Annotated in this window: 46 protein-coding genes and 1 pseudogene (1 of these 47 running past the window's edge); 20 read left to right on the plus strand and 27 right to left on the minus strand. The window is 70.7% G+C overall.

Annotated elements, in window-relative coordinates:
* The first annotated feature begins 65 nt into the window (after positions 1–65).
* The 3 genes from VFA06_RS26010 to VFA06_RS02315 all read left to right on the plus strand — a co-directional run bounded on the left by VFA06_RS26010 (position 66) and on the right by VFA06_RS02315 (position 2,045).
* The gene (locus VFA06_RS26010) at positions 66–149 is read left to right on the plus strand and encodes a hypothetical protein (protein ID WP_414639806.1); all 84 of its coding nucleotides are present in this window, start codon (positions 66–68) and stop codon (positions 147–149) included.
* Positions 150–261: 112 nt separating this feature from the next.
* Complete coding sequence (locus VFA06_RS02310) at positions 262–675, plus strand: hypothetical protein (protein WP_324838670.1); 414 nt, start codon at positions 262–264, stop codon at positions 673–675.
* Between the two features lie 122 nt (positions 676–797).
* Entirely contained in the window at positions 798–2,045 is a 1,248-nt protein-coding gene (locus tag VFA06_RS02315) for a mannosyltransferase family protein (RefSeq protein WP_324838671.1), read from the plus strand.
* Here VFA06_RS02315 and VFA06_RS02320 read toward each other — a convergent pair.
* Genes VFA06_RS02320 through VFA06_RS02360 form a run of 9 tightly spaced genes read right to left on the minus strand, consistent with a single transcriptional unit; the run spans position 2,042 to position 11,517 of the window.
* The gene (locus VFA06_RS02320; protein WP_324838673.1) at positions 2,042–3,340 is read right to left on the minus strand and encodes a nucleotide sugar dehydrogenase; all 1,299 of its coding nucleotides are present in this window, start codon (positions 3,338–3,340) and stop codon (positions 2,042–2,044) included. The genes VFA06_RS02315 and VFA06_RS02320 overlap by 4 nt on opposite strands.
* Positions 3,341–3,387: 47 nt before the next feature.
* Positions 3,388–4,392: a Gfo/Idh/MocA family oxidoreductase gene (locus tag VFA06_RS02325; protein WP_324838674.1), complete on the minus strand. Its 1,005-nt coding sequence runs from the start codon at positions 4,390–4,392 to the stop codon at positions 3,388–3,390.
* Positions 4,389–5,534 (minus strand): DegT/DnrJ/EryC1/StrS family aminotransferase, encoded by a 1,146-nt coding sequence (locus VFA06_RS02330; RefSeq protein WP_324838675.1) that lies wholly within the window; start codon positions 5,532–5,534, stop codon positions 4,389–4,391. The genes VFA06_RS02325 and VFA06_RS02330 overlap by 4 nt, the downstream gene beginning before the upstream one ends.
* The gene (locus VFA06_RS02335; protein WP_324838676.1) at positions 5,531–6,685 is read right to left on the minus strand and encodes a glycosyltransferase; all 1,155 of its coding nucleotides are present in this window, start codon (positions 6,683–6,685) and stop codon (positions 5,531–5,533) included. The genes VFA06_RS02330 and VFA06_RS02335 overlap by 4 nt, the downstream gene beginning before the upstream one ends.
* A gap of 1 nt (position 6,686) precedes the next feature.
* Entirely contained in the window at positions 6,687–7,577 is an 891-nt protein-coding gene (locus VFA06_RS02340) for an ABC transporter ATP-binding protein (RefSeq protein WP_324838677.1), read from the minus strand.
* Complete coding sequence (locus VFA06_RS02345) at positions 7,555–8,436, minus strand: ABC transporter permease (RefSeq protein ID WP_324838678.1); 882 nt, start codon at positions 8,434–8,436, stop codon at positions 7,555–7,557. Before VFA06_RS02345 ends, VFA06_RS02340 begins: the two co-directional genes overlap by 23 nt.
* Positions 8,436–8,939 (minus strand): hypothetical protein, encoded by a 504-nt coding sequence (locus tag VFA06_RS02350; protein WP_324838679.1) that lies wholly within the window; start codon positions 8,937–8,939, stop codon positions 8,436–8,438. The genes VFA06_RS02345 and VFA06_RS02350 overlap by 1 nt, the downstream gene beginning before the upstream one ends.
* Positions 8,936–10,192: a glycosyltransferase gene (locus VFA06_RS02355; RefSeq protein WP_324838680.1), complete on the minus strand. Its 1,257-nt coding sequence runs from the start codon at positions 10,190–10,192 to the stop codon at positions 8,936–8,938. Before VFA06_RS02355 ends, VFA06_RS02350 begins: the two co-directional genes overlap by 4 nt.
* A 2-nt stretch (positions 10,193–10,194) precedes the next feature.
* Positions 10,195–11,517, minus strand: coding sequence for a glycosyltransferase (locus VFA06_RS02360; RefSeq protein ID WP_324838681.1), 1,323 nt, complete (start codon positions 11,515–11,517; stop codon positions 10,195–10,197).
* Positions 11,518–11,756: 239 nt separating this feature from the next.
* On the opposite strand from VFA06_RS02360, the gene wecB reads away from it, so the two are divergent.
* Positions 11,757–12,830, plus strand: coding sequence for a non-hydrolyzing UDP-N-acetylglucosamine 2-epimerase (gene wecB, locus VFA06_RS02365; protein ID WP_324838682.1), 1,074 nt, complete (start codon positions 11,757–11,759; stop codon positions 12,828–12,830).
* On the opposite strand, the gene VFA06_RS02370 is transcribed toward wecB, so the two are convergent.
* The 3 genes from VFA06_RS02370 to VFA06_RS02380 are packed head-to-tail and all read right to left on the minus strand — an operon-like array spanning position 12,802 to position 16,863.
* Positions 12,802–14,358, minus strand: coding sequence for a glycosyltransferase (locus VFA06_RS02370; protein WP_324838683.1), 1,557 nt, complete (start codon positions 14,356–14,358; stop codon positions 12,802–12,804). The two genes, wecB and VFA06_RS02370, sit on opposite strands and share 29 nt — an antisense overlap.
* Positions 14,355–15,539 carry a glycosyltransferase gene (locus tag VFA06_RS02375; protein ID WP_324838685.1) on the minus strand — a complete coding sequence of 395 codons (1,185 nt, stop codon included), beginning with the start codon at positions 15,537–15,539 and terminating at the stop codon, positions 14,355–14,357. Before VFA06_RS02375 ends, VFA06_RS02370 begins: the two co-directional genes overlap by 4 nt.
* Positions 15,540–15,555: 16 nt before the next feature.
* On the minus strand, positions 15,556–16,863 hold the full coding sequence (locus VFA06_RS02380) for a hypothetical protein (protein ID WP_324838686.1): 1,308 nt from the start codon (positions 16,861–16,863) through the stop codon (positions 15,556–15,558).
* Between the two features lie 107 nt (positions 16,864–16,970).
* On the opposite strand from VFA06_RS02380, the gene VFA06_RS02385 reads away from it, so the two are divergent.
* Both VFA06_RS02385 and VFA06_RS02390 read left to right on the plus strand, forming a co-directional pair.
* Positions 16,971–17,687, plus strand: a complete 717-nt coding sequence (locus tag VFA06_RS02385) for a hypothetical protein (protein WP_324838687.1) — start codon at positions 16,971–16,973, stop codon at positions 17,685–17,687.
* A 318-nt stretch (positions 17,688–18,005) separates the two neighbouring features.
* Positions 18,006–19,187, plus strand: a complete 1,182-nt coding sequence (locus tag VFA06_RS02390) for an HNH endonuclease signature motif containing protein (RefSeq protein ID WP_324838688.1) — start codon at positions 18,006–18,008, stop codon at positions 19,185–19,187.
* 260 nt (positions 19,188–19,447) lie between these two features.
* Here the strand turns inward: VFA06_RS02390 and VFA06_RS02395 are convergent, their stop codons facing one another.
* Positions 19,448–21,022 carry a N,N-dimethylformamidase beta subunit family domain-containing protein gene (locus VFA06_RS02395; protein WP_324838689.1) on the minus strand — a complete coding sequence of 525 codons (1,575 nt, stop codon included), beginning with the start codon at positions 21,020–21,022 and terminating at the stop codon, positions 19,448–19,450.
* Between the two features lie 115 nt (positions 21,023–21,137).
* On the minus strand, positions 21,138–21,854 hold the full coding sequence (locus tag VFA06_RS02400) for a hypothetical protein (RefSeq protein WP_324838690.1): 717 nt from the start codon (positions 21,852–21,854) through the stop codon (positions 21,138–21,140).
* A gap of 188 nt (positions 21,855–22,042) precedes the next feature.
* On the opposite strand from VFA06_RS02400, the gene VFA06_RS02405 reads away from it, so the two are divergent.
* From VFA06_RS02405 to VFA06_RS02420, 4 genes and pseudogenes are all read left to right on the plus strand, one after another.
* Positions 22,043–25,069: a S53 family peptidase gene (locus VFA06_RS02405; RefSeq protein ID WP_324838691.1), complete on the plus strand. Its 3,027-nt coding sequence runs from the start codon at positions 22,043–22,045 to the stop codon at positions 25,067–25,069.
* Between the two features lie 104 nt (positions 25,070–25,173).
* On the plus strand, positions 25,174–25,389 hold the full coding sequence (locus VFA06_RS02410) for a hypothetical protein (RefSeq protein WP_324838692.1): 216 nt from the start codon (positions 25,174–25,176) through the stop codon (positions 25,387–25,389).
* Between the two features lie 40 nt (positions 25,390–25,429).
* Positions 25,430–26,362 (plus strand): alpha/beta hydrolase, encoded by a 933-nt coding sequence (locus VFA06_RS02415; RefSeq protein ID WP_324838693.1) that lies wholly within the window; start codon positions 25,430–25,432, stop codon positions 26,360–26,362.
* A 25-nt stretch (positions 26,363–26,387) separates the two neighbouring features.
* Positions 26,388–26,735, plus strand: a pseudogene (locus VFA06_RS02420) (FAD-dependent monooxygenase); the annotation flags it as partial.
* Positions 26,736–26,764: 29 nt separating this feature from the next.
* Here the strand turns inward: VFA06_RS02420 and VFA06_RS02425 are convergent.
* The 3 genes from VFA06_RS02425 to VFA06_RS02435 all read right to left on the minus strand — a co-directional run bounded on the left by VFA06_RS02425 (position 26,765) and on the right by VFA06_RS02435 (position 30,218).
* Complete coding sequence (locus VFA06_RS02425; protein WP_414639807.1) at positions 26,765–27,544, minus strand: ABC transporter permease; 780 nt, start codon at positions 27,542–27,544, stop codon at positions 26,765–26,767.
* Between the two features lie 104 nt (positions 27,545–27,648).
* Positions 27,649–29,271 carry an ABC transporter permease subunit gene (locus VFA06_RS02430; protein WP_324838695.1) on the minus strand — a complete coding sequence of 541 codons (1,623 nt, stop codon included), beginning with the start codon at positions 29,269–29,271 and terminating at the stop codon, positions 27,649–27,651.
* Positions 29,268–30,218 carry an ABC transporter ATP-binding protein gene (locus VFA06_RS02435; RefSeq protein ID WP_324838696.1) on the minus strand — a complete coding sequence of 317 codons (951 nt, stop codon included), beginning with the start codon at positions 30,216–30,218 and terminating at the stop codon, positions 29,268–29,270. The genes VFA06_RS02430 and VFA06_RS02435 overlap by 4 nt, the downstream gene beginning before the upstream one ends.
* 222 nt (positions 30,219–30,440) lie before the next feature.
* Here VFA06_RS02435 and VFA06_RS02440 point away from each other — a divergent pair, with 222 nt between their 5' ends.
* Positions 30,441–31,745 (plus strand): sensor histidine kinase, encoded by a 1,305-nt coding sequence (locus tag VFA06_RS02440; protein ID WP_324838697.1) that lies wholly within the window; start codon positions 30,441–30,443, stop codon positions 31,743–31,745.
* Positions 31,742–32,452, plus strand: a complete 711-nt coding sequence (locus VFA06_RS02445) for a response regulator transcription factor (RefSeq protein ID WP_324838698.1) — start codon at positions 31,742–31,744, stop codon at positions 32,450–32,452. The genes VFA06_RS02440 and VFA06_RS02445 overlap by 4 nt, the downstream gene beginning before the upstream one ends.
* A 28-nt stretch (positions 32,453–32,480) precedes the next feature.
* Here VFA06_RS02445 and VFA06_RS02450 read toward each other — a convergent pair whose 3' ends face one another.
* A complete protein-coding gene (locus VFA06_RS02450; protein ID WP_324838699.1) occupies positions 32,481–33,218 on the minus strand; it encodes a helix-turn-helix transcriptional regulator in 738 nt (245 codons plus the stop codon).
* A gap of 126 nt (positions 33,219–33,344) precedes the next feature.
* On the opposite strand from VFA06_RS02450, the gene VFA06_RS02455 reads away from it, so the two are divergent.
* Positions 33,345–33,896, plus strand: a complete 552-nt coding sequence (locus VFA06_RS02455) for a DUF2231 domain-containing protein (RefSeq protein WP_324838700.1) — start codon at positions 33,345–33,347, stop codon at positions 33,894–33,896.
* A gap of 53 nt (positions 33,897–33,949) precedes the next feature.
* A complete protein-coding gene (locus VFA06_RS02460; RefSeq protein WP_324838701.1) occupies positions 33,950–34,387 on the plus strand; it encodes a hypothetical protein in 438 nt (145 codons plus the stop codon).
* 13 nt (positions 34,388–34,400) lie between these two features.
* Here the strand turns inward: VFA06_RS02460 and VFA06_RS02465 are convergent, their stop codons facing one another.
* Together VFA06_RS02465 and VFA06_RS02470 are read right to left on the minus strand one after the other, a co-directional pair.
* Positions 34,401–35,489, minus strand: a complete 1,089-nt coding sequence (locus VFA06_RS02465; protein ID WP_324838702.1) for a cation diffusion facilitator family transporter — start codon at positions 35,487–35,489, stop codon at positions 34,401–34,403.
* Positions 35,490–35,551: 62 nt separating this feature from the next.
* The gene (locus VFA06_RS02470) at positions 35,552–36,043 is read right to left on the minus strand and encodes a MarR family winged helix-turn-helix transcriptional regulator (RefSeq protein WP_324838703.1); all 492 of its coding nucleotides are present in this window, start codon (positions 36,041–36,043) and stop codon (positions 35,552–35,554) included.
* Between the two features lie 92 nt (positions 36,044–36,135).
* Here VFA06_RS02470 and VFA06_RS02475 point away from each other — a divergent pair, with 92 nt between their 5' ends.
* Together VFA06_RS02475 and VFA06_RS02480 are read left to right on the plus strand one after the other, a co-directional pair.
* A complete protein-coding gene (locus tag VFA06_RS02475) occupies positions 36,136–37,659 on the plus strand; it encodes an alpha/beta fold hydrolase (protein WP_324838704.1) in 1,524 nt (507 codons plus the stop codon).
* Between the two features lie 111 nt (positions 37,660–37,770).
* Entirely contained in the window at positions 37,771–38,202 is a 432-nt protein-coding gene (locus VFA06_RS02480) for a hypothetical protein (protein ID WP_324838705.1), read from the plus strand.
* Here VFA06_RS02480 and VFA06_RS02485 read toward each other — a convergent pair.
* Entirely contained in the window at positions 38,165–39,313 is a 1,149-nt protein-coding gene (locus VFA06_RS02485) for a hypothetical protein (RefSeq protein ID WP_324838706.1), read from the minus strand. The genes VFA06_RS02480 and VFA06_RS02485 overlap by 38 nt on opposite strands.
* A 216-nt stretch (positions 39,314–39,529) precedes the next feature.
* Here VFA06_RS02485 and VFA06_RS02490 point away from each other — a divergent pair, with 216 nt between their 5' ends.
* Entirely contained in the window at positions 39,530–43,699 is a 4,170-nt protein-coding gene (locus VFA06_RS02490; RefSeq protein WP_324838707.1) for a beta-galactosidase, read from the plus strand.
* Between the two features lie 68 nt (positions 43,700–43,767).
* Here the strand turns inward: VFA06_RS02490 and VFA06_RS02495 are convergent, their stop codons facing one another.
* Positions 43,768–44,685, minus strand: a complete 918-nt coding sequence (locus tag VFA06_RS02495) for a DUF4436 family protein (RefSeq protein ID WP_324838708.1) — start codon at positions 44,683–44,685, stop codon at positions 43,768–43,770.
* Positions 44,686–44,766: 81 nt separating this feature from the next.
* Positions 44,767–47,232: a glycoside hydrolase family 3 N-terminal domain-containing protein gene (locus VFA06_RS02500; protein WP_324838709.1), complete on the minus strand. Its 2,466-nt coding sequence runs from the start codon at positions 47,230–47,232 to the stop codon at positions 44,767–44,769.
* 263 nt (positions 47,233–47,495) lie between these two features.
* Between VFA06_RS02500 and VFA06_RS02505 the strand changes: the two genes are divergently transcribed.
* Both VFA06_RS02505 and VFA06_RS02510 read left to right on the plus strand, forming a co-directional pair.
* Positions 47,496–48,317: an SAM-dependent methyltransferase gene (locus VFA06_RS02505; RefSeq protein ID WP_324838710.1), complete on the plus strand. Its 822-nt coding sequence runs from the start codon at positions 47,496–47,498 to the stop codon at positions 48,315–48,317.
* Positions 48,314–50,548: a bifunctional diguanylate cyclase/phosphodiesterase gene (locus tag VFA06_RS02510; protein ID WP_324838711.1), complete on the plus strand. Its 2,235-nt coding sequence runs from the start codon at positions 48,314–48,316 to the stop codon at positions 50,546–50,548. The genes VFA06_RS02505 and VFA06_RS02510 overlap by 4 nt, the downstream gene beginning before the upstream one ends.
* A gap of 39 nt (positions 50,549–50,587) precedes the next feature.
* Here VFA06_RS02510 and VFA06_RS02515 read toward each other — a convergent pair whose 3' ends face one another.
* Positions 50,588–52,564 (minus strand): glycosyl hydrolase family 28 protein, encoded by a 1,977-nt coding sequence (locus VFA06_RS02515; protein WP_324838712.1) that lies wholly within the window; start codon positions 52,562–52,564, stop codon positions 50,588–50,590.
* Between the two features lie 152 nt (positions 52,565–52,716).
* Positions 52,717–53,502, minus strand: a complete 786-nt coding sequence (locus VFA06_RS02520) for a hypothetical protein (RefSeq protein WP_324838713.1) — start codon at positions 53,500–53,502, stop codon at positions 52,717–52,719.
* Between the two features lie 199 nt (positions 53,503–53,701).
* Here VFA06_RS02520 and VFA06_RS02525 point away from each other — a divergent pair, with 199 nt between their 5' ends.
* On the plus strand, positions 53,702–55,228 hold the full coding sequence (locus VFA06_RS02525; protein WP_324838714.1) for a glycosyl hydrolase family 79 C-terminal domain-containing protein: 1,527 nt from the start codon (positions 53,702–53,704) through the stop codon (positions 55,226–55,228).
* A 102-nt stretch (positions 55,229–55,330) separates the two neighbouring features.
* On the opposite strand, the gene VFA06_RS02530 is transcribed toward VFA06_RS02525, so the two are convergent.
* A complete protein-coding gene (locus VFA06_RS02530) occupies positions 55,331–56,674 on the minus strand; it encodes a ricin-type beta-trefoil lectin domain protein (RefSeq protein ID WP_324838715.1) in 1,344 nt (447 codons plus the stop codon).
* Positions 56,675–56,891: 217 nt separating this feature from the next.
* Positions 56,892–57,671: the end of a glycosyl hydrolase family 95 catalytic domain-containing protein gene (locus tag VFA06_RS02535; protein ID WP_324838716.1), read on the minus strand. The gene runs 1,659 nt beyond the window's last position; only the last 780 of its 2,439 coding nucleotides appear in the window; the start codon falls outside the window, past its right edge; the stop codon is at positions 56,892–56,894.

Here is a 57,671-nt window from a genome sequence, read left to right on the forward strand (position 1 = left end):
CGATCCTGCGAGGCGCTTACCTCCAGGCCGAGGATGCGAGCGTCGTCGAGGACGGGCTCGCGAGGCTGTACCAGGACCCTGCGGTAGCGGCAGTGCACCTGCGCGCGGTCGAGTTCGGCTGCTTCCTGATGGAAACGCGCCGCCGCTAGCGGGCCGCGGTCCGGCTTTCACCCGGTTTGGTGCCGATCGGAACGGACATCCGCTCTTGGTCACCGGTGCGAACGGCCGGTGCAACTGCGGGAGTCTGTGAGGTGTTGCGATATGGCTAAGCGACATGGGGATCCGGTGCTGGAGCGTCTGGTGCACGCGGTGGAGCAGTCGCCGGGGGCGGCGGTGCCGGTCGCGGTCAGCGTGCGGGGCACGCGGCTGCGCGGCGAGCTGATATCTCAAGACGCCTATTTCGCCGAGCTGGCTTCGGGCGGTGCGCTGCTCGGCGCCCTGGGCGCGGAGGCGGTGGGCGGCTCCGACAAGGACTTCGACAAGAAGTCCTCCGACGGATTCGTGCACCTGCGCGGGGGCGCGGCGGCCGAAAGCGCGCCCGGTGCGGTGTGGCGGATCGCCGTGGGCGCGGTGGACGCCTGGAGCTTGCTGGCCGGGCGTGAAGAGCTGGAGCGCGAGCACGAGGACAAGGGCGGCGGAATCGGATCCATCTTCGGACGCGACCCGGAGCGCTGATCGGCCCCGCATGACCGTGGGACCACCCGCGCCGTAGGTCGCTGCAGCCGTCTAGATCGAAGGCAACCGCCCGTCACGCGCATTTCGGGTGCAGTACACCCGCACCGCATAGCTTCGCGGCCGTGGATTCCGACGTGCGTGTTCTCGGGCTCGAAGCAGGACCGGCGGAAGCGTCAGCCGTCCCCCGCCGACGGCTGACGCGGTCGCCGTGGTGGACGCTCGATCCGCTGCGGACCCGGTTCGGCCTCGGCGCGATGGAGGCCGACGCGCTGCGGGTCTGGCTGATCTCGCGTATCGGGATGGTGCTGATCACCTGGGCCGTCATCTGGACCGGCTGGGGTGCGACGACCAAGCAGCCGCGCGGCTGGGCCTCGATGTGGCAGCGCTGGGACTGGCTGCGCTTCTACGACATCGCAGCGCACGGATATTCGCTGCGCGCCCGGCACGGCGCCTCGATCGCCTTCTTCCCCGGCTATCCGGGACTGCTCTACGCGGTGCACCTGGTCTTCCGCTCCTGGGTGTATTCGGGCCTGCTCATCTCGCTGGTCGCGGGCGCGATCGCGGCGATCGCCCTGGCCCGGATCATCGCGCTGGAAGCGGCGCACCTCGGCGAGCCGGAAGCCCGCAGCGCCGTGCGCGACGGCGTGACTTTGTTCGTCTGGGCTCCCGCGGCGGTCTTCCTCGCGGCCGGCTACAGCGAAGCGCCGTTCCTCGCGTTCACGCTCTGGGCCTGGCTCGCGGCGCGCCGCGAACGGTGGATGGCGGCAGGGCTGCTGCTGGCCGGCGCGGCGACGATCCGCGTCAACGGGCTGTTCGTGCTCGCGGCAGTCGGCGTGCTGTTCCTGCAAAGCCGGCCACGCACCCCGCGCGCCTGGCTGCGCGGCGGATGGCTGCTCGTGCCCCTGCTGCCGGTCGCCGGGTACATGGCGTACCTGCACTCGCTGACAGGCAACTGGAACGCCTGGGAGCGCGCTGAGCGGCTCGGCTGGAACCGGCACCTGTCCTACCCCTGGCACACCTTCGCGAACACTTGGCACTACGCGTTCGGGCGTTACCTGACCGCCCACGAGTCCTGGGAATACCAGCTCGAAATAGCGGTAACGCTGCTCGGCATCGGCCTGGTGGTGTGGCTGGGGATCAAGCGCCGCTGGGCCGAGTTCGTCTATGCCCTGCTGTCCGTGGGCACCCTGGCCACCTCGCACGTCTACCTGTCCGTGCCGCGCGAAATGCTGACCTGGTGGCCGTTGTGGGCCGCGCTGGCGGTGTGGTGCGTGCGGCGCCCGTGGGTCAGGACGGTCTATCTGACCGTCTCGGCGCCGGTCATGTTCACGGTCGCGTACCTGTTCCTGACCGGTCGCTGGGCCGGCTAGCCCGCCTGGCCGGCACCGATCAGCCGCCGCCGCACCGAGGTCCACAGCGCCGGGTCGGTGATGCCCCGGCCATCCAGCAGGGTTTTGATACCGGGCAGATCCTGCGGAGCCAGCTTGCGGTACTCGCGGTGGTCCGTTTGCACGATCGCGGCGTCCACGGACGCGCCGGGGGAGTAGGGCTCGAAACCGAGGGCGCGGATCTCGTCGTCGTCGTACATCGGGTCGGCGACGGCCACCAGGGCGCCGCGCGCCGCCAGAGCCTCCACCGTGGGGAAGACGCCCGAGAACGCCGTCTCCTTCACCCCGCCTCGGTAAGCGATCCCCAGGACGACGACACGAGCGCCGTCCAACTCGCCGTGCTGCTCAGCCAGCAACGACACGGCGTACTCGGGCATCGACGTGTTCACCGCGCGCGCGGAGCGCACGACCTCGGCGTCAGGGTCGTTCCACAGGTACATGCGCGGATAGACCGGGATGCAGTGGCCGCCGACCGCGATGCCGGGCTGGTGGATGTGGCTGAACGGCTGGCTGTTGCAGGCCTCGATGACCGCCGCGACGTCCACGCCGATCCGGTCCGCGTACCGCGCGAACGTGTTGGCCAGGCCGATGTTCACGTCGCGGTAGGTGGTCTCGGCCAGTTTGGCCAGTTCCGCCGCCTCCGCGGCGCCTAGGTTCCAGACCCCGTTCGGCCGGGCCAGGTCGCGGCGATGGTCGAATTCGAGCACCTGCTCGTAGAACTCGACGCCGCGCTGTGCGGACGCCGCGTCGATGCCGCCGACCAGCTTGGGGTAGCGGCGCAGGTCGTCGAAGATCCGCCCGGAGGAGACCCGCTCGGGACTGAAGACCAGCGCGAAGTCCGCTCCCGCGACCAGTGCGGAGCCGGCCTCCAGCATCGGCGCGAACCGCTCGCGGGTGGTGCCGACCGGCAGCGTGGTCTCGTAGCTCACCAGCGTCCCGCGGCGCAGCCCGGCCGCGATCGCGCTGGTCGCCGCGTCGAGCGGGCGGAAGTCCGGCGTGCCGTCCCGGTCCACCACCAGCGGCACGACCACCACCACGGCGTCCGCTTCGGCGACCGCCGCGGTGCTGTCCGTGGTCGCGGTCAGCAGGCCGTCCGCGACCACCTGCTTGAGCGCCTCGTCCAGCCCGGCCTCGCCGGGGAAGGGAGCGGCGCCCGCGTTGACCAGGTCGACGACGCGCTCGGCGATGTCGACTCCGACGACCTGGTGCCCGCGGCCGGCGTACTGCACGGCGAGCGGGAGGCCGATCTTACCGAGGGCGAAGACGCAGATCCGCACGGGGAAATCCGATCAGGGGTCGAGTGGTTGGAGGAAAGGGACCGAGGTCAGGCGCAGCCCGTCGGCACGGTGGCGCCGGTGCGCGCGGACTCGAGCACGGCTTCGGCGACCATCACCGCGCGCAGTCCCTGGCGCAGCGTGACGATCCCCGCGTCGCGCTTGCCGTCGACCGCGTCGCGGAAGGTCTCGTGCTCGACGGTCAGCGGCTCGCGCTTCGGGATCGCGTACCGGGTCATGTCGCCCTCGGATACGCCGCGGAAGACCGAGACGGCGTCCCACTCGGTGACCGTGGAGCCGTTGGCGAAGAATGTCAGGTCGGCGGTGAGCGTGTCCGCGACGAAGCAGCCGCGCTCCCCGGTCACGATGGACACTCGCTCTTTGAGCGGCGAGAGCCAGTTGACCAGGTGGTTGGCGATCACGCCGGAGTCCAGGTCACCGAGCACGGTCACCAGGTCCTCGTGCGGGCGGCCGCTGCGATGCGCAGTCTTGGCCGCGACGCTGCGATACGTCGCTCCCGTGACCCAGCCGGTGAGGTCCAGGTCGTGCGTCGCCAGGTCCTTGACCACGCCGACGTCCGCGATCCGGTTGGGGAAAGGGCCCTGACGCCGGGTGGCGACCTGGAACACCTCTCCGAGTTCGCCGGTCTCCAGCCGTGCGCGCATGCTGCGCAGCGCCGGGTTGTAGCGCTCGATGTGGCCGACCGCGGCCAGCAGGCCCCGGCTTTCGAAGGCCTCGACGACGCGCAGCGCGGCCGGCACGTCGTGCGCCAGCGGCTTCTCGATCAGCGCGGGCACGCCGGCCGCGGCCAGCATCAGCCCGACCCGCTCGTGCTCGGCGGTGGGGCAGGCGACCACGACGTAGTCAGGCCGCAGCGCGAGCAGCCGCTCCACGTCGGGGACCAGCGGCGCGCCGCCGAGCGCGCCGTGCGCGTCGCCGATCGGGTCGGCGCCGCCGACCAGCTCGACCCCGTCCAGTGCCCGCAGCACCCGCGCGTGGTGCCGGCCCATGGCCCCGAGGCCGACGAGCCCGGCGCGCAACAGCCGCTTGGTCATGACAGATCCCTCATGGTGGTGGCTCCGGGGAACGAGCGGACGGCGGCGGTGATCCGGTCGACGTCCGCGTCGGACAGGGAAGGGTGGACGGGCAGCGAGAGGACCTCGGCCGCGGCCGTCTGCGTCCGTGACAGCTCGGGAGCCGCGATGCTCTCGGCGTCCGCGGCGAAGGGCGGCAGGCGGTGGACCGGCGTCGGGTAGTACACGGCGCTGCCGATGCCGTGTCGGCTCAAGTGCTCCTGCAGGGCGTCTCGCTGGCCGCCGTAAACGCGGACCGTGTACTGGTGGTAGACGTGCGTCACGCCGTCCGCGACGGCCGGCGTGCTGACTGTGTCGGCCCCGACCAGCCCGGCATCAAGCTTCGCGGCGTTCGCCCGCCGCCGCTCGTTCCAGCCCGGCAGCTTGCGCAGCTGCTCGCGGCCGATCGCGGCGGCCACGTCGGTCAGCCGCAGGTTGTAGCCCACCAGCTCGTTGGCGTAGCGCCGCTCCATGCCCTGGTTGCGCAGCAGCCTGATGGTGCGCGCGAGGCCGGCGTCCGGCGTCACCACCATGCCGCCCTCTAGGGCGTGCATGTTCTTGGTCGGATAGAAGCTGAAGCAGGCCGCCTCGCCGAACGCGCCAACCGGCGTGCCATCCAGCGTCGCGCCGTGCGCCTGGGCCGCGTCTTCGACGATGGACAGACCGTGCCGCTCGGCCAGCCAGCCGAGCGCGCGCATCGGAGCGGGGTGGCCGTAGAGGTGCACCGGCATGATCGCCGCGGTGCGCGGGCCGATCAGGGCCGCGACCGAGGCCGGGTCGAGGCAGAAGGTCTCCGGGTCGATGTCCGCGAAGACCGGCCTCGCCCCGGTCAGCCGCACCGCGTTCGCGGTCGCCGCGAAGGTGAAGGAGGGCACGATCACCTCGTCGCCCGCGCCGATCCCGAGGCCCGCCAAGGCCAGCAGCAGCGCGGAGGTCCCGGAGTTGACGGCCACGCAGTGCCGCCCGCCGACCAGCGCGCCGAACTCCTCCTCGAACGCGGCGACCTCAGGGCCTTGCACCACGTTGCCGCTGCGCAGCACGCGCACCGCGGCTTCGATCTCCTCCTCGCCGATGACCGGCTTCGCGGCGGGGATCACGGGCAACTCAGGGGTTTGCGTGTTCATGGCGTCCTCGCTGCGATGGCGACCCGCGCGCGGTTGCGGCGGGTCTGCGCGACCAGCTCCGCGATCGCCGCGGCGAGCAGGTCGTGGGGGTTGTCCGCGGCCAGGTCCCGCTCGGCCCACTCCAGCGCCGCCTGGCGCATGGACAGGAACTCGTCGGCGGCCGGTCCCGACCAGCCGCGCAGGGCCGCCGCGGCCTCTTCGGCGTCGGCGACGACCACGCCCGCCCCGGCCTGCTCCACAAGTTGCGCGGCGCGCCGGATCGGGCTGCTGAGCACCGGCAGCCCGCAGGCGAGGTACTCGTAGATCTTCGAGGGCACGGCGCTTTCGAACGCCGGCGTGCTGTGCAGCAGCGACATGCCCGCCCACGCGCCGCGCGCCAGCTGCCAGGCCGCGGCCGGGGGCATCCGGCCGTGCAACCGCACCCGCGCCGCGGCCGGGGACTCGGCGCGCCACGCGTCCAGCCGGGCCCGGTCCCGCGCGGCGACCGGCCCGACCACGTCAAGCTCCCAGTCCGGCGCCAGCTCGATCGCCCGCAGCATGGTGAACAGGCCGCGGCTTTCACGCACGTCGCCGACATAGAGCGCGCGCGGCCGCTCGTCCGGCTGGCCGCGCTCCGGCAGCAGCGAGAGGTCCGGCAGGTTGCGCACGACCAGCCGCCGTGCCGCCTCGCCCGGCGGGACGTGCTGGTCCGCGACCACGGTCAGGTCCGCGCGGCGGCTGAGCGAGACCGCGGTGCGCGCCCAGGTCTTGGCGATCGCGCCGCGGGCGCCGCGGGCCCAGGCCCGGTCGCCCAGCAGCGCCACGTAGTCCTCGTGCAGGTCCACCGCGAGGCGGCGGCCGTGCGTGAGCGCGCGGTGCAGCCGGGCCGCCGGGATGAGATCCGGATCGAGCGTGACCACCACGCGGCCGCGCGCCTTCGCCGGCAGCAGCAGCGCCTGCATCCCGCGGCCGGTCATGCCGCGCGTCCTGGTCGGCCGGAACTCGGCGCCGGCCGGGGCGTCGTCGGGGCGGCCCTTCGCGATCACCTCGACCCGCAGCCCGGCCCGGTGGAACGCGGCGCAGTGCCGGTGCAGCCGGGCGTCGGCCACGTCGTGGCCGCTGCTGAGGATCGTGACGTCGGGCAGGGAGGCGGCCGTTTCGGTACGGAGCATCTCAGACGTCCTCCATCACCATGGCGTCGTCGAGGCCGCCCAGGTCGTCCGCGGTCTCGTCGGAGCCCTTGGCGGGCTCGGGGGGAACCCCTTGGAACTCGAGGTATTCGGCGCTGACCGTATCCGGGTCGCCGCGCCGCACGATCTGGCCCTTGTGCAGCCAGATGCAGTCGTCGCACATCTCGCGGATCGCGCCGATCCCGTGGCTGACGATGACGATCGTGCGCGCCTGGGCGACGAGCTCCTGCATCTTGTCGTAGGACTTGCGCCGGAAATGCGCGTCTCCGGTGGACAGCGCCTCGTCGATGAGCAGCACGTCCGGCTCCAGGTGGGTGGAGACGGCGAAGGCGAGCCGGCCGTACATGCCGGAGGAGTAGGACTTCATCGGCATGTCGATGAAGTCCTCCAGCTCGGCCCACGCGGTGATCTGCTCGAAGCGCTCGTTGACCTGCCGGCGGCTCAGGCCGGCAGCCAGCCCGCCGAGCACCACGTTGTCCCGGCCGGAGAGCTGTCCGTTGAACCCGACGCCGAGCGCGAGCAGGGTGCTGATGCGGCCGTTGACCACGATCTCGCCGCTGCTCGGCGGCAGGATCCCGGCGATCGCGCGCATGATGGTCGACTTGCCGGCCCCGTTCGCGCCGATGATGCCGAGCACCGAGCCGTGTTCGACGTCGAAGGACACGCCGCGCACCGCGTGGATCATCCGCACGGCGCGCCCGCCGCCGCCGCGCCGGCCCAGCCGGGTGGCCGCGTGCCGCAGCGTGTTGGCGCGCGGGTCGACGATCGTGCGGTAGTCCACGTGCACGTCCTTGACCCGGATGGCCAGGCGCTGGTCGGCGTCCCGCTCGTCCGCCACGGACTCAGGGTTCTTAGAGGCGGACAGAGAACTCACGTTCCCTCCTGACGAAGACGAGGCAGCCGCAGACGAAGGCGAGCACGGCCCAGCCGGCGCCCTCGGCCAGCCAGGTGAGCGGCGGCGCGGTGTTGTAGACCAGGGCGTCGCCCCAGGCCCCGATCATGGGCGAGAGCGGGTTGAGGGCGATGACGTGCGACTTCAGGTCGTGCTTGGCCAGCTGCACCTGCAACTCCCAGAGCACCGGGGACAGGAACAGCCAGATCCGGGTGACGTACGGCAGGAAGTTGGAGAAGTCGCGGAAGTAGACCTGCAGCGTGGCGCAGATGAAGCCGAGCCCGGCCCCGAACAGCGTCACCTCGAGGAAGGCCGGCAGCGCGTAGAACGCGTCCAGGCCCCAGGGCAGCCGCTGGATGGTGTGTACCGCGAGGAACACGATCATGCAGGGCAGGAAGCGCATAAACGCGATGACGATCTGCGTGATCGGCAGCACCAGGCGCGGCAGCCTGCTGTTGAGGATCAGCCTGCTGCTGCCGATGATCGAGCCCGCGGACTGGCTCAGGATGCCGGAGAAGAAGTTGTACAGGAACAGCCCGGCCAGCAGCACCGAGAAGAAGTTGTGGGCGTGCTTGCCGTTGCTGAGGATGTCGACGAGGACGTAGTAGACGCAGCCGAGCAGCAGCGGATTGAGGATCAGCCACAGCTGCCCGAAGGCGTTGAGGTAGTTCTGCGCCCGCAGCGTGCAGCGGGCGAGTTCGTAGACGAATTCGCGCCGCGCCCACAGCTCGGGCAGGTAGGCGCGCAGGCGCGGCACCCCGGAGCGGCGGGAGCGGAACACGTGGAGTTCACGCGACACGTCCGCGACGACGCTGCGCTGCGGGGATTGGGTATCTAGCATCAGTCGTTTCCGGAAGGGGCCGAGGGGACGGGCTGGCGGCCGGGTTGCGGGGCCTGAAGGCCCAGATACGCGGTGCGGTCGAGTTCGAAGCCGACGGTCAGGCGCGGATGTCGCTTGGCCAGATGCCAGCCGATCGGTATCGCGTGCGAGTCGCAGACGACGACCTGCCGTATCGCCGCCCAGTCCAGTTCGCGCCCCACCCCGGCGCGGGTCGCCCGCCACAGCACGTACGGCCGCAGCAGCCGGTAGATCTTGAGGTAGCCCTTGGTGTAGGCGGCGGGGGAGAGGCGGCGCACGGCGCTGCCGAGGCGGGCGAGCGGATGCCGCTGCTCCGCCGCCTGGAGCGGATGGATCCGCACTCGCGGATCCATGCCCTCGCGCTGCCACGCCTCGGCGTCGACCGTTATCAGAGCGACGTCCTCGCCGTGCTCCAGCAGGAAATCGGCGGCGGTGCGGACCGCGGTCGCGCGCGTCGTGCTCATCGCCAAAAGCAGGACACTCATACGCGCTCCTCCGCCTGAACCGGTTGCTCGACGCCGTACACCGCGGCCAGGCGCGCCGCGACCGCGCGCGTGCCGTAACGCTCGATCAGCGCAGCCCTGCCGCGCGCCGCGTCGAGCCGCGTCATCTGCCGCGTGAGCCGCCGATAGCCCTCGACAATCACCTCGGGGTCGTCGCTCACGTCGATGAGCAGGCCCGCGACGCCGTCGAGGCCGGCCAGCGTCTCCTGCGGACCGCCGCATCTGGTCACCAGCACCGGCATCCCGGAGCCGACCGCCTCGACCACGGTCATGCCAAAGGTCTCCGACTTGCTCGGATGCACCAGCAAGTCGTGCGCGTGCAAGAACTCGAACACCCTCTGCGGGGGCACCGCTCCCGGAAAAGCGATCCGGTCGGCGAGGCCGAGCTGCGCGGCGCGCTCGCGCAAAGGTTCCACTAGCGGGCCGGAGCCCAGGATGGTGAGGCGCAGCGCGGGCTCGTCCTTCGCGGCGATCCCGAAGGCTTCGACCAGCTCTGGCACGCCCTTGGCCGCTGCCACCTTCCCGACGTAGATCCACCGGTTCAGCCCGGCGACCGGCGCCGGACGCTGCGGCACCTGCTCGATCGCCACCGCGTTCGGCACGACCTGGATCTTCGCGCCGTGCCGCGGGAACGCGTCGACCAGCTGACCGCGCAGCTTCTCGCTGACGCACACCAAGACGTCGGCGCGGTCCACCACCTCGGCGTAGAGCGCGCGAGACCGCGGTTGCCCGAGGATCCGGCCGAGGAAGGAGGCGTGCTCGGTGACCACGATGCGCGCGCCCGGTCGCGCGAAGCGGAGCGCGAGCCAGCCTCCGTAGATGCCGACATGGCCGTGTACGACGTCTGCGTCGAAGCGGCCGCTCGGCAGCGCCTGCCGCAGCGCGGATTCGTGGCTGCGAGCCCAGGCCGCGTAATCACGCTTCGGCGTGACGGGCGTCGCGATATCGGTGACCCAATACCCGTCGCCGGTCCAGCGAGGCGTGAAACCGATGCGCGGGTTCGGTCCTGAGGTCAGCGCACGATAGGCGCGGTCGACCAAACGAGCCTGAACGGGATCGGTCGGACCCGGCCAATCCTCGGTGTGGTACAGGCGCACACTGTCGAAGAACCCTGCGACAGCGGCCGTGGTCGCCTGCACGAACGATCCCGCGAACGGCCGTTGCGCGGTCGGATGCCAGGGCGTCGTGACGGCGAGGCGCCGGCCAAGGCTCGCGCGCTCCATCGATCCGGCCACGTTCACCGCCCCGCCAATGCGCGCAGCCGCGCCTCGAACGGCGCGAGCGTGTTCGCGCGGGTGTAGCGCTCGGCATGCGTAAGCGCGGCGGCAAAATCCGACTCGGTCAAATCCCGGGCCGCCTTCCCGGCCGCCACGAACGCGTTCTCGACCGCCACCGCGTCGAGTCGGTCGATGCCGAACCAGAGCGGATGCCCGTTCAGCACGTCCTCGGCGGCGATGCCGGGGGAGTGCACGGACACGATCGGCTTGCCCGTCGCCATGTACTCGAAGACTTTTCCGGAGGTCACGTACCGCGCCCCGGGCACGCAGAAGACCAGAGCGTCAAGGTTCTGGTACGCCGTCGCGACTTCGGTCTTGCCGAGCGGGCCGTGGTAGCTCACGCCGATGCCCTCGGCGGTCGGGATGCGGTCGAGCAGCGCGTCAGCGGACTGCTTGAAAAAGCCGAGGTGGCCGTACAGGTCCAACGTCGCGTCGGCGAGTTCCGGATGCTCGCGGGCGCGCCGCCAGCCCTCGAAGAGCACGGACAGCGGCATCGGCTCGGTGATTGTGCCGACGTAGCCGAACCGCAGCGGCCGGCCCGTCGCGGTCCCCGGATACGCCGCGCGGCCGAGCAGTTCCGGCTCCCACCCGTTGGACACCACCGTCATCTTGTCCGCAGCAGCGGGATAGCGATCGGCGTGCCAGGCGCGCAAACCCTCATTTACGAACGCGGTGAGCGCGGCCCCCTCCACCGTCCGCCGCTCCCAGGCCCAGGCCGGGTGGCCGTCAGGGTACTTGTGCTCCTCGGTGAACTGGTTGAACGTCCAGGCGTCCCGGTAGTCCAGCGCGTATGGAAGCCCCGTCAGCCTGCGCAGCCACCAGGCCGCCGCGAAGGAGGCGAACGGATTGCCGGTGGCCAGCACCAGATCGAAGCGCCGGCGCGCGTGATCCCGCAACGCCTGCGCCACCACGCGCGGAATCCACGAGGCGTAGTGCTCGGGGAAGAAACGGCGCTGCATCCAGTTGTAGCTCGCATTCGCCAGCACCGGCATATTCGCGCGCAGCCGACCGTAGCGGCGGATATCGCGCTCCCAGCGGAAATAGCCCATGCCGGGGCGCCGCACCGTTATCCGTTCATCGAGCCCTGCTTCAAGGGTCGGGTCCACGGTGCCGATGTAGCGGGTGAAGAATTCGCGCGGAGCGGTGTACACGGTCACGTCCCAGCCGGCCTCGGCCAGGTGCGCGGCGGTCGCACGCGCTCGGTACACCCCGCTGGACCTACTCGGCGGGAAGAAGAACGCCAGGTAGAGGATCCGGGGGCGTGGGCTCGGGCGCGGGCTCATCTCGCTGCGTTTCGTGGTCGCGGTGCGGTGTGTGAAGTGCTCGGTGCGGGGGCGGTAAGTGACCGGTGCAACTAGACAAGCGCCGTGTTAACGCGAGGTGCACGCAAATGAATTCGCGTCTGTCGTCTGTCCGACGAATAGTCACCGCGATCTGCGTGTTCGTGAATTGGATATGAATACTCGCCGGATTGCCGGTGCCGCCGGAGTCGAGCCGAGTGATCCAAATCTATGATCGCCGGGTGAGGATATTGAGCGTCGTCGGCGCGCGCCCCCAGTTCGTCAAGCTCGCCCCGGTGGCCGCGGCGCTGGCCGAGGCGGGGCACGAGCACGTGATCGTGCACACCGGGCAGCACTACGATCCGGAACTGTCCGAGGTCTTCTTCACCGGCCTCGGTATCGCGCCGCCGGATGAGCGTCTCGCGGCCGGTTCCGGCGGCCACGGCGCACAGACCGGGGCGATGCTCACCGCGCTGGATCCGGTGCTCTCCCGGCACGCGCCCGACTGGGTGCTGGTCTACGGCGACACCAACTCGACCATCGCCGGAGCGCTCAGCGCGGTGAAGCTGCACCTGCCGCTCGCCCATCTGGAGGCCGGGCTGCGCTCAGGCAACCGCCGGATGCCGGAAGAGCACAACAGGGTGCTGACGGACCACGCCGCGGACCTGCTGCTCGCGCCGACCCCGCAAGCAGTGCTGAACCTCGAACGCGAAGGTCTTGCCGACCGCACTGTGCTCGTCGGCGACGTCATGGTGGACGCCTGCCTGCACGCGCGCGAACAGGCCCTCGCCCGCACCGAACCCGAGCCGCCCGCGCCGGGCATCGACCCGTCGCAGCCCTATCTGCTCGCGACGATCCATCGTGCCGAGAACACCGACGATCCCGAGCGACTTGGCGAGATCTTGACCGTGCTCGCGGCCCTTCCGGTCCCCGTGGCCCTCCTCGCGCACCCGCGCCTGCGTGCCCGCGCCGCCGAATACGGGCTCGAACTCGCCCAGGGCGCCATCCGCCCCGGTGCGCCTCAGCCGTACGCGCAACTGATTGCCGCGGTGACCGGATCAGCCGGCGTGGTCACGGATTCCGGCGGACTACAGAAGGAGGCGTACCTCCTCGGCCGGCCCTGCACTACGGTCCGCTCCGAAACCGAGTGGCCCGAAACGCTCACCGGCGGCTGGAACACGCTGATCCAAGCCGGCGACCCGCGCTTCGCTGAAACCGTGCTGCGGCCGCAGCCCGTCACCGCGCGCGGCGAGCCGTTCGGCGACGGGCACGCGGCGGCGCGCGTGGTCAAGGAACTCGAGCGAGCGGCTCGCTGATCGCCGCCTCGGCGGCCGGGGTCAGACGCAAGCCGCCGGCCGCCCGCGGCGGGCCCGGCTGCGTGCCGAGGATCCGGCGGTACAGCGCATCGAGCCGCGCCGCTTGTCCCGCCCACGTCGTCTCCGCACGCGGATCATCGGGGCCCTGATAAACGGCGCGATAGCGCTCCGGGTCGGCGAGCACCTGCCGCACGGCTTCGGCGAGCGAGGCGGCGTCGCCCGCGCGGAACACCTCGCCCACCGCGAGAAGCCGGGTCTGCCGCGCCATTTCGCGCACATCGCTGGTCACGATCGGCAGTGCGGCGTGCAGGTACTCGAAGTACTTCGTGATCAGCGAGAGCTCGTGATTGGGCAGGTGCAGGATCGGAACCAGGCCGATCGTCGCGGTGCTGATGTACGAGACGACCTGATCGACTGGCACGTAAGGGACCACGTGCAGCCGGTCCGCGACGCCACGGTCCGCCGCCCGAAGCAACAGCTCCGGCAGGTCGGGGTCTCCATCGCGCGAGATCAGGGCCAGGTGCACGCCGGGCAGCTGCGACAACGCGTCGATCGCCGTCGCGACGCCCCGGCGCGGCGACATGCCACCGCTGTACAGCAGCAGCGGCGTCTCCTCGCTCACGCCGCAGTCCTCGCGCAAATCGCGCGCCGCGGACCGCGTGTTCTCGGCCGTGATCACCGGCGCGTTGAGGATCACCGCCGGCCTGGTAGCCAAATGATGGTCCGCGGACAGGCGGTCCGCGATCCCGTCGGACACGGTCACGACCGCATCCGCGCGACGGATGTACTCGCGTTCGACCCCGACGAGCATGCGCCTGCGCATGCGAGCTCGTATATCAGTCGGCGATAACACCTCGATGCCGCGCAGATACTCGTGAGCGTCGTAGACCCATCGCACGTGACGCTGCGGCGTGCTCAGCGTCGCGGCGAGCCGCGCCCCGATCCCGACCATGTGGAAGTCGTGCGCGTGGATCAAATCCGGCTCCAGGTCGCGCACCACGGGCGCGAGCGCGAGCTCCAAGTCGGCGAACCACGGGTTGAACCAGCGCCAGCCACCGTAGCGACTCGCGACACCGGCCGTCGTCGCGACCGTCCGCCGCGCCGCCCATCCCAGCGGACCCCGACCGCATCGCGCCACGAACCTGTCCACGCCCGGATGCGCTGCGAGCCAGCGGCGCAGCGCCGCCGTCAGCGCGGCGCTCGCGTGACCTCCGGCCGCGGCGTCCCGCGCGGCGAGTTGCGCGCGAGCCTGGCGGTACGCGGACCGAAGCCGCACGGCCTTGCGCCCTCCGCGCAGCCGCGCACGTTCGTAGCCTGACACAGACCTCGGCACCGGAACCAGCGTCACGTCCGCCGCGCCCAGCCGATAGCGGACGATCTCCGCGCCCGGCGCCCGGCCCAGCAGCGTGACCTCCCAGCCGGCCGCCGCCATCGACCAGGCGATCTTCTGCACTCGCGAATCCCCGGCCACACCGTTGGCGACCAGCATCACTACACGCGCCCCGGTGCCCGTCTCGGCGGCGGTCATCGCACTCCCGCCGATACCGCGTCACGCGCTAGAGCCTCGTACACGTCGATCAGCGCCTTTGCATCCTGCTCCCAGTTCAGCTCGGCGCGCGCCTGCGCGACCTTCTCGCAGAACCCTGGGTAGTCCCAGATCACGCGCTCCAGCGCGGCTCGCAGCGAAGCCGCGTCTCCGGGCCGGTACAGCGCGCCGAGCCCGTAATCGGTGACCAGGCGGCGCAGCTCGGGCAGGTCCGCCGCCACGACGGGCACTCCCGCGCGCACCGCGTGGAAAACCTTGTTCGGCAGCGCGAGCCGGTGATTTTCACACGTGTCAGTCAGAGTCACCACTGAGATGCCGACCCTCCGCAAGACCTCGTCGACCTCGTCCACCGGTCGCGCCGGCTCGATCCGCACCGTGCCCTGGGAGAAGCGCAGCCGGGGCAGGAACTCGCGGTCCGCCTTGCCCAGCAGCACCGTGTCCAGCCGCAGCTCGGCCGCGGCGGCGAGCAGCGTCTCGATGTCGCGGGCGGGTCCGATACGTCCGGCGTACACGGCGCCGCGCGGCCGCTCGGGGAGATCCACCAGCCGCGGCCGGTCCAGGATCGGAAAGGTGTTGCGCACGAGGGTCACCGGCGCTCCCCGCCACCGCGCCAGCCGTTCCGCGATCCCCGGACTGACGGTGAGCACCCCGGCCGCGCGCGCCACGATCCGGCGTTCGACGCGCCGCTCGCGGGCGCGTTCCAGCGGCGTGGGCCGGCCGTGCCGCTCCCGGCCCGACCACCACTCGTGCGCGTCGTACACCAGGTCCGCCTTCGCGGCCTCGGCCAGGTCCGCCGCCAGCCGCAGCACGTTGAAGTCGTGAGCGTGTACGACGTCGAACTTGCGCCCGGAGACTCCGGCCCGAGCCGCGTCGCACCAGGTCCGCCACACCCGCTGCCGATGCCTGGGCAGCAGCGCCCAGCGCGCGATCCGCCGCACCGCACCGCGGGACACCACGCTCGTCCCTATTGCACTGCCCGACGGCCTCAACCCATTCCCACCAGAGACGGACTGCACGGTGACCCCAGACGGCGGCGTCCAGTCGGCCGGGACGTCCTTGCCGACCACGTGCACCGAATGCCCGTTCCCGGCCAGGCAGCCCGCCTCGCGCAGAACCCGCGCGTCATGCGCCACGTCGGAGATGACCAGCATCAGGACGTCCATCGCAGCCCTCGCCTCCTTATGCGGTGCCCGCGCTGTATGCGGGCTCTTGCTCGCGGGCCGGCTCCTCGGGTCGGGAGTGCGCTCGGCTGGGCAGCAGCCGCGGCAGTCCGAGCGCGAGCAGCAGCCAGACCGCGACCATCAGCCGGTCGGATTGAGAGGCCAGCGGATGTGCGGCCACCGTGGCGATCCCGGTGGCCGCCACCGCGACGACCAGCACCCCGTACGCCGGATCGCGGCGCACCAGCAGCACCGCGAGCGCGACCAGACCGCCCCCCGCGAGCAGCGCCGTGGGCTCGGAGACCGGGAAGTAGCCCCAGAAGTGCAGGTTGAGCCGCACCAATCGCCCGATCGGATCGGACACGTCGGGCCGGATGAAATGCCGGGTGAAGGTGTCCTGCAAGGACTCGGAGATGCCGGGCCAGCCAAGCAGGGTACTGAGAAGCTCGGAGAGCACGAACCCGCCGCCGGAAACCGCGGCGAGCAGCACCGCGCCGCGATGCCGCGCCGAAGGCACCCACTTCAGGCAGATCAGCGCGCCGAGCGCGAGGGCTAGCGCGACCAGTTGCTCGGAGGAGTAGCGCACGACGAACCCGCTCGCCAGCCCGGCGACGAGCACGGCCGTCCCCGCTCTGAGCCTGCGCTGCATCAGCCACCACGCGCCGAGCAGCGCGAGCAGCGTAGTGGCGAGGGAAGGACCGTCGGTGAGCATGCGGCTGCCCCAATAGCCGGTCGGCGCCGCGAGATAGAGAGCCTGACCGCACAGCGCCACCATCACCCCGCATCCGGCCGCTCGCAGCAACAGCAGAACCAGGAAGCTCGCGCCGAGCGTGCAGAGCATCGCCACGGCCCACAACCCGAAGCGCAGCCCGAAAGCCGCCGCGAACGGCGCGGCCAGCAGCGGATAGCCGGGCCGGGTGGTGAAGATGGCGATGTAGCGCGGCGAACTCGGCGTCAGACCGTTGCGGTAAGTCTGCAGGCAGTGGGCGTATCCGCTCGTGTACGCGAGCCCAGAGCCTGACGACCCGTAGTCCAGCGTCGCGCTGCGCGCCGCCGACTGCCCGCTGTCCTGACAGAACATCACCACCGCGCCGTGCACGGCCTGCGCCTGGCTGTCGCCGAGTATCCGCAAGGTCTGCCGCGCGTACTGGTACGTGTCGTTCGACGGGACGTCCTGCCGGTAGTCGACCGCCTGGATCACGGCGAAGAGCGCGGCGATCAGCAGCGCTCCGGCGATGATCCTGCGGCGCGCTCCGGACCCGGCGCCGCCTGACCAGCTGTTCCACCGGCCGCGCGCCTCAGTCGGCGCCTCCTCGACTCTTGCCACGCGCGGACGTTAGCGACCGAGAGCCAACCGCGGGTGATGCGAGCATGACCGGCTGGTGACCGGACGGAAGGCTGTTGTTTCCCTGGGCCGCGTACCGTGCCAGCGTCATGTCTACCGATGCTCTGACCAAGCCGGCCGCGATCACCGCGATCCCGGCCGCCCCGCGGGTCAGCCGCGCCCTGCTCGCCCTGGTGTCCGCGGCGACGATCGCCGTGGCTCCGATCGCGGGACCCGCGCTCGGGCTGGCCGGCAGTGGACACGGCGGCAGCTCCTCGCCGGCATACATCCTGGCCAGGTTCTCGCATGACATCGGGCACAACGACTGGGCGTTCCAGGGCGGGCTGACCGGACGGATCGACTGGATCGTCGGCTACTGCGCCCTCGCCTTGCTGTGGCTGACCACGGCATTGTGGATCCGCCACCGCACGGTGCGCATCCCCACCCGCCGCCGGCTTTGGCTGAAAGTGCTCGCGGCGGCCTGGGGTACCGAGTTCGCCGCCGGTCTACTGACCCTCGGCGCCGGCCTGCTCGCTCAGCAGTCCTCCTCCCGGTTCGGCCCGACCCTGCTGCGTGCGGCCGACCTGTGTTCGCCATGGTGGTCTTGCGTCGCGGTGCTCGCAGTGGTCGCATTCGCGGAACTCAACTCGGCGACGTTGCGCGCGGCGGCCGCCTACGGTGTGCTGCTCGCGGCGCTGCTGCTGGTTCCGCTGCCCGGTCCGGACGCGGTCAAAGCCCTGATCCTCGCCGCGCCCGCCGCGATCCCCGCCTTCCTCACCAGCGATCCGCCCAGCGTTGCAGAGGAACGCGCCGGGACCAGCACCTAGCTGTCCCGCTCAACTGGACAACCGCTAACCCGCCGTCTCGCTTTCCCCAATAAAACTCCGCGATGACATCTCCGCGACGCGGCTTTCCTTCAGCGGCGAGTCTCATTTACAACACCACATAACCACAGACGCCCTTGCGCGCTGGGTGTCTCGCGATAGCTTTGCCGACGCTCGTTGAGGCAAGGCCAGGACACGCGTGCATAGGTTTTCCGCGCCCCAACGCGCAAACGGGTGAATCCCAAGAAAACTCGCCATACACCAATAATACCCGCGAAAATAGAAGCAGGGACCTTATTCCGACTTCTTTCCGGGGAAACCATGCACGCCACACCCGACCTTTCCCGGGCGGCTCTGATCGACGCGTTGATCGGCACCGAGAAACGCCTCGCCCAACTGCACGCCGCCCAGCACCGCTTGCTCGCCACCCTCGCCCAATCTCGCGGCACCGATCCGCTCGACTGCACCGAGGAAGAGATCACCGCCGCCCTGCGGTGGTCCCCGAACACCACCCGCAACCGGCTGCACACCGCCCACAGCCTCGCCACCCGATTCCCCGAAACCCTTGACCTGATGGCCGCAGGCTCCGTCTCCAACGCTCAAGCCAACGCCCTGGTCGAGATCACCGCAGGACTCGAACCCGACGCGGCACGCGCCGCACAGAACCGCGTACTCGCCCGCCTGCCGCACCAGAGCGTGGCCGCGACCCGCAAGGCCCGGCACCGCGCGGTCCTGGCGGTCGACCCGCAGGCCGCGCACAAACGTCACCTTTTGGAAACCAAGAAACGCCGCGTCACCCTGTGCCCGGAGCCGGATGGTATGGCCACCCTTGCGCTCTACACTCCTGCACAGACCGGCGCCGCGGTCATGGCTGCGCTCGACCTGCACGCCAGGCAACGGTCGGAAGGCGATGCGCGAACTCTGGACCAGCGGCGCGCGGACAGCCTCGCGCACCTCGTGCTGTCCTCCGTGGGTGTCCCGTCCAGCGGGACAACGCAGACCACGGCTGAGGTTCCGGCGCTCATCCAGATCACGGTGGGTATCGACACGCTGCTGGGCAGCAGCGAGGAACCGGCGGAGCTGCGCGGCATCGGGCCGATCACCGCCGGACAAGCGCGAGCGATCGCATTCGGGAATGACGCAACCTGGCGCAGGCTGCTGACCGCTCCCGACGGGACGCTGCTGCACGCGGACGCGCGCACCTACCGGCCCACCGCGAGCGTGGAGCGCCTGGTGCGGCTGCGGGACCGGCACTGCATGTTCCCCGGCTGCGCGATGCCCGCGGCGCGCTGCGATCTGGACCACATCATCCCGTTCGACCACCATCGGCCCGAACACGGTGGCGCCACCACGCCGCAGAACCTGCACTCGCTGTGCCGTAGACACCACCGGCTCAAGACCGCGGGAAGCTGGAAAGTCGCGCGCGAGGGCGAGGGGGAAGTGGTGTGGAGCGCCCCGACCGGACACGGCTACTCAACCCGCGCGGAAGCGTATGCGGCCTAAAGCGGCGGCAGGGTGGTGGTCGGGGTTTGAAAACCTGTGCCCGCGTATCCCGCGTGACCCTCGGTCGCCGTCGGCAAAGCTATCGCGAGACGCCCAGCGCACAAGGGCGTCTGCGGACAAGCAAAGCAGTAAACGAAACTTGCCGCTGAAGGAAAGCCGCGTCGCGGAGATGTCATCGCGGAGTTTTATTGGGGAAAGCGAGACGGCGGGCGGCGGGTGAGCGGTTGTCCAGTTGAACGGGACACGGCTTGACGCCGGGTCTAAGCCGGACGCTGCCGCAACCGATTGAACAGATTCGCCGTGGCGCGCTGGATGCGCGCGTCGACGTAACCGGGCCGGTTGAGGCCGAGCGACCAGTTGAACGTGCCGGCGGCGAACACGATCGCGCCGCGCTCGGTCTCGTAGAGGCTGGTGTGCTGGATGCGCGGCCAATCGCTGCCGCCGAGCGCCATGAAGTGCGACGCCGAGAGCATCGTGTGCCGCGCCGCCGGTGGCTTGGGCGCTGACGCATCGAACCCGTCCGCCTCGCCGCCGACGATGCCCGCGATGCTTTCGCCGTCCTTGACCCCGGTCCCGCTCCAGAACCAGTGGTCCGCGCCGCTGACCACCAGCGGCATCTCGGCCTTGGGGATCCCGTTGTACTGAACGCCGATGAGGCTCTGCTCCGCCTGCGCTCCGTGCGGATTTACGGTGCGCCACAGGCAGGTCGGGCCGCTGCTGTCGGCCTGCGGATCCGGATCGCTTTTCCAGCAGGACATGACGTGGCTGCTGCGCCCTTGGTCGTCCGACTCGAAGCGCACGTGCCAGTACACGTTGTTCGCCGCGATGAACGCGACATGCGTGCCGGACCCGATGGCAGCGGAAACCCTGTCGCGCATCGTGCGCGACCAGTACTCATCGTGCCCTGAGAAGACCAGAGCAGAGTACTGCGACGGATCGATGCGGCCGTCGTGCAGATCCACGCTGGTCGCGTAGCTCAGGTCGTATCCGCTGCGTTCGGCCCACTGCAGGAACTCGTAGTCGAGATCGGCGCGCTGCGGCAGTCCGACGTTCTCGTACGGCCGGGCGAAGCTGACCTGGCGAGCCCGCGTACCGTACGCGATGGGCGCGCCGTTGACGTCGGTGCGCGAGGAACCCGCCTCGCTCCCGGCCGCGCCCGGATTCCCGTCGTGCCCGTAGCCGTAGTACAGGCTTTTGCCGACTTTCCCGTCGAGCGGCCACTGGTTGTACGCCTGATATGTCGAGAAGGGCAGCACCACGAGGAAATCCGCGCGCCGCGCGTCATCGCGCACCACGAACGGCGCGTAACTGCGGTGCCCGCTTTCAGCGGTGAAGGCGGCCAGGTAGCTTCCCGCAGTCCACGTACGCGGCACGGTGATCGTCCAGTCCGCATCCCACGCGCAGCTGATCATCCCGGTCGCCCGGTCGGTGACCGGCTCCGGTTGAGTGCGGCCCGGCAGCGGGGGACTTCCGCCCATCCGGCGCGCGCCGAGCCCGCCGTAGTCGCCGAGCCGGTAGATGTCGACGACGAAGGAACGCGCCGGATCGGTCGATACGTGAAAGCTGATCGACTCGCCGAGACTGACGCTGGTGGCCGAGGCGTAACCCTTGACCTGGCGGCCCAGGTCGTCCGCGCCGACCGTGCCGCCGGACCCGATCCGCCAGTCGGCGCTGCCCGCCCGCCGGTTCTCCGCGCGGACCGGATTGTCTGGCCCTTCGGCCACGCGCGGTGACGCCGGATGTGACGTCGCGGCGTGCACAGCAGTCGTCGCACCGGCGGCCAGCGCGCCCGCGCCGAGCAGCGTCAGGGCGGAGCGTCGGGAGATCTCGGCCACGAGCGCCGACCCTAGGCGCATGGCGGTGCCCGATGGTGACCAGTCCCAGCCGCCGCGGTATACGGCAGCTGAATTTCAGGAGGAGATCCCACGACCGCGATGATGAAAGAAGTGGCTACAGGCGCCGTTTGACCGCGGGGACCACCGGCACGGTCCACACCCACGACGGGCAGGTCTCGAGGTACTCGTGGTTGTCGCTGTGGTAGACAAGGCAGCCGACCAGCCAGACCCCGCCGCCGGCGGTCCCGTGTGTCGGCTCATCCTTCGCGGTCGGCGAGACGATCACCGACACCAGCGCGTAGTCCTGCTCGTTGCCGGCGTGTCCGGGCGCGGGGGTGAGGAAGTCCTTGTAAGCCCGCATCGCGGTGTCCCCGGGCGCCGGGTTCGACTGCCGGTGGAAGTAGCCGTTGACGTCGCGCGGGTGCGGGTTGGCGGCGAGCCAGGCGGCGGTCGGCTGGAAGCTGTAGATCGCGCGGGCGTGCAGCAGCATCCACTGCACCACCGTGTCGACGCGGTCCGTGGTCTCGGTTCCGGCCAGGCCTTCCCCGGCGTGGTCGGCGTCTCCGGCGAAGCCGCGGCACAGCGGCTGCGCGCCGTCGTAAGCCGTCTGGTACGTGGCGACCACGGTGTCGTGAGCGCAGACCGCGGTCGCGCCTCCGCTCGACACCGGCGCGCCCGCCGCCGCTGCCGAGACTGCCGGCGCGGTGGGAGTGCTCGACGATGCGCACGCCGCGGTGAGCAGCACGAGCACGGTGGCGGCGGCGATGAGAACCGCGGCGACCGGGCGGCGCGTGCGCCGGGCGGCGAGTCGCGTGGGGGTTGAAGAGGTCACGACCATCACACGGCAGGACCGCTCCAGCCGTTCAACGTCCCGCTCAGCGCCTGCGGTCCCGGCGGGTGCCGTGGGTATCGGACAGCGCCCTTTACCGGCTGCGGCAGCCGTTGACGTCCGGGCGTCGAACCCTTACAGTCTGCCAGGCAAGTTAAGTAACTTTACGAGAATGCGGGCGGAGACTTCAGGTGCGGGGCAAAGGAATCGTCGCGGCCATGGCCGCCGCGCCACTCGTCATAGGGCTGCTGCCAGGCGGGGCCAAGCCGGCAAGCGCGAGCTCGACCCCACGTGCGGCGGCCGGTTCGTCGCGGCTGTACAGCCTGCCGACCGGTGATCACGTGCAGGTGACCGGATCGGGAAGCGCCAGCCGAGTGCACTTCATTCCGGCGCCGGGACATCAGGGCGCTGCGGTGACATCGATCGTCGGCGGGCAGGTCACCGTCGTGCCGGTCAACGCCTTCGGCCACATATCCTCGCTCGCCGATTTCCGCGTCGGTGAGGCCGGTGTGCGTGCTGCGGGGGCCGTCCGGCCGCACTACGCGATGTCGCTCCTCGATATCAAGGCGCTCGACCACGAGGGTGTCCCGGCCGCCGCCGCAGAAGTCATGCTCGTCAACGTCGACGACCCGGCTCGCGCGACCTGGGACGGCGTCATGACCGGCGGCGACGCCCGGATTCAGGTGCCGGCCGGGCACTACGGCGTCGCGGTCGCCGTCTTCGACACCGACGCCAAGGGCGACTCCACCGAAACCGACCTGCTGACCGCGACCGACGTGACCGTCACCGCCGCCGGAGCGACGGTGAGCCTCGACGGGCGCGGCGCCCAGCCGGTCTCGTTCGTCACGCCGCGGCCGAGCGTCTTCGAGGTCGGCACGGTCGGCTGGATCCGCGGCGTGGCCGGAAACCTCGACGCGCTGGACCTCGGCGCGCTGGCCGGCACGAAGTTCTACGTCGGCGCGGCCGCGAAGGCGCAGCACGGCGTCATGCAGTTCTCCGTCCTGGCGCGGCAGAACTCGCCCGCCTCGGCCGGCTCGCCGTACAGCTACGTCGCGGCGATCCCGAAGACCGCACAGATCCCGGCGAATCAGACCTACACCATCGCGGCCTCCTCCCTGGCCACCTTCGACGACACCTACGTCACCGACACCCCGGCCCAGGACCTGATGCTGTCCGACGGCTTCCTGCTCAGCAGCGACGGTCCGAACGATCCCGCGCTGCCCGACCTGCCCTGGACCCCCGGACACGCACCGTCCACCGACGTGCGCTACGTCTCGGCATCCTCAACCCTGGTCTACGACGGCTTCATGCTGCCCACGCCCAATGCCTTCCTCGACGGCGAGCTAGAACGCATCGCGCACGCGAAGCCCGGCGAGCAGGTCCCGCTCACGTGGCGCGGTGGCCTGATCGTCCCGGCGCCCGCGACCTACGACGGCCCCTGCTTCCTCTGCCGGGAAAGCAACACCCTGCACGGCATCGACGCCATGGACACCGATGCCTCGGGCGATGTCGGACAGTGGAGCGACGGCCCGACCACGATCACCGAGGACGGCAAGACGATCTACCGCAACACGACGATGGGCGTGATCTTCGACCAGGCACTTCCCGCCGCAGCGCACCGCTACGTCTACTCCATCGACACGACGCACGACGAATCCCAGTCGGCGCTGTCCACTCACTCACGGATCGAGTGGGGGTTCGACTCGTCGCAGGTCACGAAGTCGACTGTGCCTTCCTCCTATGGCTGCTCGCCGTGCGCGCCACTGCCGATCCTTTATGCGAGCGCCTGGTTCCTCGCGGACGGCCACGAATCCGTTTCCGGCCAAGGGGTGTTCGACGCCGACCTGCAGCATCAGGCCTACGCCGCCGATCCAGCCACGACAACCGCGACCGTCGAGGTGTCCTACGACGACGGCACGACGTGGCAGCCGCTGAAGGTCACGCTCACCAACGGCGGACACCACATCCACGGCACATGGTCGATCCCTGCGTCCCTTCCGGCCGGCTATCTCGCAGTTCGGATTCACGCCGCGGACGCCAACGGCAGCACGCTGGACGAGACCGTGCACCACGCCGCCCTGGTCAGCGCTCCACACGGCATCGCGCTCCCTTCCAACAGCAGCCCGGGAACCGGCAAGCCGAACGGGATCAGTGCGGTCTGTCCCTCCGCCAAGCCTGGGTTCGCCCGCTGCCTGGCACTGGTCAACCGGACCGCGACGAACAGCACGCCGAAGGGGCTGCCGGACGGATACGCGCGTGCCGATCTGCTCTCGGCATATAAGCTCCCTGCGACCGGCGGCTCGGGCCGCACGGTGGCTGTCGTCGACGCGCACGACGACCCGACCGCGGAAGCGGACCTCGCCGTCTACCGAAAGACCTACGGCCTGGCCGCGTGCACCGCGGCCGACGGCTGCTTCAAGAAGGTCAACGGGCAGGGCAAGGCCTCCCCGCTGCCCGCCTACGACCGTAGCGACGACTGGAGCGACGAGGTGTCCCTCGACCTCGACATGGTCTCCGCGACCTGCCCCGAGTGCCGGATCCTGCTGGTCGAGGCGGACGACGCGAGCGCGGCCGCGCTGGCAGCCGCGGAGCGCACGGCGATCGGCTCGGGAGCCGTCGCGGTCTCCAACAGCTGGGGCGCGGACGAGTCCACCGAGACACAGGCACTCAGCTCCGCGTTCCAGCACAGCGGGGTGGCGGTGACCGTCTCCAGCGGCGACAACGGCTTCCAGGAAGCGGCCTGGCCCACCTCGCTGCCCAACGTGATCGCGGTCGGCGGCACCAGCCTGACAAAGGCCTCCTCGACCAGCCGCGGCTGGACCGAGACCGCCTGGTCCGGCGCCGGATCAGGCTGCTCCGCGTATGTGGCCAAGCCGGCTTGGCAGCATGACGCGCACTGCACCTGGCGCACCGCCTCGGACGTCTCCGCGGTCGCCGACCCGAAGACCGGACTCGCCGTCTACGTGCAGGGCTCCTGGGGCGTCTTCGGCGGCACCAGCGCCTCATCGCCGATCGTCGCCGCGATGATCGCCCTGGCCGGCAACTCCGCCCAGCTCACCACCGCGCAGTACATTTACGGCCATGCGGCGGCCCTCAACGATGTCGTCTCGGGCTCGAACGCCGACTGGGACTGCGGCGGCGACTACCTTTGCACCGCGGTCAAGGGGTACGACGGTCCGACCGGGCTCGGCACCCCCAACGGCCTCGGCGCGCTGTGACCCGGCTCACCACAGTCGGCCGGCGAGCCAACGATCGGCGTACTTAGGCACCGGTATGCCGGACTGGTCGCGACGCCGGGGAGGGCACAAGATAACGTCGGCTCATGACTGAGAACGAGGCGCTGGACACCGAGGGCACCGTGCAGGCGGACGAATTCGTCGCCGAGCTGATCCTGGGGCTCGAACGCGCCGCCGACGGGGAGTCGGATCCGGAGATCAAGTCGCGGCTGCGCGGCGCGGCGGCGATCCTCGGCACCGTCGGCAGGCACGTGACCACCGAGATCGCCGCAAAGATCATCGTCCGCGCGATGGACCTGTAGCCCTCGGCGCGGCCGACGCCGACTTTAGGGAGGGGACCCGATGCCGCTACATCCGGAAGTCGAGGCGATGCGCGCGCGCCGGGAGCGTGAGGGCGCGGCGCCGCTCTATACGCTGTCGCTGGCGCAGGCCAGGGCCGCTGACCTGGCCGATATCCAAGCTGCCGTCGGCAGCGGCGAGCCGGTGCACGCGGTCACCGAGCACGTCGCCGCCGGGCCCGGCGGCGGACTGCGCATCCGCGTGTACGAGCCCGATGACGGGCGCGACCGGCCGGCCCTGGTCTACTACTTCGGCGGCGGGTGGACGCTGGGCAACCTCGAGACCTGCGATGCGATCTGCCGGGCGCTGACCAACGCGGCCGGCTGCGTGACCGCCTCCGTGCAGTACCGGCTGGCCCCGGAACACCCGTTCCCGGCCGCCGTCGAGGACAGCTACGCCGGACTCGACTGGGTGGCGCGCAACGCCGCTCGGCTCGGCGTGGACGCCGACCGCCTCGCCGTCGGCGGCGACAGCGCGGGAGGCAACCTCGCCGCCGCCGTCACCCTGCTGGCCCGCGAGCGCGGCGGGCCGAAGCTGCGCCACCAGCTCCTGGTGTATCCGAACACCGATTACGGCTGGGACCCGGAGGCGCTGCGCGCGTACGAGGACCCGCTGCTGTTCAACCGGTGGTCGGTCGAGTGGTACTGGAAGCACTATCTAACCGACGAGCGGGACGGGCTCGACCCGCTGGCCTCGCCGTTACGCGCGCCCAGCCTGGCCGGACTGCCGGACGCGACCGTGATCACCGCCGAGTACGACCCCCTGCGCGACCAGGGCGAGCAGTACGCGCAGCGGCTCCGCGAGGAAGGAGCCGAGGTCGAACTGCGCCGCTACGAGGGCATGGCGCACGGCTTCTTCGGCATGTTCGGCGCGTTCACGCTCGGCCGTGAGGCGGTCGCGTACGCGGCCGGGCGCCTCGCTGATGCACTGAGGTAATGGCCCGAGACGGCACTGCGCCGCATCGCGCTGGACCGACGGCCCGGTCGTGCTGCTCGGCGACGCCGCCCACGCCGCGCTGCACTACGCGGCGCAGGGGGCGTGCCAGGCGGTCGAGGACGCGGTGCTGCTCGCCGATCTGCTCGACCAGGCCGCGCCCGAGGACTTCCCCGAGCGCTTCGAGCAGTACACCGCCCTGCGCCGCGACCGCACCGCGCGTGTCCACGCCCTCGTGCTCGACAGCATCCGCATGTGGCACCCGGCCGGCCAAGCCGCTGCGGCCCGAAACGCGCGGATGTCCGCGATGGCGGCCACTGACCTGCACGACTTCCTCGCCTGGAGGCACGAACCGCAGTCGCTCACCCGCGTGTGACGGCCGCGCGTCGGATGCCGGATCACGCCTCAGGCGTCACGAAGCCGCAGCGCCAAGCCGCCGGCGAGCAGTGCCCCGGCGGCCCACGCGGCGAGCACCCCCAGCCCCTCCCACGGGCCTATCGGCATGCCGGCCAGGTCCCTGGTCGCCTGGATGGATAGGCCCGCGTTCATCGGCGAGTAGCGCTCGATGCGGTTGTGCCAATGCGGATCGCTGACCACCCCCGCGATGATCGGCGAGAGATAGAGCAGGGCCAACACGACCCCGATCGACGTGGCCGAGTCACGTATCAGGGTCGCGATACCGAGGCTGAGCAGCGCGATGAGCCCGAGGTAGAGCACTGAGCCGCCCGTTGCTCGCAAGACCGACGAGTCCGTCAACGCGAGCAGCCGCGGATAGCCATGCGCCGCCGTGAACCCCTTGCCGGGCATGACCAGCCGGCCGACCAGCACCGAACCGAGCACGGCCACGGCCCCGGCGAACAGAGTCAGGCCGCTGATTAGCGTGGCTTTCGCCGCCAGCACGGTCATGCGGCGCGGCATGGCGGCGAACGTGACCCGGATCATGCCGGTGCTGTACTCGCCGCTGACCGCCAGCACCGCGAGGATGGCGACCACCGCCTGCCCGAACTCGATCCCGGTGAGGCCGACCTTGGCAGGGTCCTGACCGCAGTCGGCGGCCGAGCAGGGCACGGCGGCCTCCGCCGCGGCGCTCACCGCGATCGTCAGCACGGCGATGGCCAGCAGCAGCCAGAACGTGCCCGGCAGCGTGCGCAGCTTGGTCCACTCGGCATGCAGCGACTCGGCCAGGTTCGCCCGGCGGCCGCGCGGCTCCCGCCGGGCGGGCGCCCGGCGAGGCGCCCGCCCGATCCCCGATGCCCCCGCTTCCCGGGAATCCTGGTCCACCACCCGGCTCACGCGTCCCTCCGGCTCAGCCGCAGGTGGGCCAGGCCGAGGGCGAGGATCGCGTAGCCGCAGAGCACCGCGAAACCGGCCCATGGCGCGAGCGGGAAGTACCCGTTCGACGGCGTGTAACTGGCCGTCACCTGCGGATACGCCACCAAGCTCTGCTGCACCGAGAACGCGGCCGCGGGGGTCAGGCGCATCAGCCACTGCGCGGCGTCGGCGGGCAGCACGGAGGCGACCGCGAGGATGTAGGGCAGCACGATCATCACGATCACGACGGTCACCGTCGTGGCGCTGCGCCGCAGCAGCGCCCCCACGCCGAGCGCGAAGATCGCGACGCCGGCGAACAACGCCGCGGTGCCCACGATGACCCGGAATTCCGTCAGCGACGAGACCGGAAGGATGTACCGGCCGTGGTTGTACGCGATGTGGTCGCTCAGCGGCATCGCAATGACGGACGCGACCAGCCCGACCAGGAACGTCATGGTGCCGATGACGACCGCCTTCGCCGCCAGGACGCGTCCGCGCCGGGGAGTGGCCGCCAAGGTGAGCCGGATGAGGCCCCTGCGGTACTCGGCCGTGATGAACATGGCGGCGACGATCGCGATGGCGATCAGCCCGGCGAAGGCGCCGACCAGGCTCTGCTCCACCGGCCGTCCGTCGCCAAGGCCGCCCGCGCCCCACGGCGCGATGTCCCCGGTGCCGGTCACCGTGAAGCCGTCACCGGACTGCTGGTAGTTCGCGGCCTGCAGCAGGTCCGCGGCGCGCGCCTTGGCGGTTCCGACCACGTCACCCTGCCACGTCGCGCCCTGCGCCGCGCCTTGCACGGCGACGTTGTCGAAGGAACCGGTGGCCTGGGTAGGGCCTCCCACCGAGGACCCGCCCCCGAAGTTCTGCGTGGTCACCGTGTAGCCGGGCGAGGTCGCGAACAGGCCGACCTGGACCGTGGACGGTAGGCCGGCCAAGGTCGCGCTGCTGACGGCGGTCCAGTGCGTGCCGTCGAGCGAGTCGTAGCCGGTGATGGTGTCGCCGCTGCGGACCAAGCGCAGCCAACGCGGAGACGACGAGCTGACGGCCCCCGGCGTACCGGCGACGTCGTGCGTGAAGTTGTACTGCATCCGCACGCCGTTGCCGCCGGTGACCATCATCGCCGCATACGCCGAACCCGCCGCGTCGCTCTGCTTGATGATGATCCCCGCCTTGGACCAGGGTTGCGTGCCCGAGACCATCCCGGCCGTGTCCGACCCGGATCCAATCGCGCCTTGAGGCGAATACAGGCCGGTGAACGAGGTGACTCGCGCGGTGATGGTTCCGTTTCCGGCCAGCGGCTGATGCACGAAGTAGAAGGTGTCGAACACCGCCTCGCCATCCGGTCCGAGCGGCGGGTTCAACCGGCAGGCCGCGCCGCTGCGCTGGCCCGAATTGCCGGGGCCGCCGCCGCACTGGATCGACCCGGCGGTCGCGGTCAGCAGACCGAGCCCCACCATCACCAGCACCGCGACGAACAGGCCGATGATCCAGCCGCGCACGGTGCGGAACTTGGTCCACTCCGCTCGCAGCGACTGCGCGAATCCATCGCGCGCTGAGTGCACCTCGGTGCGATACGGCGTGACAGAGCTCGTCGTCGTCATCGCGCCGCCCCCTCGCTGCCGTTGGCGTCTTCGGCCGGCGCGGCGCGGAACTCGACCGCCTCGCGGGTCAGCTCCATGTACGCCTCCTCCAGCGACGCGCGATGCGCCGAGACCTCGGAGAACGGCACGGCGCTCGCGTTGAGCAGCGTGACGACGCGCTCCGCTGTCAATCCAGAGATGGTCAACGTCTCCAAGCCCGTGGCGGCCACCGTCGCCCCCGCGTTCGCGAGCACCGTCATCGCGTGCGTGCGCGCGGCGGTGCGCACTGCTACACGGTCGCCGGACGCCGCGGCGATCAGTTCGGCGACGCTGGTGTCGGCGATGACCTTGCCGCGGCCGACCACCACCAGGTGGTCCGCGGCGTCCTGCAGCTCGCTCATCAGATGGCTGGAGACCAAGATCGCCCGGCCCTGCGCGGCCAGTGAGCGCAGGAACCCGCGCATCCACACGATGCCCTCGGGATCCATGCCGTTGAACGGCTCGTCGAGCATGAGCGCCGGGGGATCGCCGAGCAGCGCCGCGGCGATGCCCAGCCGCTGCCGCATGCCGAGCGAGAAGCCGCCGGCCTTGCGGCGGATCGCCGAACCGAGGCCGGCCTGCTCCACCACCTCGTCCACCCGGCGCGCCGCAAGGCCCTGCGAATGCGCCAGCCAGAGCAGGTGGTTGCGGGCCGAACGGCTCGGCTGCAAGGCGGCGGCGTCCAGTAGCGAACCCAAATGGCTGAGCGGGTGGCGCAGGCTGCGATACGGCTGCCCGCCGACCAGCGCGGTACCCGCGTCGGGCGCATCGAGACCGAGGATCACCCGCATCGTGGTCGACTTGCCGGCGCCGTTCGGGCCGACGAACCCGGTCACCTGTCCTGGCTGCACGGCGAAGGACAATCCGTCCAGCGCCTGCGTCGGCCCGAACCGCTTGCGCAGGCCGTTCACTTCGATGGCTGCTTCCATGCCACGCAGGCTAGGGGCGGGCCGCACCAGGGGTCGTCACGCCACGGAGCAATCCTCACCGTAGCTGACCCGAGGGAGCTAAACCTCCGGACATCCCTCGCGCGGGGGATGCAAGTGTCACCGCGACCGGGGACGTCGGTGCGCCCAACCAGCGGCGACAATGGCGGTGCCGGGCGTGGCGGCCTCGGCGCTTGGCGGCAGGCGATCATGGGAGGCGAACAGGTGACCGCAGCGGGAGAGCGGGGCGAGCGGTGGACGCGCAGCGGCCGGCGGTTCGCCACGGCCGCGCGGATCCCGGCTCTCGCCGCGACCCTGCTGAGCCTGGCCGCGGTGCTCGAACTGGCCGTGCGCACGACAGCCACGGCGACCGTCAGGGTCGGCGAGAGCGTCGATGGGCCGACCCGGGTCCTGCACCTCGGCGACACCGACCTGAGCTGGCAGGCCGCGATGGTGGTCTACCTGCTCGCGCTGACCTCCACCCTGGCGCCCGCGCTCCTGCGCCCGGCCGCCGCGGCGGTATCGGTGAGCGCCGCGAACGTCCTGATGCTCGGGATCTTCCACACGCTGACCCTCGCGGGCGCGGCCGGGCAGCTGCTCGTCGGCTACCGGCTCGGGCGCTGCGGCTCGCGAGTGCTGGCCCCGGCTCTCGCCGCCCCCTTCGTCGCGCTCGCGCTCGCCGGATTCGATCCGCCCGACCGCGAGACCGGTTTCCTCACCGTGCTGCTGGCCTCGCTCGCCCCGGCGGCGGCGCTGGCCGGACTGGCCGTGCGGGAGCGCGGCGAGGCACTGGCCCGCAGCGAGGCGCAGGAAGTGATCGCCAGCACCCTGATGGAGCACTCGGCCCGCGGCGAACGGGCCCGCATCGCCCGCGAGCTGCACGACGTGGTCGCCCACCACATCTCGATGATCGCCGTGCAGGCGGAAACGGCCCGCCTGGCCACCCCGGGACTGCCCACCGCCGGAGCCCGCAGGCTGCTGGAGATCGGCGACACCGCGCGGGCCGCGCTGACCGAGATGCGCCGCCTGCTCGGAGTGTTGCGCGAGGACGCGCGCGACGCCGATCCGCAGCGGCCGGACCCGCAGAAGCCGCGGGCCGACCTGAGACCGCAGCCGACCCTCCAACAGCTCGTCGAGCTGCTGGACGAAGCGAGGAATGCCTCCATGACCGGCGTACGGCTGATCGTCTCCGGGTCGCCGACCACCCTCGACCCCGGCGTCGAGCTCGCCGCGTACCGCATCATCCAGGAAGCCCTCACCAACGCCCGGCGCCACGCCCCGGGCGCCGCGGTCGATGTGGAGCTGCACTACACCGCGGAGACGCTGCGTTTGCGCGTACGCGACAACGGGCCAGGAACAGGATTCGAAGCCGTGGAAGCCGGCCCGGCGAAACCCGGGGCCGGGCACGGACTGCTGGGGATGCGCGAGCGAGCCACCGCAGTCGGCGGCCTGCTGACCGCCGGTCCGGCATCCATCGGCGGCTTCCTGGTCGAAGCCACCCTCCCCGCCAAGGCAGAGGTGATCGCATGACCGCCGGGTCCGCCGCGATCCGCGTCGTCGTCGCGGATGACCACCAGGTGGTGCGCACCGGCTACGCCGCCTTGCTGGACACCCAATCCGATTTCACCGTCGTCGGCACGGCGAGCGACGGCGCCGAGGCGGTGCGGATCTGCCGCGAGTCGCACCCGGACGTGGTGCTGATGGACGTGCGGATGCCGGAGCTGGACGGCATCGAGGCGACGAGGCAGCTGCTCGGAGACGACCGCCGCGACGACGCCACCGGCGGTGCGCTTCCACGCGTCCTCGTGCTCACGACCTTCGACCTCGACGAATACGTCTACGACGCGCTTCGCGCGGGTGCGAGCGGCTTCCTGCTCAAGGACGTGACAGCGGAGCGGCTGTTCGACGCCGTGCGCGTGGTCGCCTCAGGTCAAGCGCTGCTCGCGCCCTCCGTCACCCGACGCCTCATCAGCGAGTTCGCGCAGTTGCGCCCGAAACAGGACGCCTCGTCCAAGACGGCGCTCTCGGCGCTGACGCCGCGCGAGACCCAGGTGCTGCGCCTGGTCGCGGAGGGACTGTCGAACCCTGAGATCGCGGCCCGGCTCGTCGTCACCGAGGAGACGGTCAAGACGCACGTGAGCCGGGTGCTGGGCAAGCTCGGCCTCCGCGACCGCACTCAGGCGGTCGTCGCGGCGTATGAGTCAGGACTCGTCGTTCCCGGCGACAATTCGCGCTAGCCGGCGCACGGCGGTCAATGCGCTGCGGTCACTGCTCCGCCGCTGCGCCGTCGGGTCCGGCGCCGGACACGTCTGCCGCGCACAGCCGCACGCAACACGAGCCTGCCTCGGGTTGCAGGACGGCGGTGGCGGCGTCGGCCGCGCCCAGGCCCTGCAAATACCCGCCGAGGAACCGGTGGTTGATCCCGCACACCAGGTCCGGTGCCTTCGCCGCGAGCGGATGGAAAGGGCAGTTGCGCAGCAGCAGCAATGCCGGGGCGGCTCGTTCAGGCTCGAATCCGAGGTCTTCGAGCGTCTCGGCCGCGAGCGTCAGGGTGCGCTCGGTGCCCAGGCGGCCGGGGCGATGCCGGTCGCGGTCGGCGTTCCCTAGCGCGTTGCCGCGCCGGTCGGCCGCCTCGAACGCGGACTCCCGGGCGGTGCGCTCGCCGGTCTCGGTCAGGACCGCGTCGGCGAGGATCTCGGCCAGCAGCTCGTGCCGGCGCTCCGGGATGCTCACGTGGATCTGGTCGGGGACCGGTTCATAAAGCTTGGGAGCGCGCCCCACGGTGCGCACCCGGCCGGGGGCGTCGGCGCGGGTGCGCAGCAGGCCGACGTCCACCAGCTTGTCCAGGTGGAAGGCCGCGAGCTTTCGGGAGATGCCGACGCTCGCCGCCGCCTCGTCGCGGGTGACCGGACGCCGGGCGCGGCGAATGAAGCCGTACATGCCGCGGCGCAGCTCGTCGCCGAGCGCGCCGACCGCGGTCACCGGGTCCCGCTGCTGATCCACTCACCCAGATTAACGCCTATGGGTGTATCCCGGGCAGGAATAGCTACCCGAACCCGCCTAGTCCTTGACCGGCCGCAGGAATAAGACCAATATTTCTTGGCGAAATAGGGCTTGAAGGAGGCGGTCGTGAGCACGCCATCGCAGGACGGCAAACACCCGGTCTCCCCGCTGCTGGCGGGTCCGTACGGCCATCCGCTGCACCCGTTGCTGGTCACCGTCCCGATCGGCGCGTGGGTGGCCAGCCTGGTGTTCGACATCGGTTCGCACGTGGCCGGGCGCGGCGGCATGCTCGCGGACGGCTCGCTGTGGTTGATCGCGGTCGGCGTGCTGGGCGCGCTCGCGGCGGCCAGCGTCGGGTTCCTGGACCTGTTCGCGATTCCGACCGGCACCCGGGCATTCCGCACCGGCCTGGTGCACATGTCGCTGAACCTGACGGTGACGGTCGCGTACGCGATCGGCTTCGCCTGGCGGCGCGGCGACTACGGGCACAGCGCGTCCGTCGGCGCCGGGCAGCTGGCGCTGTCGGCCGTCAGCCTGGCGCTGCTCGCGGTCTCCGGCTTCCTCGGCGGAAAGCTCGCCTACCGCTACGGGGTGCGCGTGGCCGCGGAGAGCGTCCAGCGCGAAGGGCTCGAACCCACCTCGGCAGCGCGCGCCTCTGCCGTGCCCGGCTCCAGGTAGCCGGCCCCCTTCACTTGCCCCCTCCGCTCCCGACGACGAGAAAGTAGGGCACCATGCACATCGCCGCCCTGGTCACCTGGCTGATCACCGCGCTTGGCGGGTTCTACCTGCTCGGCACCTGGATCGCCCGGGGCGCGCTGCGCGCCCCCGGCTCCTCGCGGCTGCCGGCCCCGGTGCTGTTCGGGCACTTCCTGCTGGCGGCGGCAGGACTGGTGGTCTGGATCGTCTATCTGGCTGCCGGCAAGAAGGCGCTGGCCTGGACCGCGTTCGGCCTGCTGGTGCCGGTCGCGCTGCTCGGCCTCGCCATGTTCGCCCGCTGGCTGCCCACGGTCCGCACCCGCCACGCGGTGAACCCGGTCGGGGCTCCCGGGGCGGCCGCGGCCGCGGCCGAGGCGCCGGAGCAGCACTTCCCGATCCCGGTCGTGCTGGCTCACGGCGTGTTCGCGGTAGCCACCGTGGTCCTGGTGCTGATCTCCGCAGTCCGGAAGTAGGTCGGCCGGCCGGTCAGGCCGCGGCGCGGTGCGTGTGGTGCGCCAACGACGCGTGCGGATCGCCGAGGCCCGAATCCGTGGTGTGGTCCGTGTGCACCGTCGCCGCGGTCAACCGTGGCAGAGCGTGCATGAGGGCGTGCTCGGCCGCCACGGCGAGCGCGTGCGCCTGGACCACCGTCAGCTGCGGATCCACCACGATCTCGGCTTCAGCCCGCAGCGCGTGCCCGATCCAGCGCATTCGCACCGCGCCGACGCCGCGGACTCCGGCGACGTCACTCAGCGTCTCCTCCGCGCGGTCGATCAACTCCGGATCGACCGCGTCCATCAGGCGCCGGTACACCTGCCGAGCGGCGTCGCGCAGGACGAGCAGGATCGCGGCCGTGATCGCGAGGCCCACGACCGGGTCGGCCTGCCTCCAGCCGAGCGCGACGCCACCCGCGCCCAGCAGCACCGCGAGCGAGGTGAACCCGTCCGTGCGCGCGTGCAGTCCGTCCGCGACCAGCGCGGCCGAACCGATCCTGCGGCCGGTGGCGATGCGATAGCGGGCAACCCATTCGTTGCCGATGAAACCCACCAGGGCCGCGAGCGCGACTGCCCATAGATGAGTCACCACCTGCGGATGCATCAGCCGGTTGATCGCCTCGTATGCCGCAAGACCGGCGGAGGCGGCGATGATGAGCACGATGGCGATCCCCGCCAGATCCTCGGCCCGACCGTACCCATACGTGTAGCGCCGGGTGGCCGTGCGCCGCCCGAGCAGGAAGGCGACACCGAGGGGCACGGCCGTCAGCGCGTCGGTGCCGTTGTGGACCGCGTCGCCGAGCAGCGCGACCGAGCCGGAAATCGCGACGATCACCGCCTGCACGATCGCCGTCGCGCCGAGAACGGCAAGAGACGACCAGAGCGTGCGCATCCCTTCCCGCGAAGCCTCCATCGCGGTGTCCACCTTGTCGGCGGCATCGTGGCTGTGCGGGGTGAAGACGTGCGCGATCTGATGACGCAGCCGCGAGAAGAGACCGGGGTTATGGGCGTGATCGTGCTGCTCGTGATCGTGCTGTTCGTGGCTGTGGTCGTGGTCGTGGTGCCCGTGGTGGTCGTGCAATGGGGGAGGCCTTCCGGTTACCGGCGCAGGCGGCGGACCGCCGTCCTTGTCATGATGACCGATCAGCCGTTGATGATGCGATCGTCGCGGCGCGCGCCGCGGATGGCGTCGATAACAGCGCCCTGGCCATCGTGGGTTTCCCGCAGAAACTCGAGGATGAGCCGCAGTTCGTCCTCGGTGTACTTCGCCAACCGGGCCTGGCCGTTCTCGATGGCGGGCCTGAGCAGCGGATGGAGTGCCGCCATGAGGGCCGCGGTCGGGACGATCAGCTTACGGCGGCCGTGCTTCGGATCACTCTGCCGCTGAACGTACCCGACGGCTTCGAGCCGGTCGATCAGCGTCGTCATCGAGCCGCGGGTCAGGTGCATCCGCGCGGCCAGCTCGGTGGCGGTGCGCGGGCCGCCGCGCACGATGAGGTCGAGGCAGCGCAGGTCGGTCCGGTTGATTCGGAGCGCTTCGGCCATCGCCCGGTCGCGGTCGTCGTACGCGGCCTGCAGGTCGGCGAGCGCGGCTCCGATGGCGGCAGTCAGCGCCGCCCGGTCTTGCCGCGCCATCCGAAGCTCCCGCCCGCTACTTGTTTGACTGTCGAACATGATGCTACTAGCCTGGCAGTTGTTTGACTATCAAACACTCACGGGGAGCAGGGATGCTGGGACGCTTCGGGCCGCGCACGCCGGCCGGACGGACCGTGCGCTGGGTCGCGGCCGCTTGCGCCGTCACCGCGGCCGCCGGCGCCGCGCTGGTCGGGGCGGATGCACCGGCGATGGCGGCACCAGCGCCCGCCGCCGCGCACGCGACCATCACGTGGGGAGCGTGCCCGCAGCCCGAGGCCGCCGCGTACCGGGCGCAGTGCGGCACCTTGAACGTGCCGGTGGACTGGGCGGCTCCGGCAGGCGCGTCGACCGGTCTGGCGCTCCTGCGGATTCCCGCAACGGGGGAGTCCACCGGCACCGTCGTCGCGGACTCCGAAGACCTCGTCGGCTTCGGGGGATCGCAGACCTCGTTCTTCCTCGATCACGGCGCGAACTACCTCTCCCGGCTGCCGCGCACGCACGCGACGAAGGACATCGTCGTATTCGACCCGCGCGGGCTTGGGGACAGCGGCGCACTCGACTGCGCGGTCCCGGGATATGACCCACAGGTCTCCAGCTTCCCGGAAACGCCGCTCGGCTACGGCCGCCTGCTCGCGCACAACGCCTCCGTATTCGTGGGCTGTCACGGCAAACCGGGCCTGGTAGCGCACATGGGCCTGCGCGATCAGGTTCGGGATATCGACGCGCTGCGCTCCGCGCTCGGCCAGGCGCGACTCGACTGGATGGGCCAGGTCGCAGGCAGCGAACTCGGTGTCGCATACGCCGCCGCCTTCCCGGCCCGCACCGGCCGCGTCGTGCTCGACGCGACCGTTGACCCGTACCGCTCGGCAGCCGACCGCGCCCGCGACGCCGCCGCGGCGGAGGAAACCGCGTTCGACCACTTCGCCGCCTGGTGCGCCGCCGCCGCCCGGAACGAGTGTGTATTGCACGGACAGGACGCCCGCGAAGTCCTGGACAAGGTCGTCGCCAAGGCCGACGCGGGAGGCGTGTCCGACGGTTCGACGCCGCCGAGTCCGCTGACCGGCGCGCAGGTCCGTATCGCGGTCGGCCAGTTCATGGTCGGTTACCCCTTCGCCTGGGGCGGTCTCGCCACGGCACTGGCCGACGCGGCCACCGGCGACGGTTACGGCCTCACCGTGTTCGCCGCGATGAGTTACTCAGACCCCGACTACACCGCCAGCCGCGCCCAGACCTGCGCCGATTCGCCCGCGCCGGCCGGCTTCCCGCAGCTGCGCCGGCTCAGCGAGCAGGTGTCCCGGTCCGCGCCGCACACCGGCGGCGTCTCAATGGCCTGGGAGGCGATGGCCGGATGCGTCGGCTGGCCGTCCGCGCGGTCCGCGCTCGACCTGCCCGGCCGCATCGCCCCCGCGTCCACCGTCCTGATCACCGCCACCACCGGCGACCCGATCAGTCCATATCAGTGGTCGCAGGACGTCGCCGGCAGGCTGGCCGGCAGCCGGCTGCTCACCGCCGACGTCGACGGCCACGGCGCCTTCGACAACTCCAGCTGCGCGGCCGCGGCCATCGACCGTTACCTCTCCGACGGCGTATTGCCGCCATCCACGGCCTCCTGCTGAACCATTCCGCACTTCGCCGCTCCCGGTCCGACGGGTCGATTTCCGGCCAAGAGGCGGTGCGGCGCGACTATGCGCGGTCGGGCCGCGCCGGCTTGCGCCACACTAGTGATCGTGAGCGGGGAATCCGAGAGCTGGGCGACGTACGTGCGCGCGAACGCGTCTGTCTGGCAGACCCCTGCGGTGCATCCGCACTCCATCGGGGACGCGCGGCAATGGGCGCGCGAACAACTCGCCGATCAGCACGTGCCTGAGGAAGCCGTGATCGACGCCGTGCTGATCGTCTCCGAGCTGCTCACCAGCGTGCTGCGCGAGGCACCCGGAGAGGCGGAGCTCACCCTGCTCGTCGAGGAACGTCTGCTGACGATCACCTGCGCCGACCGGGACACCGCCGAGATCCGGTCCGGCACCCTGGACCGCACGTCGGCCTTCGGCCGCTCCCTCGCGCTGGTCGATCTGATGACGCGCGCCTGCTTCATCCGCAAGCGCTCCGGCGGCGGCAAGCGCGTCATCGCCCTCTTGGAGGTCGCGGCGTCCGAATCTTGACCGTGCGGCGGGTGCGGGGGAAGAGCAGCCGGTTCGCCATCCGCGCGTCCTGCGCTACCGTGCCGAGATCGTACGCGGAGAACGGCAAACCGCAGGCCCGCGCCAGGTCGGCGACGCGGCCGGCGCTGAGACCCGCGGCAGGCATCTCGGCTACCCTGCGGCCCTGCGCGTCGAGCAGGAGGATCCGCGACTTGACGCCATCACCGCGGGTGGTGCTGCCCGCGCGGTAGTAGCGCTGCTCGGTGAACCACACCAATTCCGCCACGGTGGGCCCCTCGGCCACGGGAAACGTGAAGGTCCGGCCTCGTGCGTCGGTGAGGACGAGACTGCTGCCATCCCAGGCGATCGCGGCGTTGTGCCGCCAGTTGTCGACCGCGAAGCGGCTCCAGCCCGCCATGCGAGTACCGCGGGGCGTCACCCGATGGACCTCGCGGCTCGGCTCGCGCGGTTGCACGGTGTCGAACGCCCGCGGCCGCCCCACGGCACCGAGCGCCGGGTCAAGGTCCAGCGGAGTGATCCGGCTGCGATCAGAGAGCAGCTTGGCGACCCGCGCACGGCGCACCGCGGCGCGCATCGGCCGCGGCCACAACCGCCATGCGAACGGCTCGGCCACGACAAGGGGGAGCGCGGCGAAGGCCGACCAGCCCGCCAAACCGCGGAAGAACCTCGCGTGCCCGTCGTCGGCCGCCCACATCGGCAGATTCGAGACGTCCGCCGCGTGGTCCGCGTTCCACTGCCAGAACGCGACCCACCACAACGCGGCCATGCTGCCCATGAGACAAAGCGCTGCGGCACGCCAGAAGACCCGCCGATGCAGGCGCCGCCAACGCAGCGCCTCGAAGCCGTCGCCGCGCGCCTTGCGCCATACCCACGCCGTCGCCCCGGTGATGAAGAGCAGGAAGGCGATCGACGCCCAGAGGTTCTCCACGTCGACGTTCCGGCCGGCGTCCCCGCTGGACTGGGTGCTCGCGATGACCGCGACCGCGCCCGCGATGAGCGTGATCGCCACCAGCCAGCGGCGCAGCCGTCCCGGCAGCATCCGCCGAAACCGCTTCGACTCCTGCGTGCCCGTCACGCGCGTGAACGGCTCGATGCGATCCCGGACGCCCATGCCGACCTCCCTGTCCCCGTTGGCGGCATGCTACGCCGCGGCTCGCCCACCTCGAATCAACAGGCTGCGTCGCGTCCGGAACTATGGACATGGAGTGAAGGCTCGGCTATACATCAGCCTTGACTCGACATAAGGGAACACGCGACAACACAATTCACCACTACCCGTCAGATCCGCTCTCCGCAAATACCCACCTCGACGGACGGGAACTCAAAGATGAGGCTCGGCGTGCTCGGTGTGCACAAACCGCTGCGCTCAAGGCGCGGCCATCGAATACTGACCGCCTCCAGTGCGGTCCTGGCCCTGCTGCTCGGTTCAATCGGCGGCGCGCACGCGAGCCCGGCGCGCAGTGAGGCGGCGACGACGTCGGCAGCGGGCGCTCATGCCGCAGCCACCCCCCACACGGTCACCTATGACGGCTACTCGTTCCTCGTCGACGGCAAGCGCACCTACCTGTGGTCGGGCGAGTTCCACTACTTCCGGCTGCCCAGCCCCAGCCTGTGGCTGGACATCTTCCAGAAGATGAAGGCGGCCGGATTCAACGCGACCTCGCTGTACTTCGACTGGGGATACCACTCGCCGGCGCCGGGGGTCTACGACTTCACCGGCGTGCGCAACGTCGACGAACTGCTCGACATGGCGCAGCAGGCCGGCCTCTACGTCATCGCGCGGCCCGCGCCGTACATCAACGCCGAGGTCGACGGCGGCGGCCTGCCGGCCTGGCTCGGCACCAAGAACGTGAAGAACCGCACCGACGATCCGGCGTTCGAGGCCTACGCGGACCAGTGGCTCACCCAGATCGACAAAATCCTCGCCCGGCACCAGCTGACCAACGGCACCGGCAGCGTGATCGCGTATCAGGTCGAGAACGAGTACTACAACGGCGACGCCGCCGGACGCGCGTACATGCAGCACCTCGAGGACAAGGCGCGCACGGACGGCATCACCGTGCCGCTGACCGGAAACAACAACGGCACGTTCAACAGCGGAACCGGCGCCCTGGACGTCGACGGCCCGGACTCCTACCCGCAGGGCTTCGACTGCTCGAACCCGACCGTGTGGAACGGCGTGCCGGACATCAGCTACGACCACCCGGCCGGAAAGCCGCTGTACGCCCCGGAATTCCAGGGCGGCGCCTTCGACCCCTGGGGCGGACCCGGCTACGACAAGTGCGCGCAGCTGATCAACGACCAGTTCGCCGACGTGTTCTACAAGAACAACATCGCGGTCGGCGCCACGGCGCAGAGCTTCTACATGACCTACGGCGGCACCAACTGGGGCTGGCTGGGCATGCCGGAGAACTACACCTCCTACGACTACGGCGCGGCGATCCGGGAGACCCGGCAGCTCGACCCGAAGTACTACGAGGACAAGCTGATCGGCTACTCGCTGGCCGCGCTGCCCGACCTGACCAAGACCGACCGCGTCCAGGGCGCGGCCCCGTCCGACGCCGCGGTCACGGAAACGGCCCGCCGCAATCCCGACACCGGTTCCCAGTTCCTCGTGCTGCGGCACGCGAACTCGACCTCGACCGCGGTGGACAACACCCACATCAGCATCGACTTCAACGCGCGGATAGCGGGTCAGTACACGTATGACGACACCGATCCGGTGCTGCAGTACACCGGCTCCTGGTCGCACGTGGCGAACCAGAGCTACACCGGCACCGACTACAAGAACACCGAGTCCTTCTCCAACACCGCCGGCGACTCGCTGACCGTTCCGTTCACCGGGACCGCGATCCGCTGGATCGGCTCCAAGACCAACAACCACGGGTACGCCGACGTATACCTCGACGGCGTCAAGCAGGCCACCGTCGACGACTCGGGCAGCCAGAGCCAGGCGGTGATCTACTCGGCCGGCGGCCTGACCAACGGCGCGCACACGCTCAAGATCGTCGTCGACGGCAGCCACTCGTCCGCCTCGACCGACAACTTCGTGTCCATCGACGCGATCGACCTGCCCCCGGCCGGAGCCGCCGGCGGCCCGACCTACCCGAGCGTCCCGCAGGAGCCCGGCACCTCGATCACGCTGAACGGCCGCGAATCGGACCTGCTGGTGGCGGACACCAAGCTCGGCGACTCGCAACTGCAATACTCGACCTCGCAGCTGATGACCGCTGAGACGATCGGCAGCCGCGACATCGCGGTGCTCTACGGCGACCAGGGCACCGACGGGGAGACCGTCCTGCGCTACGCGAGCCAGCCCACTGTGCAAAGCAGCGGCGGCGCGGTGAAGGTGACCTGGGACGCCACCACCGGCGACCTGCGGCTGAACTACAAGCACGACGGCCTTGCCCGGGTCACGATCAGCGGTGGCTCCCGTCCGCTGCTGCTCCTGCTCGCCGACAAGCCGACCGCCGAGACCTTCTGGACCCTGAACACGGCGACCGGCCCGGTACTCGTGCGCGGCACCCACCTGCTGCGCACCGCCACGACCGAGGACGGCGGCAAGGTGCTGGAGCTGACCGGCGACAACGGCACCGACCCGGCCATCGAGGTGTTCACCTCGGCCCGCTCGGTCTTCTGGAACGGCCGCGGCATCCACGCCACGCTCTCCGCGACCGGCAGCCAGGTCGGCACGGTGCAGACCGCGGCCGCCGTCACCCTGCCCGCGCTCACCGGCTGGAAGTACCAGGCCGAATCGCCCGAAGCGCAGCCGGGCTTCGACGACTCGAGCTGGCCGGTCGCCGACAAGACGAGCACCTACAGCGTCACCGGAACCGGCTCGCTGCCCGTCCTGTACGCCGACGACTACGGATTCCACACCGGCAGCACCTGGTACCGCGGCAGGTTCCGCTACTCGCCCGCGGCCACCGGCGTCCACCTGGTCTCCGACTCCGGCGGCGGCGCGCAGGCCTTCTCGGTCTGGCTCAACGGAGTCTTCCTCGGCAGCTCCACGACCGGCAGCGGCGACTTCGCCTTCCCGGCCGGAGCGCTGCAGCAGACCGGCGACAACATCCTCTCCGTGCTCACCGTCAACATGGGCCATGAAGAGGACTACAACTCGACCAACAACAACACCTCCGCCCGCGGCCTGACCAGCGCCTCGCTCCTGGGCGCGCCGCTGACCTCGGTGACCTGGCGGCTGCAGGGCGTGCGCGGCGGCGAGCAGGAGATCGACCCGGTGCGCGGCCCGCTGTCCACCGGCGGCCTCTATGGCGAGCGGGCCGGCTGGCCGCTGCCCGGCTTCAACGACTCGACGTGGAAGCCGGTGAGCCTGCCGACCGCCAACACCACTCCTGGCGTCGGCTGGTACCGCACCACCGTGGACCTGAACCTGCCCAAGGGCCAGGACACCTCGCTGGGCCTGACCATCACTGACGACCCGTCAAAGAAGTACCGCGCCGAGCTCTACGTCAACGGTTGGATGATTGGCAACTACGTCAACTACCTCGGCCCGCAGCACAGCTTCCCGGTGCCGAACGGCATCCTGAAGACAAACGGGCGTAACACCATCGCGATCGCCGTGTGGAACCTGGACGGCAGCACCGGCGGCCTCGGGACCGTCGCGCTCACCGACTACGGCAGCTACGCGTCGTCGCTGACCGTGCGTCCGGTCAACAGCCCGGGCTACGACAGGGCGAAGTACGCGATGCCCGAGGCTCCCGGCGCCACCGTGAGCCTGCAGGTGCCCGACACCGCGCAACCCGCGACCGCCTTCACCGCCACCGCGACGGTGTCGGTTCCCGCTGGCCGCGGCCGCGCGACCAACCTGGTTCCGTCGCTGGCAATTCCCGCAGGCTGGACGGCGAGCGCGCCGAGCCCGGCGTCGGTGAGCAGGCTCGAGCCCGGAAAGTCGGCGACGTTCACGTGGACGGTGCAGCCTTCGTCCGGTAGCCAGCCGGCCGCCGCCGCGCTCACGGCGACGGTTGCCTTCACCCAACGCGGAAAGCACGAGACAGCCATGGACGAGCGCATCGTCGGCTTCTACGTGCCACCCGCGGCAGGCAGCGACTACGTCAGCGACCTGTCGTTCATCTCCGCCACCAACGGCTGGGGCCCGGTCGAGCGCGACATGAGCAACGGCGAACAGGCGGCCGGTGACGGGCACACGATCACCATCAACGGCGTGACCTTCGCGAAGGGTCTTGGCGTCCACGCGAACAGCGACGTGAAGATCTACCTCGGCGGACACTGCACCACCTTCACCGCCTCGGTGGGCGTGGACGACGAGACCGCCGGAGCGGGCAGCGTCACCTTCAGCGTGCTGGCCGACGGCAAGGCGCTGACCACCACCCCGGTCATCCACGGGTATCAGGCGGCGACGAGCCTGAGCGTCGATCTGACCGGGGCTCAGGTGCTCGACCTGGTGGTCGGGGACGGCGGCGACGGCAACGCGCACGACCACTCGGACTGGGGAGGCGCGCAGATCACCTGCTCGTAGTCCCGCTGAGCGCGTCAGGTCCGGTCAGGGCGCGGCCGGACCTGACGTATGTTCAGGGGCTGTCTGGTTCAGGGGTCGTCTCTGTGGTGCTCGACGTGCAGGCCCGCGACCGCCGCCCAGGCGACGCTGGCCACAGTCACCGCTTCGGCCCAGAAGAACGCCGCATAGTCGATGATCGATCCGATCGGCGGGCTGCCCGGAGCGGCGTTGCGCAGGCCGACCAGCGCGAAGACCGTGGCGGCCATCCACGCCATCCCGGGCCACACCAGGCCCAGCCGGCGCCGCACCATGACCGAGGCTCCGCCGAGCACCGCGAGCGACATCGCCCACATCGCCGCCATCATGAACCAGGCCAGGATGAACGTGCCGCGCGAGCGGCCGATGTCGGTCTCCAGCAGGATGCCCTGGGTGGCCGCGACCGCGGAGCGGGGATGGACCGAGAAGAACGGATCCCGGTTCTCGAAGTCCATCACCACCGGAACCGGCGTACCGTCGTCCGCCGAGGCGGCCCACACGATGTCGGCGGAATAGTGGTCGAAGGGATAGTCGGTCGGTGTGCCGTCGCTGAGCGGGACGTCGATCTGCTGCAGCGCCGGAATCGTGCCCTTCTCCAGGGTGACGCTGCTCTGCGCGAGTGACGGCGTGTAGAGCCGCACGGTCTGCGCCATCTCGCCGGCCAACTCGTCCGTGGCCAAGGCACCACGCGGCGAGGGCAGGACGCTGAGCGTCATCTCCTCGCCCGCGACGTCGACCCGCTGCACCCGCACGGTCAGCTCGAGCCGCGCGCCCCGGCCGGCCGTGCCGACGTAGCTGAGGTGCTGGCGGTCGTCGCGCTCGTTGATGTACGCGAGGATCCCTGAGGCGACCAGAGCCGCGCCGACGAGCACGACCGCCACCGAGATCAAGACGCTGCGGCGAAGTCGTCTACGGGCCGGCGTGATCGGGCCGACTTCGGCGGGTTGGTCGGTGATCGAGGATTCCGGCACGAAGCCACGTTAACCGGTGGACCTACGGACGAGCGGCGGCACACCGACCGGTCCGGCCGGCGTACCGCCGCTCGTGTCGCGTCACCGAATGGTGAAGTTGGCCGACAGGTCGACGTCGTACGGCGTGGTGTCGTTCTTGTCGAGTTGCACGATGTAGCCGCCCGGCTCGACGCTCGGCGGGGCCGCGCTGTTGATGTCGCCCTGGCTGACGCCGAGAGCGGAGGCCGGGAACGTGACGTGCACCTGCTTGGACTGGCCCGGGTTCAGCGTTACCCGCGCGAAGCCGACAAGGCGCTGCGGCGGCACCACCACGGCGCTGACCGGCTGCGCCACGTACACCGGCACGATGTCGGTGCCTGCCACGGAACCGGTGTTGGTGACCGTGAAGGTGACCGTGGCGTTGCCGTGCGTCCGGACCGTCGGCGTGACGGTCAGGCCGCTGTTGGCGAAGGTGGTGTAGGAGAGCCCGTACCCGAACGGGTAGAGCGGGTTGTAGGAGTGCCCCGGACCGGAACCGGTGCCTGGCAGCTGGTCGAAGAACTTCGGCTGGTCGCCGAGCGGGGAGGGTGCGCCGCCGTTGAAGTCGCCGCCGACGCTGGATGCGTCGGACGGCCAGCTCACCGACAGCTTGCCGCTCGGGTCGATCTTGCCGAAGATCGCGTCCGCGACCGCCTGGCCGGCCTCGGTGCTGCCCTGGTAGGCCATCAGCACCGCGTTGGCCTTCTCCGCCGGGCCGAGCCCGACCGGCCGTCCCGCGATCACGACCACGATGACCGGCTTGCCGGTGCCCTCCAGCGCGGTGATGAGCGCCTGCTGGTCCGGCGCGAGCGCCGGAGCGGGGTTGTCGCCGAGCCCTTCCGCGTAGGCCTTCTCGCCGACCGCGACCACGTACGCGCTCGCGCTCGACGCGTCGGCTAGCGCTGTGGCCTGGTCGGGCGCGTAGACGGCTGCCGGGTCATCGGCCTTGATTCCGCTGAGCACGGTCGTGCCCGGCGGGATCTGGTTGGCCGGTCCCATGCAGCACACATGCCCGGCGCCGAAGACGCCCTGCCAGCTCACGCTCCAGCCGCCGAGCTGATTGGTCATCGAGTCCGCGCTCGGACCGGTGACCACGACCTTGCTGCCGGGGGTGAGCGGCAGCACGTTGCCCTGGTTGCGCAGCAGCGTCATCGACTCCTGCGCGGCCTTGAGCGTCTGGTCGCGCCCGGCGGTCACCGCGGCGTCCGCCGCGCCGACGTCCACGCACGGCTTGCTCGGGTCGGCCACGCACGGCTGGTTGAACAGGCCGAGCTGGAACTTCATGGTCAGGATCCGGCGCACCGCCTGGTCGATGCGGGCCTGCGAGATCTTGCCGGTGTGCACGTCCTGCAGGATCGCGGCCTGCCACTGGTCCGGGTTGGAGACCTGCATGCTCATGTCGACGCCGGCGTTGACCGCGGCGGCGATCGCCCCGGGCAGGTCGGCGGCGATGTGGTAAGTGCTCTGCAACGCGGGCACGTCCTGGTAGTCGCTGATCACGACGCCCCGGAAGCCCATCTGGTCACGCAGGATGTCGGTCAGCAGGTAGTGCGAGGCGGTTGCCGGAACGCCGTTGATCGATCCGGAGTCGACCATCACGGCCCCGGCCCCCGCGTCGATTCCGCCCGCGTAGGAGGGCAGGATCGTGTCTTGCAGGTAGTTCAGCGGCAGCAGCGCCTCGTTGCGGTCGTGGCCGTTGACCGACTGCGAGTAGCCGGCGAAGTGCTTGACCGTGGCGCTCACCTTCAACCCGCCGCCGGCCGAGGCCGCCTGCAGGCCCTTGATGTTCGCGGCGCCCATCGCCGCGGAGAGCGCGGGCTCTTCGGCCCAGGTCTCGTAGGTGCGGCCCCAGCGGTTGTCCCGGGCGAGATCCTGCACCGGGGCGAAGTCCCAGTTCCAGCCGGTGGCCCGCAGCGCGTTCGCGGTCACCTCGCCGCCGGCCTGCGCGGCGGCCGGGTCCCAGGTGGCGCCCATGCCGATGGACTGCGGGAACAGCGGGGCCTGATAGGGGTGCCCGAAGCCGTGCACCGCGTCCACGCCGAACACGACCGGGATGTGCAGCCGCGAGTTCTTGATCGCGTACTGCTGGATGATGTTGTACTCGGTGGCCCAGTCGGCGCCGGTGTTGCCGACCCCGCCCTTGCCGGTGGTGTCCGGCGGGTTGTTGGTGCCGCCGGCCAGGATCGAACCGACGTGCTGGTCGATCAGGATCTTCTGCATGCAGGCGGTGTTCGGCATGTTCCAGCCGTTGTCCGCGCAGGTCGCGCTGTTCGGGTCGGTGAGCGTGGTGACCAGCTGCTGGTCCATCTGGCCGACCTTCTCCTCCAGCGTCATGGCGCGCAGGAGGGCGTCGACCCGGACCGGCGTCGGCTGGCTCGCGTCCAGCCAGGGCGCGATGGAGGAGCCGGCGGCGGAGCCGTTCACCAGCGCGGGGATCGCGAGGCCGGCCGCGGTCACGGCGGCGGTGGCGATCGCGAGGGTTCTGCTGCGTCTGCGCAAAGGCGGGCTGATCTCGCCTGAAACGGACATGCGCGACCTCCTCGTTCGGAATAAGAGTCCTGCTGTTCAGGCCGGAGGAAGGCGGGAGTCGACGGGCCGTTTATTCGCGCTGTGATTTAACCGATACGGGAGCCGTGCGTCAAGACGTCGGACCTGTTCCCGATCAGGCGGGCCGCGGATGGCCAGAACGGGGTCTTATATCAGGGTCTCCCGTCGTCGTATGCTCGCTCGCAGGAACGTCGCTGGTCCGTCTGCGGCCGGTGGCGGCGCGTCGCCGTAAGAAGGGCAGCACCGTGTCGCATCGCCCAGCGTGGGCCCCGGACGAGATCGATCTGGAACGCCCGGCGCCCGCTCGAATGTACGACTACTACCTGGGCGGATCGCACAACTTCGCCGCAGACCGGGAGCTGGCCGAAAAGGCCCTGGGCGCCTGGCCGGAACTGCCGCAGGTGACCCGCGCGAACCGGGCGTTCCTGCGCCGGGCGGTCACTTTCCTGGCTGGGCAGGGGATCGAGCAGTTCCTCGATCTCGGCTCCGGGATCCCGACCGTGGGCAACGTGCACGAGATAGTCGCCGCGGTCAACCCGCGGGCGCGCACCGTCTACGTGGACAGCGATCCGGTGGCGGTGGCGCACAGCCGGGTGCTGCTGGCCGAGACGCCGAACGCCAGGTTCGTCCATGCCGACCTGCGCGACCCGGAGCGCGTGCTGGCCGATCCCGCCCTCGACGGCTTCCTGGACCTCGGCCGCCCGCTCGCGGTCCTGATGTTCGCGGTGCTGCACTTCGTGCCGGACAGCGACGATCCGGCCGGCATCGTCGCCGCCTACCGCCGGGCGAGCGTCGCGGGTTCGTATCTGGCGGTCAGCCACGGCACGCGCGACTACTTCCCCGAGCGCATCCGCAGCCTGGAGGAGGTCTACTCCCGCTCCAGCGCGACGATGACCATGCGCAGCCACGCCGAGATCATGGACCTGATGAGCGGTTACGAGCTGGTGCCGCCCGGGCTCACCGACATGACCCGGTGGCGTCCCGACGAGGAGGCCGCGCTTCCGGACCCGCTGGACGGGGACGTGAAGCGATACTCGGGTTACGGCGCCGTAGGGCGGCTGGAGTGAGCGAGAGCGCCGGGGACCTGCCGTCGGCGTGGGCGGGGGCCCTGGCCGCGGCCGGCTCGGTGCCGATGAGCGCGGCCGAGACGAGGGCGCTGGCGGCCGTGCTGGCGGACTGGGTCCGCGACGCGCTGACCGATCCGGTCGCGGCGCGAAAGGCCGGTAGCGCGGTAGGCAGTGCGCTGATCGACTCGCATCACACTCAGCCGGAATCGCTCGCCGCGTCGATCGCGGTCCTCGCCGACCACCTGCCCACCGAGATCGACTCGGCCGTACGCACCGCCCTGTATGCGGGACTGGCCGCCGGGTACGCCGAGGGCCTGCGTGACCGCACCCGCCGCGAGCAGGAAGCGATCCGCATCGCGGTGCTCGACGCGCACCGCACCGGCGAGGCGCGGTTCCGGGCGGTGTTCCGCGGCGCGGCCCTCGGTATCGGCATCGCCGACGGCGAAGGCCGCATCCTGGAGATCAACGAGCCGCTGGCGCGGATGCTGGGCCGGGACGCCCGCGCCGCCCGCGGCCTGGAGATCAGCTCCCTGCGGCTGCCCACCGACCCGCCGGAGTACTGGGAGCACTACCGCGCGCTGCTGGCCGGCCGGCGGCGCCAGATGACCGGCGAGAAGCAGTTCGTGCTCTCCGACGGTGAGGTCATCTGGGCCCGCATGCGGGCCAGCAGCGTGATCGGGGACGACGGCAAGACGGCGCTCGTGGTCGGGCTGTTCGAGGACATCACCGAACGGCGCGAGATGACCGAGCGGCTGCGCCACCAGGCCACCCACGACCCGCTGACCGGCCTGCCCAACCGCACCCTGCTGCTCGAAGAACTCGCCGCCACGCTGAACTTCCGCGACGGCCGCGCCGAGGGCGAAGACACTGAGAGCGAAGACACTGAGAGCACTGAGAGCGAAGACGCAGCGGACGCGGACGACGGCGACGGCCTCGCTGAGAGCGGCTCCGCTAAGAGCGGCGAGGCCGGCGAAGGCCGGCGCATCGCGGTCTGCTTCCTGGACATCGACGGATTCAAGGCGGTCAACGACACCCTCGGCCACGACGCCGGCGACCGGCTGCTGATCCAGATCGCCGCCCGGCTGCGCGAGGCCGTCGAACCGCACGCTCATCCGGTGGCCCGGATGGGCGGCGACGAGTTCGTCATCCTGCTGCCCGACACCGCGGGCCCGCAAAGCGCGATCGAGGTGGCCGAGCGGGTGCTCGCGGCGATCCGCGAACCGGTGCTGCTCGACGGGCGCGAGCTGACCGTCACCGGCAGCATCGGGATCGTGGAGCAGCCGGTCGAGGGGGCCGGCCCGAGCGAGCTGCTGCGCGCCGCCGACGTCACGCTGTACTGGGCCAAGGCGGCCGGGCGCGACCGCTGGGCGCTGTTCGACCCGCAGCGCAACGCCCGGCAGGTGGCCCGCTACGCGCTCTCCCAGGAGCTGCCCGGCGCGCTCGAACGCGGCGAGCTGTTCCTGGAGTACCAGCCCATCGTGGACCTGGCCGACCAGCGGGTCCGCTCGCTCGAGGCCCTGGTGCGCTGGAACCATCCGCGGCTCGGGCTGCTCGGCCCCGGCCGGTTCGTGCCGCTGGCCGAGGAGACCGGCGCCATCGTGGCGCTCGGCCGCTGGGTGCTGCGCCGCGCCGTGGCCGACGCCGCGACCTGGCCGCGGCCGCCGGAGGGCGCGCCGGTCACCGTCTCGGTGAACGTCGCGGTGCCCCAGGTGCGCGACCCCGGACTGGTCCGCGAGGTGCGCGACGCGCTCGAGGCCGGGGGGCTGCCCCCGGCCCGCCTCCAGCTGGAGCTGACCGAGAGCGCGGTGATGGAGCCGGGCCGGCGCGGAAGGCCCGCCGTGCAACGGCTGCGGGAGCTCGCCGACCTCGGCGTGCGCATCGCCATCGACGATTTCGGCACCGGCTATTCGAACCTGGCCTACCTGCGCAGGCTGCCCGCGCACACGCTGAAAATAGACTCCTCCTTCGTCAAGGGGCTGATCCCCGCGGCCGTGCCGGACGGCGGCGCGCAGGACGGCTCCGAGGAACCGATCGTCAGCAGCCTGATCAACCTGGCGCGCGCCTGCGGCATGATGGTGATCGCGGAGGGCGTGGAGACCGGGGCGCAGGCCGAGACGCTGCGCAAGCTGGGCGCGGACACCGGGCAGGGTTACTACTTCTCCCGACCCCTGCCCGCCGACCAGGTCCCCGCGCTGATCCTGTCGGGGTTCGGCGACGCGGGCCGCCACTGATGCGGCGGCCCGCCTCGCGACCTTCTCGTCCCGGTGCGGTTACAGCCCCGGCCAGCTCGGGAAGCTGGCGCAGCTGGGCACGCTGCCGGAGCCGGTGAAGCTGGTCACCGTGACGCCGGTGCCCGTGGGCGCGATATTGGCGTTGTAGATCCTGATGTTGGCGTACTGCGCGGCGACCTTGGTCGCGTCGAGCTGGACGTTCTCCAGGGTCAGGCCAAGCGGATAGGCGGCGGAGTAGCCGTTGAGGGTCGACTTGCCTGACGAGGAGTTGACCGCCTTCAGGCCGTCGATGGTGATGTCGGCGAAGTTGGGCACCGTCGAGCCGTTCCCGCTCAGGTACTGCGGGTCGATCAGGATCAGGTGCTCGACCCCGGTCTCGCAGGTGTTCACGAAGCTGACCCCGGACACCGTGCCGCCGAAGCTGGTGTCGCTCTTGACCCGCACCCCGTTGTTGCTGGACGCGGTGTTGCCGTGAATGTCGGTGCCGCCGTGGATGTAGTTTCCGGCGAAGGTCACGTCCTGCACGCCGCCGTTGGTCTGGCTGCCGACCGACAGGCCGTGGATGCCCCAGAAGCTGGTGTTGCTCACGGTGATGTGGCTGGCGGCGCCGCCGGCGTCGGCCTTGACCGCGACCCCGTCGTCACCGGTGTTGATGTAGCTGTCGGTGATCAGGACATTGCTGGCGCTGTCGGGATCGAAGCCGTCGGTGTTGCGGGCGTTGTCCGGGTTGTCGATCCGCACGCCCCAGGCGGTGAACCCGCTGCCGCCCTCGAGCAGCACGTTGAACATCGGCGAGTTCGTCAGGCTGATGTGGTACATCGTCACGTTCGAGGCGCCGAAGACCGTGATCAGCTTCGGGTTCTCCTGCTGCGTGGTGGTCTTGCTGTGCGCGGACTCGGCCAGCGCCCACCAGGTGGTGCTGGTGCCGAGCATGTCCTGGTCGCCGCGGCCGTTGATGACGCCCTGACTGCCCGAGGCGCTCTGGGTGCCCATCACTGCGGAGTTGTTGCCGCGGACGGCGATGAACGGCACGCAGCCGGTGGCCGTGCCGAGGGTGCTGCCGTCGGAGGCTCCGAGGGTGCCGCACTTCGGCTGGCCGGAGACCTGGTAGTCGGCGGGGTTGCGGGAGGCGTAGAGCGTGACTCCGGAATCGACGAGCAGCACCTCACCCGCGTTGACCGTCAGCGGGCCGGAGAGGAACGCGGTGTCGCCGCCACTCGCGGTCAGCTCCACCGCCTTGCCGGTCCCGGCGCAGCTGTCGAGCGCCGCTTGGATACGCGCCGTGTCCGGGGGCGCGGACTCCTGCGCGCTGGTGAACTGCTCGTTGCTCGGCTTGGCCAGCTGCGCGGCAACCGGGGTGCAGGTGCCCGGCACGCTCGGCTCGCCGGGCTGCGGCGGAGTCGGGCTGGAACTCGGTGACGGCGAGGCGGAGGCGGACGCGCTCCGGCTCGCACTCGGACTCGGGCTCGACGTGCCGGCATTGAGCGTCCACAGCTTCGTGGCGCTGCTGTCACAGCTGTTCTGCACCACCAGGGTTCCCGCCGAGGTGCCGCTGCCGGAGGCGTTCATGCACTTGGCCGCGTTGACGTTGATGAGCTGGTAGTCGCTTCCGCTGGCGTTGAGCGTCCACCGCTGGTTGGCGGTGCCGTCGCAGGCCTGCTGCTGGACCGCCTTGCCTGCGCTGGTCGACGCGCCCGCGATGCCCAGGCACAGGCCGCTGACCGGCGAGGTGATCGTGTAGCCGGTGCTCGCGCCCGTCAGGGTCCATACCTGGTTCGCGGACCCGGCGCAGCTCTGCAAATCGAGCTGCACGCCGGCGGAGGTGCTCGAACCGGGCAGGTCCAGGCACAGGTGGCTGCTGCCGGCGTTGACGATGGTGTAGCTGCCGGGCCCGGCCGCCGCGCTCGCGGCGGTCGGCAGCACCACGACCGCGAGAGCGCCGGCGAGGGTGGCGGCGGCCGCAGCGGCGACGGCTGCGAGCGCGCGAGTGGAACGGGTTCCGCGGCGGAACCTCATGACATGACCTCCACGGCCTACGTATGCAAGGGGGCGAATATGGCCGCCACCCTCATAACGGCCGTGTCGCGAAGAACTTCGCGTGGAGGAAAGTACGTCAGCCGCCCGGGGTTGGCAAGCACCCGCCCGCCGCCCGTGCGCAGCCGACAGGTTCAGACGACGATCTCGGCGATGTCCGGGGCCACGTTCGCCGGGTTGCTGAATTCGATGGAGTTGCGCCCGGCGGCCAGGTGAACCGTCATGGTCAGCGCCTGTGGGCTGTTCCAGTCGCCGTTCCCGGCGAAATACACGCTCGTGTCGACCTCGTCGACCGAGACGACGGCATCGCGGCCGCCGCTCGTGTCGCCCTCGGTGAATACGATCTTCATGGTGTAGTCGCCGGCGGCCGAGGCCCTGACGTCCGGGAAGGTCAGCGTGCCGCCCTCGCCGAGAAAGCGGATCTTCATACCGTCCGGACAGGCCCCGCACCAGCCGGCCTTAGCACCGCCGGCCAGCACGTTCCCGCTCGCGTCACCCTCGTAGGCGCGCGGCGGCAGCGGCGAGGCCGCAGGCGACTGCGACGCGCCCGCGGGCGTTCTCGCCACGGAGCCGCTGGGTCGCGGCGACGGGGAGGTCGGCGTCGGGCTGGGGCTGGGCAGTCCCGCGCCGGTGACGGTGGTCGCCGCCGATCCGTTCGTCGGGCCGATGACCGGAACGACGGCGGGCGGCGGGGCGCCGTTGCCGCTCCCGCTCGGACGCAGAACGCCGAAGGCGACGATGCAGCCGGCCACCGCGCCGAGAACCGCGGCCGCCGCGGTCAGCCGGGTCAGCGTGAGCCCGGCGAAAAGCCGGGGCCGCGGATACCCGAACTGCCCGCCGCGACCCTGTCCGGGTCCGTCCGCACCAGGTGAAATGCGCTTGCTGAACGTGCTCGATCCCTCCAGACGCAGAGCGGTCACCCATCATGGTGGCGGCACCCGGTTGATCACAAGACCCTGTGGCATGAACTGACGCTTACTCAAGAACGACGCTCACAACCGCTCAGAACCGGGCGATGAAACGGCGAATGAAACGCTTGTGGGCCCCTTTCCCGTCGCGTAGCGTGCTTGGCGGTCATGCTTCTGAATATCATTCACATATGTGAAGAGGACGGCCCCTATGCCCCCTGCTCAACGACGACGCACGGCACCGGCGACCATCGCCCTCACGCTCGCAGCGCTCTGCTGCACCGGAACCGCCGGCGCGGCAGTGATAGCCGACTCGCCCGCCGCGTCGGCGACCGCACCGGCGCAGGTGACGCTGACCATTGACACCGCGCATCCCTACGGTGCGCTCCCGCGCGACTTCGTGGGCCTCTCCTACGAGATGCGCGAGCTCGGCGTCGGCAATTTCGACGCGGGCACCGGCAACCTGGTCAACCTGCTGCGCACGCTCGGCTCCGGCAACCTGCGCATCGGCGGGAACACGCTCGACCGCGACACCCTCTGGGAGCCGGCCGGCCAACCCCCGCCGCAGCCGCCGCCCAGCTGGGTACAGGATGTCGTCGGGCCGTCCGACATCGCCCGGCTCGGCCACTTCCTCGACGCCACCGGCTGGCGTGCCGAGGTGGGCATCAACCTCGGGCACTACGACGCGGCGCTGGCGACCGACGAGGCCAAGGTCCTCAAGGCCACGCTGGGAAGCAACTTGCTCGGGGCCGAATGCGGCAACGAGCCGAACGACTGGGCGCACAACGGCCTGCGCACCGCGCCCTACGGCTACACCCAGTACCTCCCGGACTGGCAGGCCTGCGCCGTCGCAGCGGGCAGCACGCCGCTGGCCGGGCCGGACGTCAGCTCGCCGACCACCACCGGAGCTTGGGTCTCGCAGTTCGCGCAGGCCGAGAAGAGCCGGCTCAGCCTGCTGACGATCCACGGGTACAGCGTGCCGGGCGGCTCGACGGCGACGCAGCTGCTCTCGCCGCAGACCGACACGAGCGAGGTCGCGAACGTCGCGCAGGAGCTGGCCGGCGCGCGCGCCGCCGGCCTGCCGATCCGGATCGACGAGACCAACTCGGCCGCCGGCGGCGGCATCACCGGGGTCAGCGACACGTACGCCTCGTCGCTCTGGGCCCTCGATTACAGCCTGCTGATGGCGCAGGACGGATTCAACGGCCTGAACTTCCACGGCGGCCTCGGCGTGTGCGACGCGCCGCTGTACAACGGCAAGTTCCAGATCTACACGCCGATCTGCGCCGCGAACGCGGCCGACGAGAAGGCCGAGGTCTACACCGCCGCCCCCGAGTACTACGGCCTCTACCTCGCCGACCACATGGGAGCCGGCCGGTTCCTGCCGGTGAAGGTCTCCGCTAGCGGCTCTGGGACCGCGCCTAACCTGACCGCCTACGCGGTGCGCGGCGACGACGGCAAGATCCGGGTCGCCGTCATCGAGAAGGACGCGACCACGGCCGCGCCGGTGAGCCTCGCCATCCGCTTCACCGGAGGCCACACCGGCGCGACCGGGTCCGTGGTGCACCTGACCGGGAAGTCGCTCGCCAGCGCCCAGGGCGTGCAGATCCAGGGCGCCAGCGTCGACCGTGCCGGCCGGCTTCCCCTCCGTCCGGCGGACAGAGTGCGCGTCCACAACGGCGCGCTGGCCCTGCCGATCGCATCGGGCAGCGCCGAACTCATCACCCTCGGCGGGTAACGAAAATCGCGCTGCCGCCGCGGCGTCCGACGGGACGCCGCGGCGGCAGCAGGAGCGATATCCGCGCACCGGCTTCGGCTCAAAGCAGCTCGGCGGCTCGCCTCACTGCGCGGTCCACTTCTGGTTGGCCCCGCCGTTGCACGTGTACAGGATCAGCTTGGCCAGGTTGGCGGTGCTGGCACCCTGCACGGTGATGCACTTGCCGGACTGGGCGCCGACGATGGTGCCTGAGGAGGCGCTGTAGGTCCAGTTCTGGTTGGCGCCGCCGTTGCAGGTGTAGATGTCGACGATGGTGCCGTTCGCGGTCTGGTTGTTGTTGGCGTCGATGCACTTGCCCTCGACCTGCAGCGTGCTGCCGCTGGTCACGATCGACTGGTTGGCGCCGCCGTTGCAGGTGTAGATCTCCAGCTGGGTCCCGTTGGTGGTGCTGGAGTTGTTGTCGTCGATGCACTTGCCGGACTGGGCGCCGACGTAGGCGTGGCCCCCACCGCCACCTCCGCCCGTGCTCCCACCGGTGATCTTGTTGAAGATCTTGGAGTAGGCGTAGCCGGTGCCCTTGTCGTAGCCGTCGACCTCCCAGAAGGCCAGCTCCTGCACGCCGTGGCTCGCCGCGAAGCTCTCCAGCGTGCCGGCGTTGGACTGGGTGAAGTTCTCGTTGTCGTCGTTGTGCCCGGCGATCGGGGTGAGCCCGAGCATGTTCCAGGCCCGCGCCGAGGAGACCCCGTAGACCGACTCCAGCTGCGGCACGGTCCCGTTGGCCGCGGACTCGGCGTCGGCGAGCGCGTTCTGCCCGTCGCCGAAGTCCATCGTCATGATGTTGACGAGGTTGACCTTCACGCCCTTGCTCTTGGCGCCCTTGAGCAGGTTGACGGCGTTGGACTCCAGGCCGGTGGGGTCGACCGGGACGGTGAAGTCGATCTGCACGGCCGGTTCGGCGGCCTGGAGCGCGGCCAGCGCCTGGGCGCGCCTGGCGTTGGAGGTGGTGTCGTCGAGCACGCTGCCTTCGATGTCGAAGTCCAGCCGGGTGACCCCGTAGGTGTCCACCACCTTCTTGTACGCGGCGGTCAGGTTCGACACCGAGGTGCAGGTCTGCGCCAACTCCCCGCCCGCCTCGCCGCCGAAGGAGATGATCACGTTGCCGCCGGCCGCCTTGATCGCGTTGATCTGGCTGCTGAACGCGCCGACCGAGTCGCCGCCGTCCTCCCACTCCGGCGTGCAGCCGGACTTCGGCGTCAGGAAGGCCAGGGTGTAGAACTTGTCGCCGCTCGCGGACAGGTCGGCGGCCATGTCGCCCGCGTCGCCGCTCGAGATCTGCAGATACGGCGCCGCGTAGTGCGCCGGGAAGGTACCGGCCGCGGTCGCGGAGTTCGCACCGAGGGCGATCAGGCCGACCGGTACGAGGGTTGATACCGCCGCGAGCGCGGCGAGCGTGGGCAGCTTGCGCATGACTGCGGGCTCCGTCCCAGGGAAACGGGTGGGTGCGTGGGTTGTCTTTCGTGCTGCGGTCCTTGGTGCTGCTCATGGCGCACCGCGTGCCGGGCGTGGTGGGACCCGGCACGCGGTTAGGAAAGTTCTCTTACTAGATTGAGGACCGTACGCGGTCCGCTACCGCGCGTCAATACGCTCGTCAACGCATAGGCGAAATGCGGGTAGCGGACCGGGCCTAGCCTGCGGCTGGCAGACCGATCTGCGCCGCGCCGAGCGTCCGGTAAGCCGTGGCCGGCGTTCCGGTGACTGGGGCATAGGGCAGTGCGGTGGTCGGGGCGGCGACCGGCTCCACGAGGTATCCGTTCCCTTGCATCGCGGGCAGGGTGACTTCGTCTGCTGATGTCGGCCCCACGACGATGTGCGTCTTACCGCTGACCACCTGGACTGCCTGTCCCGGCCACGGATTGCGGATCCGGATCGGGCCGGTCGCTCCGGCCTCGATCACCACGGTCAGCAGCCGGCCGCCGCGCACCTGTACATCGACCTTGCTGCGGTGCTGGATGTACACGCTGGCGTCGGCGTCCCAGCCGCTCGGCCACGCCGGGGCGATGCGCAGCAAGCCGTCGTAGTCCTGCACCATCGCCTCCTGCAACGCGTCCGCGACCACCGCACCCTGCTCCGCATATGGCTCGGGATAGCTCGCGCCGAACGCGGCCAGGCCCGAGGGGCGCGACTGGTACTTCTCGGTCTGGTCGACGAGCGTCTTGGCGACGTCCGCGGACAACCCGAGCCGTGCCGCGTCGATCGGGTCGAGGCTCCAGTCGTTGATCTCGACGTTCGGCCGATCGGTGAAGGTGCGCTGGGCCAGCGCGCTCAGCGGCCCGCTGTCGCCGACCAGTCCATACGGCCAGACCGGCTCCAGGCCGAGGTTCTCGGTGTTGTGAGTCGGCGCGGCCTGCTGGTATGACATGCCGATCACGTCGCCGCCGGTCGCGTCGGCGGCCGGGGTGAGCTG

Origin of the sequence: Actinocrinis sp. (genome assembly GCF_035653575.1) — a bacterium.
Lineage (GTDB): Bacteria > Actinomycetota > Actinomycetes > Streptomycetales > Catenulisporaceae > Actinocrinis.

What these genes read in the sequence shown, in the direction of transcription:
- VFA06_RS02335 (WP_324838676.1), bottom strand. Translation starts at nt 6,685, where the DNA reads ATGCTCCGTACCGAAACGGCCGCCTCCCTGCCCGACGTCACGATCCTC.
- VFA06_RS02390 (WP_324838688.1), top strand. Translation starts at nt 18,006, where the DNA reads ATGCACGCCACACCCGACCTTTCCCGGGCGGCTCTGATCGACGCGTTG.
- VFA06_RS02310 (WP_324838670.1), top strand. Translation starts at nt 262, where the DNA reads ATGGCTAAGCGACATGGGGATCCGGTGCTGGAGCGTCTGGTGCACGCG.
- VFA06_RS02460 (WP_324838701.1), top strand. Translation starts at nt 33,950, where the DNA reads ATGCACATCGCCGCCCTGGTCACCTGGCTGATCACCGCGCTTGGCGGG.
- VFA06_RS02485 (WP_324838706.1), bottom strand. Translation starts at nt 39,313, where the DNA reads ATGGGCGTCCGGGATCGCATCGAGCCGTTCACGCGCGTGACGGGCACG.
- VFA06_RS02350 (WP_324838679.1), bottom strand. Translation starts at nt 8,939, where the DNA reads ATGAGTGTCCTGCTTTTGGCGATGAGCACGACGCGCGCGACCGCGGTC.
- VFA06_RS02475 (WP_324838704.1), top strand. Translation starts at nt 36,136, where the DNA reads ATGCTGGGACGCTTCGGGCCGCGCACGCCGGCCGGACGGACCGTGCGC.
- VFA06_RS02515 (WP_324838712.1), bottom strand. Translation starts at nt 52,564, where the DNA reads ATGAGGTTCCGCCGCGGAACCCGTTCCACTCGCGCGCTCGCAGCCGTC.
- VFA06_RS02435 (WP_324838696.1), bottom strand. Translation starts at nt 30,218, where the DNA reads ATGGAAGCAGCCATCGAAGTGAACGGCCTGCGCAAGCGGTTCGGGCCG.
- VFA06_RS02500 (WP_324838709.1), bottom strand. Translation starts at nt 47,232, where the DNA reads ATGTCCGTTTCAGGCGAGATCAGCCCGCCTTTGCGCAGACGCAGCAGA.
- VFA06_RS02375 (WP_324838685.1), bottom strand. Translation starts at nt 15,539, where the DNA reads ATGGACGTCCTGATGCTGGTCATCTCCGACGTGGCGCATGACGCGCGG.
- VFA06_RS02345 (WP_324838678.1), bottom strand. Translation starts at nt 8,436, where the DNA reads ATGCTAGATACCCAATCCCCGCAGCGCAGCGTCGTCGCGGACGTGTCG.
- VFA06_RS02470 (WP_324838703.1), bottom strand. Translation starts at nt 36,043, where the DNA reads ATGGCGCGGCAAGACCGGGCGGCGCTGACTGCCGCCATCGGAGCCGCG.
- VFA06_RS02370 (WP_324838683.1), bottom strand. Translation starts at nt 14,358, where the DNA reads ATGACCGCCGCCGAGACGGGCACCGGGGCGCGTGTAGTGATGCTGGTC.
- VFA06_RS02410 (WP_324838692.1), top strand. Translation starts at nt 25,174, where the DNA reads ATGACTGAGAACGAGGCGCTGGACACCGAGGGCACCGTGCAGGCGGAC.
- VFA06_RS02415 (WP_324838693.1), top strand. Translation starts at nt 25,430, where the DNA reads ATGCCGCTACATCCGGAAGTCGAGGCGATGCGCGCGCGCCGGGAGCGT.
- VFA06_RS02525 (WP_324838714.1), top strand. Translation starts at nt 53,702, where the DNA reads ATGCCCCCTGCTCAACGACGACGCACGGCACCGGCGACCATCGCCCTC.
- VFA06_RS02530 (WP_324838715.1), bottom strand. Translation starts at nt 56,674, where the DNA reads ATGCGCAAGCTGCCCACGCTCGCCGCGCTCGCGGCGGTATCAACCCTC.
- VFA06_RS02360 (WP_324838681.1), bottom strand. Translation starts at nt 11,517, where the DNA reads ATGAGCCCGCGCCCGAGCCCACGCCCCCGGATCCTCTACCTGGCGTTC.
- VFA06_RS02490 (WP_324838707.1), top strand. Translation starts at nt 39,530, where the DNA reads ATGAGGCTCGGCGTGCTCGGTGTGCACAAACCGCTGCGCTCAAGGCGC.
- VFA06_RS02430 (WP_324838695.1), bottom strand. Translation starts at nt 29,271, where the DNA reads ATGACGACGACGAGCTCTGTCACGCCGTATCGCACCGAGGTGCACTCA.
- VFA06_RS02325 (WP_324838674.1), bottom strand. Translation starts at nt 4,392, where the DNA reads ATGACCAAGCGGCTGTTGCGCGCCGGGCTCGTCGGCCTCGGGGCCATG.
- VFA06_RS02445 (WP_324838698.1), top strand. Translation starts at nt 31,742, where the DNA reads ATGACCGCCGGGTCCGCCGCGATCCGCGTCGTCGTCGCGGATGACCAC.
- VFA06_RS02330 (WP_324838675.1), bottom strand. Translation starts at nt 5,534, where the DNA reads ATGAACACGCAAACCCCTGAGTTGCCCGTGATCCCCGCCGCGAAGCCG.
- VFA06_RS02385 (WP_324838687.1), top strand. Translation starts at nt 16,971, where the DNA reads ATGTCTACCGATGCTCTGACCAAGCCGGCCGCGATCACCGCGATCCCG.